The organism is Pseudomonas sp. B20(2017) (genome assembly GCF_002113125.1).
Classification (GTDB): Bacteria; Pseudomonadota; Gammaproteobacteria; order Pseudomonadales; family Pseudomonadaceae; genus Aquipseudomonas.
This window is the reverse complement of sequence record NZ_NEJP01000019.1, coordinates 56,735-111,894: the sequence shown is the minus strand read 5'-3', so window position 1 is coordinate 111,894 and position 55,160 is coordinate 56,735. Positions and strand designations below refer to the sequence as shown.

General features: G+C 62.4%; 57 protein-coding genes (2 of these 57 running past the window's edge). 27 read left to right on the top strand and 30 right to left on the bottom strand.

The window, feature by feature from the left end; translation table 11 throughout:
- The 4 genes from ahcY to CAF63_RS24285 form a co-directional block, all read left to right on the top strand.
- A protein-coding gene (gene ahcY, locus CAF63_RS24300; RefSeq protein ID WP_085689672.1) for an adenosylhomocysteinase crosses the window boundary here: on the top strand, positions 1 to 1,003 show its 3' portion. The gene continues 407 nt to the left of window position 1, outside the view; 1,003 of the gene's 1,410 nt are visible here — the last part of the coding sequence; the start codon falls outside the window, past its left edge; its stop codon occupies positions 1,001 to 1,003.
- 159 nt (positions 1,004 to 1,162) lie between these two features.
- Complete coding sequence (gene metF / locus CAF63_RS24295; RefSeq protein WP_085689670.1) at positions 1,163 to 2,008, top strand: methylenetetrahydrofolate reductase [NAD(P)H]; 846 nt, start codon at positions 1,163 to 1,165, stop codon at positions 2,006 to 2,008.
- Positions 2,009 to 2,153: 145 nt separating this feature from the next.
- Complete coding sequence (locus CAF63_RS24290) at positions 2,154 to 2,966, top strand: ABC transporter substrate-binding protein (protein WP_085689668.1); 813 nt, start codon at positions 2,154 to 2,156, stop codon at positions 2,964 to 2,966.
- 222 nt (positions 2,967 to 3,188) lie between these two features.
- Positions 3,189 to 5,066 (top strand): DEAD/DEAH box helicase, encoded by a 1,878-nt coding sequence (locus CAF63_RS24285; RefSeq protein ID WP_085689666.1) that lies wholly within the window; start codon positions 3,189 to 3,191, stop codon positions 5,064 to 5,066.
- 245 nt (positions 5,067 to 5,311) lie between these two features.
- On the opposite strand, the gene CAF63_RS24280 is transcribed toward CAF63_RS24285, so the two are convergent.
- The 3 genes from CAF63_RS24280 to CAF63_RS24270 all read right to left on the bottom strand — a co-directional run bounded on the left by CAF63_RS24280 (position 5,312) and on the right by CAF63_RS24270 (position 8,611).
- On the bottom strand, positions 5,312 to 5,905 hold the full coding sequence (locus CAF63_RS24280) for a YceI family protein (protein WP_085689664.1): 594 nt from the start codon (positions 5,903 to 5,905) through the stop codon (positions 5,312 to 5,314).
- A 32-nt stretch (positions 5,906 to 5,937) separates the two neighbouring features.
- Positions 5,938 to 6,489, bottom strand: coding sequence for a cytochrome b (locus tag CAF63_RS24275; protein WP_085689662.1), 552 nt, complete (start codon positions 6,487 to 6,489; stop codon positions 5,938 to 5,940).
- Positions 6,490 to 6,829: 340 nt separating this feature from the next.
- A complete protein-coding gene (locus CAF63_RS24270; RefSeq protein WP_085689660.1) occupies positions 6,830 to 8,611 on the bottom strand; it encodes a flavin monoamine oxidase family protein in 1,782 nt (593 codons plus the stop codon).
- Positions 8,612 to 8,834: 223 nt separating this feature from the next.
- Between CAF63_RS24270 and CAF63_RS24265 the strand changes: the two genes are divergently transcribed.
- Both CAF63_RS24265 and CAF63_RS24260 read left to right on the top strand, forming a co-directional pair.
- Positions 8,835 to 10,241, top strand: coding sequence for an adenosylmethionine--8-amino-7-oxononanoate transaminase (locus tag CAF63_RS24265; RefSeq protein ID WP_085689657.1), 1,407 nt, complete (start codon positions 8,835 to 8,837; stop codon positions 10,239 to 10,241).
- A 152-nt stretch (positions 10,242 to 10,393) separates the two neighbouring features.
- On the top strand, positions 10,394 to 11,113 hold the full coding sequence (locus CAF63_RS24260; RefSeq protein WP_085689655.1) for a 16S rRNA (uracil(1498)-N(3))-methyltransferase: 720 nt from the start codon (positions 10,394 to 10,396) through the stop codon (positions 11,111 to 11,113).
- Positions 11,114 to 11,232: 119 nt separating this feature from the next.
- Here CAF63_RS24260 and CAF63_RS24255 read toward each other — a convergent pair whose 3' ends face one another.
- On the bottom strand, positions 11,233 to 12,135 hold the full coding sequence (locus CAF63_RS24255) for a transporter substrate-binding domain-containing protein (protein WP_085689653.1): 903 nt from the start codon (positions 12,133 to 12,135) through the stop codon (positions 11,233 to 11,235).
- Between the two features lie 41 nt (positions 12,136 to 12,176).
- Positions 12,177 to 13,418, bottom strand: a complete 1,242-nt coding sequence (locus tag CAF63_RS24250; protein ID WP_085689651.1) for a D-amino acid dehydrogenase — start codon at positions 13,416 to 13,418, stop codon at positions 12,177 to 12,179.
- Between the two features lie 108 nt (positions 13,419 to 13,526).
- On the opposite strand from CAF63_RS24250, the gene CAF63_RS24245 reads away from it, so the two are divergent.
- Positions 13,527 to 14,438 carry a LysR family transcriptional regulator gene (locus CAF63_RS24245; RefSeq protein WP_085689649.1) on the top strand — a complete coding sequence of 304 codons (912 nt, stop codon included), beginning with the start codon at positions 13,527 to 13,529 and terminating at the stop codon, positions 14,436 to 14,438.
- Between the two features lie 117 nt (positions 14,439 to 14,555).
- Here the strand turns inward: CAF63_RS24245 and CAF63_RS24240 are convergent, their stop codons facing one another.
- Complete coding sequence (locus tag CAF63_RS24240; RefSeq protein ID WP_085689647.1) at positions 14,556 to 15,173, bottom strand: hemolysin III family protein; 618 nt, start codon at positions 15,171 to 15,173, stop codon at positions 14,556 to 14,558.
- 142 nt (positions 15,174 to 15,315) lie between these two features.
- Here CAF63_RS24240 and CAF63_RS24235 point away from each other — a divergent pair, with 142 nt between their 5' ends.
- Positions 15,316 to 16,230 (top strand): LysR substrate-binding domain-containing protein, encoded by a 915-nt coding sequence (locus CAF63_RS24235; protein WP_085689645.1) that lies wholly within the window; start codon positions 15,316 to 15,318, stop codon positions 16,228 to 16,230.
- 111 nt (positions 16,231 to 16,341) lie between these two features.
- Here CAF63_RS24235 and madM read toward each other — a convergent pair whose 3' ends face one another.
- From madM to pilG, 15 genes are all read right to left on the bottom strand, one after another.
- Positions 16,342 to 17,106 carry a malonate transporter subunit MadM gene (gene madM / locus CAF63_RS24230; RefSeq protein WP_085689643.1) on the bottom strand — a complete coding sequence of 255 codons (765 nt, stop codon included), beginning with the start codon at positions 17,104 to 17,106 and terminating at the stop codon, positions 16,342 to 16,344.
- A 1-nt stretch (position 17,107) separates the two neighbouring features.
- The gene (gene madL, locus CAF63_RS24225) at positions 17,108 to 17,524 is read right to left on the bottom strand and encodes a malonate transporter subunit MadL (RefSeq protein WP_007953315.1); all 417 of its coding nucleotides are present in this window, start codon (positions 17,522 to 17,524) and stop codon (positions 17,108 to 17,110) included.
- A gap of 64 nt (positions 17,525 to 17,588) precedes the next feature.
- Entirely contained in the window at positions 17,589 to 18,509 is a 921-nt protein-coding gene (gene mdcH / locus CAF63_RS24220) for a malonate decarboxylase subunit epsilon (RefSeq protein ID WP_085689641.1), read from the bottom strand.
- Positions 18,506 to 19,126 (bottom strand): malonate decarboxylase holo-ACP synthase, encoded by a 621-nt coding sequence (locus CAF63_RS24215; protein ID WP_085689639.1) that lies wholly within the window; start codon positions 19,124 to 19,126, stop codon positions 18,506 to 18,508. Before CAF63_RS24215 ends, mdcH begins: the two co-directional genes overlap by 4 nt.
- Positions 19,120 to 19,905 (bottom strand): biotin-independent malonate decarboxylase subunit gamma, encoded by a 786-nt coding sequence (gene mdcE, locus CAF63_RS24210; protein ID WP_085689637.1) that lies wholly within the window; start codon positions 19,903 to 19,905, stop codon positions 19,120 to 19,122. Before mdcE ends, CAF63_RS24215 begins: the two co-directional genes overlap by 7 nt.
- Positions 19,902 to 20,753, bottom strand: coding sequence for a biotin-independent malonate decarboxylase subunit beta (locus CAF63_RS24205; protein WP_085689635.1), 852 nt, complete (start codon positions 20,751 to 20,753; stop codon positions 19,902 to 19,904). Before CAF63_RS24205 ends, mdcE begins: the two co-directional genes overlap by 4 nt.
- Positions 20,746 to 21,045 (bottom strand): malonate decarboxylase subunit delta, encoded by a 300-nt coding sequence (locus tag CAF63_RS24200; protein WP_039767948.1) that lies wholly within the window; start codon positions 21,043 to 21,045, stop codon positions 20,746 to 20,748. The genes CAF63_RS24205 and CAF63_RS24200 overlap by 8 nt, the downstream gene beginning before the upstream one ends.
- The gene (locus CAF63_RS24195; protein ID WP_085689633.1) at positions 21,045 to 21,917 is read right to left on the bottom strand and encodes a triphosphoribosyl-dephospho-CoA synthase; all 873 of its coding nucleotides are present in this window, start codon (positions 21,915 to 21,917) and stop codon (positions 21,045 to 21,047) included. Before CAF63_RS24195 ends, CAF63_RS24200 begins: the two co-directional genes overlap by 1 nt.
- Complete coding sequence (gene mdcA / locus CAF63_RS24190) at positions 21,917 to 23,587, bottom strand: malonate decarboxylase subunit alpha (protein ID WP_085689631.1); 1,671 nt, start codon at positions 23,585 to 23,587, stop codon at positions 21,917 to 21,919. Before mdcA ends, CAF63_RS24195 begins: the two co-directional genes overlap by 1 nt.
- Positions 23,588 to 23,793: 206 nt before the next feature.
- Entirely contained in the window at positions 23,794 to 24,264 is a 471-nt protein-coding gene (locus CAF63_RS24185; RefSeq protein WP_085689629.1) for a chemotaxis protein CheW, read from the bottom strand.
- On the bottom strand, positions 24,257 to 30,172 hold the full coding sequence (locus CAF63_RS24180) for an Hpt domain-containing protein (protein WP_085689627.1): 5,916 nt from the start codon (positions 30,170 to 30,172) through the stop codon (positions 24,257 to 24,259). The genes CAF63_RS24185 and CAF63_RS24180 overlap by 8 nt, the downstream gene beginning before the upstream one ends.
- A gap of 35 nt (positions 30,173 to 30,207) precedes the next feature.
- On the bottom strand, positions 30,208 to 32,268 hold the full coding sequence (locus CAF63_RS24175) for a methyl-accepting chemotaxis protein (RefSeq protein ID WP_085689625.1): 2,061 nt from the start codon (positions 32,266 to 32,268) through the stop codon (positions 30,208 to 30,210).
- 13 nt (positions 32,269 to 32,281) lie between these two features.
- The gene (locus CAF63_RS24170) at positions 32,282 to 32,821 is read right to left on the bottom strand and encodes a chemotaxis protein CheW (RefSeq protein ID WP_085689623.1); all 540 of its coding nucleotides are present in this window, start codon (positions 32,819 to 32,821) and stop codon (positions 32,282 to 32,284) included.
- Positions 32,822 to 32,831: 10 nt separating this feature from the next.
- The gene (gene pilH / locus CAF63_RS24165) at positions 32,832 to 33,197 is read right to left on the bottom strand and encodes a twitching motility response regulator PilH (RefSeq protein WP_011336365.1); all 366 of its coding nucleotides are present in this window, start codon (positions 33,195 to 33,197) and stop codon (positions 32,832 to 32,834) included.
- 60 nt (positions 33,198 to 33,257) lie between these two features.
- Positions 33,258 to 33,662, bottom strand: a complete 405-nt coding sequence (gene pilG, locus CAF63_RS24160) for a twitching motility response regulator PilG (RefSeq protein WP_007953330.1) — start codon at positions 33,660 to 33,662, stop codon at positions 33,258 to 33,260.
- Positions 33,663 to 33,887: 225 nt separating this feature from the next.
- Here pilG and gshB point away from each other — a divergent pair, with 225 nt between their 5' ends.
- The 7 genes from gshB to CAF63_RS24125 all read left to right on the top strand — a co-directional run bounded on the left by gshB (position 33,888) and on the right by CAF63_RS24125 (position 39,909).
- Positions 33,888 to 34,838 carry a glutathione synthase gene (gene gshB / locus CAF63_RS24155; RefSeq protein ID WP_007953331.1) on the top strand — a complete coding sequence of 317 codons (951 nt, stop codon included), beginning with the start codon at positions 33,888 to 33,890 and terminating at the stop codon, positions 34,836 to 34,838.
- A 107-nt stretch (positions 34,839 to 34,945) separates the two neighbouring features.
- The gene (locus tag CAF63_RS24150; RefSeq protein WP_085689621.1) at positions 34,946 to 35,845 is read left to right on the top strand and encodes an energy transducer TonB; all 900 of its coding nucleotides are present in this window, start codon (positions 34,946 to 34,948) and stop codon (positions 35,843 to 35,845) included.
- Positions 35,846 to 36,014: 169 nt separating this feature from the next.
- Positions 36,015 to 36,587, top strand: coding sequence for a YqgE/AlgH family protein (locus tag CAF63_RS24145; RefSeq protein ID WP_085689619.1), 573 nt, complete (start codon positions 36,015 to 36,017; stop codon positions 36,585 to 36,587).
- Positions 36,587 to 37,024, top strand: coding sequence for a Holliday junction resolvase RuvX (gene ruvX, locus CAF63_RS24140; RefSeq protein WP_007953334.1), 438 nt, complete (start codon positions 36,587 to 36,589; stop codon positions 37,022 to 37,024). The genes CAF63_RS24145 and ruvX overlap by 1 nt, the downstream gene beginning before the upstream one ends.
- 81 nt (positions 37,025 to 37,105) lie before the next feature.
- The gene (gene pyrR, locus CAF63_RS24135; protein ID WP_007953335.1) at positions 37,106 to 37,609 is read left to right on the top strand and encodes a bifunctional pyr operon transcriptional regulator/uracil phosphoribosyltransferase PyrR; all 504 of its coding nucleotides are present in this window, start codon (positions 37,106 to 37,108) and stop codon (positions 37,607 to 37,609) included.
- Between the two features lie 27 nt (positions 37,610 to 37,636).
- Entirely contained in the window at positions 37,637 to 38,641 is a 1,005-nt protein-coding gene (locus CAF63_RS24130) for an aspartate carbamoyltransferase catalytic subunit (RefSeq protein WP_007913665.1), read from the top strand.
- Positions 38,638 to 39,909, top strand: coding sequence for a dihydroorotase (locus CAF63_RS24125; RefSeq protein WP_085689617.1), 1,272 nt, complete (start codon positions 38,638 to 38,640; stop codon positions 39,907 to 39,909). Before CAF63_RS24130 ends, CAF63_RS24125 begins: the two co-directional genes overlap by 4 nt.
- Positions 39,910 to 39,992: 83 nt before the next feature.
- Here CAF63_RS24125 and CAF63_RS24120 read toward each other — a convergent pair whose 3' ends face one another.
- Entirely contained in the window at positions 39,993 to 40,427 is a 435-nt protein-coding gene (locus tag CAF63_RS24120; protein ID WP_007953343.1) for a TM2 domain-containing protein, read from the bottom strand.
- A gap of 249 nt (positions 40,428 to 40,676) precedes the next feature.
- On the opposite strand from CAF63_RS24120, the gene CAF63_RS24115 reads away from it, so the two are divergent.
- Positions 40,677 to 41,294, top strand: coding sequence for a C40 family peptidase (locus tag CAF63_RS24115; protein ID WP_007953345.1), 618 nt, complete (start codon positions 40,677 to 40,679; stop codon positions 41,292 to 41,294).
- Between the two features lie 125 nt (positions 41,295 to 41,419).
- On the opposite strand, the gene CAF63_RS24110 is transcribed toward CAF63_RS24115, so the two are convergent.
- A complete protein-coding gene (locus CAF63_RS24110) occupies positions 41,420 to 42,454 on the bottom strand; it encodes a type IV pilus twitching motility protein PilT (RefSeq protein ID WP_007953348.1) in 1,035 nt (344 codons plus the stop codon).
- 56 nt (positions 42,455 to 42,510) lie between these two features.
- Here CAF63_RS24110 and CAF63_RS24105 point away from each other — a divergent pair, with 56 nt between their 5' ends.
- From CAF63_RS24105 to CAF63_RS24060, 10 genes are all read left to right on the top strand, one after another.
- Complete coding sequence (locus CAF63_RS24105) at positions 42,511 to 43,197, top strand: YggS family pyridoxal phosphate-dependent enzyme (protein WP_085689615.1); 687 nt, start codon at positions 42,511 to 42,513, stop codon at positions 43,195 to 43,197.
- Between the two features lie 23 nt (positions 43,198 to 43,220).
- Positions 43,221 to 44,039 (top strand): pyrroline-5-carboxylate reductase, encoded by an 819-nt coding sequence (gene proC, locus CAF63_RS24100; RefSeq protein WP_085689613.1) that lies wholly within the window; start codon positions 43,221 to 43,223, stop codon positions 44,037 to 44,039.
- 10 nt (positions 44,040 to 44,049) lie between these two features.
- Entirely contained in the window at positions 44,050 to 44,640 is a 591-nt protein-coding gene (locus tag CAF63_RS24095) for a YggT family protein (protein WP_085689611.1), read from the top strand.
- Positions 44,637 to 44,927 (top strand): DUF167 domain-containing protein, encoded by a 291-nt coding sequence (locus tag CAF63_RS24090; RefSeq protein ID WP_085689609.1) that lies wholly within the window; start codon positions 44,637 to 44,639, stop codon positions 44,925 to 44,927. The genes CAF63_RS24095 and CAF63_RS24090 overlap by 4 nt, the downstream gene beginning before the upstream one ends.
- A 99-nt stretch (positions 44,928 to 45,026) precedes the next feature.
- On the top strand, positions 45,027 to 46,166 hold the full coding sequence (locus CAF63_RS24085; RefSeq protein ID WP_085689607.1) for a homoserine O-acetyltransferase: 1,140 nt from the start codon (positions 45,027 to 45,029) through the stop codon (positions 46,164 to 46,166).
- 7 nt (positions 46,167 to 46,173) lie between these two features.
- The gene (gene metW / locus CAF63_RS24080; RefSeq protein WP_085689605.1) at positions 46,174 to 46,794 is read left to right on the top strand and encodes a methionine biosynthesis protein MetW; all 621 of its coding nucleotides are present in this window, start codon (positions 46,174 to 46,176) and stop codon (positions 46,792 to 46,794) included.
- A gap of 26 nt (positions 46,795 to 46,820) precedes the next feature.
- A complete protein-coding gene (locus CAF63_RS24075; protein ID WP_007953365.1) occupies positions 46,821 to 47,255 on the top strand; it encodes a DUF4426 domain-containing protein in 435 nt (144 codons plus the stop codon).
- The gene (gene rdgB, locus CAF63_RS24070; RefSeq protein ID WP_085689603.1) at positions 47,252 to 47,848 is read left to right on the top strand and encodes an RdgB/HAM1 family non-canonical purine NTP pyrophosphatase; all 597 of its coding nucleotides are present in this window, start codon (positions 47,252 to 47,254) and stop codon (positions 47,846 to 47,848) included. Before CAF63_RS24075 ends, rdgB begins: the two co-directional genes overlap by 4 nt.
- Complete coding sequence (gene hemW / locus CAF63_RS24065) at positions 47,845 to 49,050, top strand: radical SAM family heme chaperone HemW (protein ID WP_085689601.1); 1,206 nt, start codon at positions 47,845 to 47,847, stop codon at positions 49,048 to 49,050. The genes rdgB and hemW overlap by 4 nt, the downstream gene beginning before the upstream one ends.
- A 34-nt stretch (positions 49,051 to 49,084) precedes the next feature.
- Positions 49,085 to 49,408, top strand: a complete 324-nt coding sequence (locus CAF63_RS24060; RefSeq protein WP_011336381.1) for a DUF3392 domain-containing protein — start codon at positions 49,085 to 49,087, stop codon at positions 49,406 to 49,408.
- Between the two features lie 132 nt (positions 49,409 to 49,540).
- Here the strand turns inward: CAF63_RS24060 and trmB are convergent, their stop codons facing one another.
- From trmB to CAF63_RS24040, 4 genes are all read right to left on the bottom strand, one after another.
- Positions 49,541 to 50,266 carry a tRNA (guanosine(46)-N7)-methyltransferase TrmB gene (gene trmB, locus CAF63_RS24055; protein WP_085646976.1) on the bottom strand — a complete coding sequence of 242 codons (726 nt, stop codon included), beginning with the start codon at positions 50,264 to 50,266 and terminating at the stop codon, positions 49,541 to 49,543.
- A gap of 9 nt (positions 50,267 to 50,275) precedes the next feature.
- Positions 50,276 to 51,070, bottom strand: coding sequence for a thiazole synthase (locus CAF63_RS24050; RefSeq protein WP_007953385.1), 795 nt, complete (start codon positions 51,068 to 51,070; stop codon positions 50,276 to 50,278).
- 60 nt (positions 51,071 to 51,130) lie between these two features.
- Positions 51,131 to 51,331, bottom strand: coding sequence for a sulfur carrier protein ThiS (gene thiS / locus CAF63_RS24045; protein WP_178081319.1), 201 nt, complete (start codon positions 51,329 to 51,331; stop codon positions 51,131 to 51,133).
- A 72-nt stretch (positions 51,332 to 51,403) separates the two neighbouring features.
- Complete coding sequence (locus CAF63_RS24040) at positions 51,404 to 51,784, bottom strand: DUF423 domain-containing protein (protein ID WP_085689597.1); 381 nt, start codon at positions 51,782 to 51,784, stop codon at positions 51,404 to 51,406.
- A 74-nt stretch (positions 51,785 to 51,858) separates the two neighbouring features.
- On the opposite strand from CAF63_RS24040, the gene mtgA reads away from it, so the two are divergent.
- The gene (gene mtgA / locus CAF63_RS24035; protein ID WP_085689595.1) at positions 51,859 to 52,581 is read left to right on the top strand and encodes a monofunctional biosynthetic peptidoglycan transglycosylase; all 723 of its coding nucleotides are present in this window, start codon (positions 51,859 to 51,861) and stop codon (positions 52,579 to 52,581) included.
- Between the two features lie 70 nt (positions 52,582 to 52,651).
- On the opposite strand, the gene rpoH is transcribed toward mtgA, so the two are convergent.
- The 3 genes from rpoH to ftsE all read right to left on the bottom strand — a co-directional run.
- Positions 52,652 to 53,506: an RNA polymerase sigma factor RpoH gene (gene rpoH, locus CAF63_RS24030; RefSeq protein ID WP_007953393.1), complete on the bottom strand. Its 855-nt coding sequence runs from the start codon at positions 53,504 to 53,506 to the stop codon at positions 52,652 to 52,654.
- 116 nt (positions 53,507 to 53,622) lie between these two features.
- Positions 53,623 to 54,648: a permease-like cell division protein FtsX gene (gene ftsX, locus CAF63_RS24025; protein WP_085689593.1), complete on the bottom strand. Its 1,026-nt coding sequence runs from the start codon at positions 54,646 to 54,648 to the stop codon at positions 53,623 to 53,625.
- Positions 54,645 to 55,160 carry the 3' portion of a cell division ATP-binding protein FtsE gene (gene ftsE, locus CAF63_RS24020; RefSeq protein WP_007953396.1) on the bottom strand. 156 nt of this gene lie beyond the right edge of the window, so only the last 516 of its 672 coding nucleotides appear in the window; its start codon lies beyond the right edge, outside the window; its stop codon occupies positions 54,645 to 54,647. Before ftsE ends, ftsX begins: the two co-directional genes overlap by 4 nt.

Below are 55,160 nucleotides of genomic sequence, written 5' to 3'. Positions count from 1 at the left end.
CCTCGACGACGGCGGCGACCTGACCGAGCTGCTGCACAAGAAATACCCACAGGTTCTGGACCGTGTTCACGGCGTGACCGAAGAAACCACCACCGGCGTACACCGTCTGCTGGACATGCTGGCCAAGGGCGAACTGAAGATCCCGGCCATCAACGTCAACGACTCGGTAACCAAGTCCAAGAACGACAACAAGTACGGCTGCCGTCACAGCCTGAACGACGCCATCAAGCGTGGCACCGACCACCTGCTGTCCGGCAAGCAAGCGCTGGTCATCGGTTACGGTGACGTGGGCAAGGGCTCGGCCCAGTCCCTGCGTCAGGAAGGCATGATCGTTAAAGTCTCCGAAGTCGACCCGATCTGCGCCATGCAGGCCTGCATGGACGGTTTCGAACTGGTTTCGCCGTTCATCGACGGTATCAACGACGGCACCGAAGCGAGCATCGACAAAGCGCTGCTGGGCAAGATCGACCTGATCGTGACCACCACCGGTAACGTCAACGTTTGCGACTCAAACATGCTTAAAGCCCTGAAGAAGCGCGCCGTTGTCTGCAACATCGGTCACTTCGACAACGAAATCGACACCGCTTTCATGCGCAAGAACTGGGCATGGGAAGAAGTGAAGCCACAGGTACACAAGATCCACCGTACCGGCCCGGGCGCTTTCGACGCTCAGAACGACGACTACCTGATCCTGCTGGCCGAAGGCCGTCTGGTGAACCTGGGCAACGCCACCGGTCACCCGAGCCGCATCATGGACGGTTCGTTCGCCAACCAGGTTCTGGCGCAGATCTTCCTGTTCGGCCAGAAGTACGCCGACCTGTCGCCAGCCCAGAAAGCCGAGCGCCTGACCGTTGAAGTACTGCCGAAGAAACTCGACGAAGAAGTGGCCCTGGAAATGGTTCGCGGCTTCGGCGGCGTGGTCACCAAACTGACCAAGCAACAGGCTGACTACATCGGCGTGACCGTCGAAGGCCCGTTCAAGCCGCACGCTTACCGCTACTAACAGGCGCTGACTGCTCGCTCTTCCTGTGGGAGCGAGCTTGCTCGCGAAGGCGGTTTATCATTCAACACCATTGTTGTCTGACTCACCGTTTTCGCGAGCAAGCCCGCTCCCACATGGAATTGCAGCGCCTCGAAGGTTCTTGTTTCCAAGGGTATGACCATGTCCCAAGACCGTCGCTACAGCTTCGAGTTCTTCCCGACCAAGACCGATGCTGGGCATGAAAAACTGCTCGCCACTGCCCGTCAGCTGGCCACCTACAATCCTGATTTCTTTTCCTGCACCTACGGCGCGGGCGGTTCGACCCGTGACCGCACGCTGAACACCGTTCTGCAGCTGGAAAGCGAAGTCAAAATCCCCGCCGCCCCGCACCTGTCGTGCGTCGGCGACAGCAAGGACGACCTGCGCGGCCTGCTGAACGAGTACAAGGCTGCCGGCATCAAGCGCATCGTCGCCCTGCGCGGTGACCTGCCATCCGGCATGGGCATGACCAGCGGCGAGCTGCGTCACGCCAATGAACTGGTTGAATTCATTCGTGAAGAAACCGGCAATCATTTTCACATCGAAGTCGCCGCCTACCCGGAGATGCATCCGCAAGCGCGCAACTACGAAGACGATCTCGCCAACTTCGTGCGCAAGGCCCGTGCCGGCGCCGACAGCGCGATCACTCAGTACTTCTTCAACGCCGACAGCTACTTCTACTTTGTCGACCGTTTGCAGGCGCTGGGCGTGGACATTCCGGTGGTGCCGGGGATCATGCCGATCACCAACTACAGCAAACTCGCGCGCTTCTCCGATGCCTGCGGTGCGGAAATTCCGCGCTGGATCCGCAAGCAGCTGGAAGCCTACGGCGATGACGCCCAAAGCATTCAGCGCTTCGGTGAACAAGTCGTCAGCGAGATGTGCGAACGCCTGCTGCAAGGCGGCGCACCCGGCCTGCACTTCTATTCCATGAACCAGGCCGAACCGAGCCTGGCGATCTGGAACAACCTGAAGCTGCCGCGCTAAAAGACGTAACTGCAAGAACAGAAGATCGCAGTCGTGACAGCCCTGAAACGCTGTCGCCGCTGCGATCTTTTGCTTTTAACGCCCGAAACAGAGCTTCTGCAGCCCGTTTCTGGCTCTTTGCCGTTTCTCGTCGTAATCTCAAGCCATGCCTTTGATCACGCAGTTCTTCGCCTTACTGGTTTTTGCTTGCCTGAGCTTTGCGGCTCGGGGCGAGAAGCTGCGTATCGTCACCGAACCGTGGGCACCTTACGTCTATGAACAGGATGGCAAGAACCTCGGACTGGACTACGAAACCACCGCCATCGTGTTCAAGCGCCTGGGCATCGAAGTCGAATGGCAGTTTTTGCCGTGGAAACGCTGCCTGTCGATGCTCGAAACCGGCCAGGCCGACGGCGCGCTGGACATTTTCCACAGTGACGAGCGCGACACCATGCTGCTCTATCCAAGTGAGCCGCTGTCGGATGTCGAGTTCGTGATGTTCTATGCCAACGACCGACCGCATCCTTTTCGCTCGCTGGAAGATCTCAAAGGCCTGACCATTGGTACGTCACCGGGCTATCTCTACAGCCCGGACTTCAGGGAATCACCCCTCTTCACCCGCGAGCCGGCCCCGACCCACGAAGCCAACTTCGGCAAACTGGTGCGCGGGCGGATCGATCTGCTGATCACTGATCGCCGCGTGGGTCAGCATTTGCTCGATGAATTGAATATCCGCGATCAGATCACCGAAAACCCGACCGTTATCAGCCGCCAGAGCCAGTTTCTGGCCGTGCGGCGCAATGCGGGGATGGATTTGCTCGTGCAGCGCTTCGGCGCCGAACTCAAGCGTTTCAAGCGCGAACCGGCCTATGCCGAGCTCAGCGCCCGCTACGGCGCGGCCCCCGCCCTGACGGCGCCGCTGGGCAGCGCCACCGCCAGCGGCAAAACCGTTGAGCAGCAGGAAAGCAGCGCGCAGTGATTGCTCTGTTATACTCCGGCGTTCCCGCCAGGCTCACGCCCGGACGCCCGGAACCGTAACAGGCCTCCCGACCCGCTACAGCGCAGCTTTTCAGCCCGCGCGAGCGCTCCGGACGTGCCTTCGGAACCGCAGCAGGACCGGACGGGATTGCGTCCCCTTAAACGCCATTCGCGCCAGGCAAGACTCCCATTGGGCCAAGCCCTAACTGAAACAGGATTACTCATGTCCTTTGCTTCCCTCGGTCTCTCCGAGGCTTTGGTCCGCGCTATCGAAGACGCGGGCTATACCGAGCCTACTCCGGTGCAACAGCGGGCCATTCCCGCCGTGTTGCAAGGTCGCGACCTGATGGTTGCGGCACAGACAGGTACCGGTAAAACCGGCGGTTTCGCCCTTCCGATCCTGGAGCGACTGTTCCCCAACGGTCACCCGGACAAATCCCAGCGTCACGGCCCGCGCCAGCCGCGCGTTCTGGTGCTGACCCCGACCCGCGAACTCGCGGCCCAGGTGCACGACAGCTTCAAGATCTACGCCCGTGACCTGAAATTCGTCAGCGCCTGCATCTTCGGCGGCGTCGGCATGAACCCGCAGGTTCAGGCCATGTCCCGCGGTGTGGACGTGCTGGTTGCCTGCCCGGGTCGTCTGCTCGACCTGTGCGGCCAGGGCAGCGTCGATCTGTCCCACGTTGAAATCCTCGTGCTCGACGAAGCCGACCGTATGCTCGACATGGGCTTCGTCCACGACGTGAAGAAAGTCCTCGCGCGTCTGCCGGCCAAGCGCCAGAACCTGCTGTTCTCGGCGACTTTCTCCAAAGACATCACCGACCTCGCCGGCAAGCTGCTGCACAACCCGGAACGCATCGAAGTGACGCCGCCGAACACCACGGTCGAGCGCATCGAGCAACGGGTCTTCCGTCTGCCGGCCAGCCACAAGCGTGCGCTGCTGGCCCACCTGATCACCGCCGGCGCGTGGGAACAGGTGCTGGTGTTCACCCGCACCAAGCACGGCGCCAACCGTCTGGCCGAGTACCTGGACAAGCACGGCCTGCCGGCTGTGGCGATCCACGGCAACAAGAGCCAGAACGCCCGCACCAAAGCCCTGGCCGACTTCAAGGCCAACCAGGTGCGCATTCTGGTGGCGACCGACATCGCGGCCCGTGGTCTGGACATCGACCAGTTGCCACACGTGGTCAACTTCGAACTGCCGAACGTCGATGAAGACTACGTGCACCGTATCGGCCGTACCGGCCGGGCCGGTCGTTCGGGCGAGGCGATCTCGCTGGTCGCGCCGGACGAAGAAAAACTGCTGAAAAGCATCGAACGCATGACCAAGCAGAAAATCGCCGACGGCGACCTGATGGGCTTCGATGCCAGCACCATCGAGGCCGAGAAGCCGGAAGCCCGTGAACGTCCGGACATGCGCAACCCGCGCAATGCACGCGGCCCACGCGGTGACGGCCCGAATGGCGGCGGCGGTGGCGGCGGTCGTAAAGACAAAGGCAAAGACAAGGGCAAGGAAAAACCTGCCGGCGAACGCGGTGAGCGTGGCGAGCGTCCAGCCCGTCAACAAAAACCCCGCGAAGGCACCCCGGCCCGCGAACAGCGCCAGCCAAGCCAGCCGCCACGCGCCGCTGCTGACCGCGCTCCGGACGAATTCCTCGACGACGATATCGATAACTTCGGTAACCGCGTTGATTACGTGCCGAAGCAGGCTCCGGCCGGTGGTCGTGGCCGCCGTCCTGGTGGTCAGGGCCAGGGCGCCGGTTCGGGCGCACCACGCGGCGGTCAGTCGCAGGGTCGCCAGAACGGCCCGCGCAACAGCAATGGTTCGAGCACCGGCACCCCGCCGGGCAAACGCAACGGCCCACGCAACGGTGCCCCGCGTGACGGTCAGGGTCGTCGCGATGAGAATTCGCGCAACCGCCGCCCGGCCCGTGACGATCAACAACGCGCTGAACCAGCCGTGCAGAACCCACGCAGCAGCGGGCCGAAGATCATGCACAAGGAATCGAAAGCCGACCGCTTCCCGACGCCTGAGCAGCTGGATCAACTGCCAAGCCGCCCACGCGGTGAAAAACCGGCCTTGCTGACCCGCAATCGCTGAGTTTTCAACCGCAATGAAAAATGCCCCGGCTCGAAAGAGCCGGGGCATTTTTTATAAGCAACGCACGCCATCCCCGTGTGGGAGCGAGCCTGCTCGCGAAGAGGCCATCACATTCAATGTGGATACTGGCTGTCACTACGCTTTCGCAAGCAGGCTCGCTCCCACAGGAGATGTGTGCATGTTGCAGGCAATAAAAAACGCCCCTGGTCGCAAGACCGGGGGCGTTTTTGTATGTCTGGCGAAAATTACTTCGCTTTGACACCTTCAAACGAAATGTACAGGTCGACGTTGTCGGACTGTGGACCCAGATCCATCATCTTGCCGAAATCAGAGCGCTTGATGCTGGTGGTGCCTTCGAAGCCGGCACGGTAGCCGCCCCATGGATCCTTGCCTTCACCCAGGAAGGTTGCCTTGACCACGATCGGCTTGGTCACGCCGTGCAGGGTCAGGTCGCCGGTCACGTCAGCCGTGTCTTTACCAGCGGCGTTCTTGCCGGTGGATTTGACGCTGGTGGAGACGAACTTGGCATCAGCGTATTTGCCCACGTCCAGGAAGTCTTTGCTGGAGATGTGCTTGTCACGCTCGGCGTGGTTGGTGAACACGCTGGCGGTCTTCACGTCGAACTCGATCTTGCTGTCTTCAGGCTTGGCAGCGTCGAAGCTGAACTTGCCGCTGATGTCCTTGAACGTACCGGTGATGAAGCTATAGCCCAGGTGGCTGATCTTGAAGTCGACGAAGGCGTGCTGGCCTTCTTTGTCAACCACGTAGTCAGCGGCCATCACGTTGGCGGACAGGACGGCAGAGCCGATTGCCAGAGCGGCCAGAGTCTTTTTCAACATGCTTTGTTTTCCTTTGGAGTCGAGGTTGAACATCAGGCTTTGCGTCCCAGCATTCGCGTCAGGGTCGCATCACGATCGATAAAGTGGTGCTTCAATGCTGCCAACGCATGAAGGCCGGAAAAAATTACCAGCGCCCATGCCAGCCAGAGATGAATCACACCGGCGGTATCTGCCTGATCCGGTAGTCCGGAAACCAGTGCAGGAACTTCAAACAGGCCAAACACCGGGATCCCGACACCGTCTGCGGTGGAAATCAGGTAACCGGCAATCATCACGGCAAACAGACCGAAGTACAGAAACGCGTGGCCGAACTTGGCGCCGAGGCGCGTCATGCGGCTGTAGCTTTCCAGCGACGGCGGCGGCGGACTGACAAATCGCCACAACACCCGCAACACCATCACACCCAGCAGCACCAGACCGATGCTCTTGTGCAGATCCGGCGCGTCTTTGCGCCAGGTGCTGTAGTAATCCAGCCCTACCATCCACAAGCCCAGCGCGAACAGCCCAAAGACCGCCAGCGCCACGCCCCAGTGCATGAAGATGCTGACCCAACCGTAGCGCGAAGAAGAGTTACGTAGCTGCATTGCCCAAATCCTGTGAGAACTGCGAACCAAGACTAGCGAGTTATCTATCGAATTAAAGCGGAAAATTTTGCTTTGAAATATCGAGAAATACGATCAAGAGTCTTGAACAGGGTTGTTAAGGAAAGATTAAAGACAAAAGTGTGACTGGAGGTTAGCCGACAGGTCTTCAAATTTCAGTGCCCGTATCGATCCCATCGCGAGCAGGCTCGCTCCCACAGGAGATTGCATTCCAGCTGAAGGAACACCGTCGAATGTGGGAACGAGCCTGCTCGCGATGGCGATCTTTCAGGCAAAAAAAAGCGCGGCCTGAAAACCGCGCTTTTTTATTCACCGCAAAGCCTTACTGCGCTTTGGTCTCGGTGGTTGCCGCCGGTTTGGCCGCTGGCTTCTTCGCCGGTTCAGCTTTTTTCGCTGCAGGCTTGGCCGCAGGTTTTTTCGCTTCGGTCTTGGCCGCCGGTTTCTTCGCTGCTGGCTTGGCTGCCGCTTTCTTCGCCGGCTCCGCTTTTACCGGGGCTGCTGGCTTCGGTGCTTCCACCGGGGCTGGCGCAGGGGCCGGGGTCGGTGCAGGCGCTGGAGCGGCTGGAGCAGGTGCCGGCTCAGGCGCTTTCACTGGCTCTGGCTTCTTGTCGTCGTCCGAACCGCCGAACAGGTTGGTGAAGAAGTTGCCTTTCTTCGCCGCCACGGCTGCACCCGCTGCACCCGCCGCTGCTGCGGTGGCCGCGGCCGGGCCGACCTTGGCCGGCTCGAAGGATTTGCCCGCCGCCAGGTCTTCAACCTGACTGGCCGCGCGCTGGCCGGTGCGCAGTGCGCCTTCGAGGGTGCCTGGGTACAAGGTGTCAGTGTGTTCGCCGGCAAACGCTACGCGTTGCAGCGGACGCTCCCACAGGCGCCAGTATTTGCTGATCTGGCCAGGACCGAAGGCGAGGTAAGAACCGCCGGTCGATGGATCGGTGCTGTAGCGACGGATTTCATAACCGGTGAACGAGCCACGGGCCTGTGGATAAAACGCGTGCAGACGGATCAGCACCTGATCGACCATCTGCTTGTCGCCGAAGGCCTGCATGACGCGGGCGTTGTCGCCGGACAGGTTGATCACCACGTTCGCGCCGCCCTTCAGGGCCGGCTCGATCCACAACATGCCAAGTCCGGTGTTGCTGTAGATCTCGCCGGACATCCGCGCTTTGCTTTCCCACACAGGCGTCTTGAACTTCAGCATGATCTGGTCGCGCCAGCCGTAGTTGGTGCCCTTGATTGCGGCCAGGTGCTGGGCGTCCAGCGCCGGGGTCAGTTGAATCTTGCTCAGGGCACGCAATGGCACGGCCAGTACGACGTAGTCTGCCTGATAGCCAACGCTGCCGACCTTGACGGTCACGCCGTCCTTGTCCTGGGTGATGGAGGAAACCGGCGAGTTGGTCTTGATGGTTTTCAGCTGTTTGACGAAGGCCTGCGCCAGCACCGGGCTGCCGCCCACGAGGCGCGAGGCACGCAGATCACGGTCGGATACACCGCGGTAAACACGGTTTTGCTGTGCGAAGTACAACAGCGACAGGCGCGACGGCTCATCGTAGCGGCTGCGGATTTGCTGGTTGATCAACTGACGCGCGGTGGCCGGCAGGTTCTGTTTATCGAGCCAGCTCGAAACGTTGATCTGGTCCAGCGCGTGCAGCGTATTGGTCGCCGCTGGATTCTGCGGGTCGTCAATCGAGCGCGACAGATCATCGAGGGTTTTCTCGTAGCGCTTGAGCGCTTCGGCCGTGGCCGGTTGTTTGGTGGTCAGGTCGGCGGCGGAGAAATACTCGCCGTCGATCAGATAACCTGGAGTCCGTACGAATTCAGGCGCTGGCGTGGTGTTCAGCTTGAAGGTCGATACGTACTTGTTCAGCACCGGTTGAGTCTTGTCGTTGCCGATCCACTCGCTGGTGGCCATGCCCGAGCGACCGCCCAGGCTTGGCTTGGCTTCGAGCAGCGTGACCTGCCAGCCCTTGTTCTGCAGTTCGTAAGCCGCCGTCAGGCCCGACAGGCCGCCGCCGATCACGATTGCGGTTTTATCCTTGGCCAGCGCCGTAACGCTAAACAGCCCCAACACCACCAGCGCACAGGCGCGCAGCCAACCGACAGACATTCAGCGAACTCCGGAAAAACACGTAGGAAAATGCAGTTTTGCGGGTCAGACGACCCAAAGAACCGCGAAGAATACGTCAGCCATCAAAACGCCGCCAGCGACGTCTATCGGCCCATACAAAGTAGCTCAATCGACACAATGGGTTGTCCCGGCGCGACGCATTGCATAGGCTTGCGCGATTGTTTGCCCGCGCCTGACGCGAGCCGCCTCGAGGAGACTGAACATGGGCCTGAACAACCAGTGGATGCAACGCGATCTCGCGGTGCTGTGGCATCCCTGCACCCAGATGAAAGACCACGAACAGCTGCCGCTGATCCCGATCAAGCGCGGTGAAGGCGTCTGGCTGGAAGACTTCGAAGGCAAGCGTTATCTGGATGCGGTCAGCTCCTGGTGGGTCAACGTGTTCGGCCACGCCAACCCGCGCATCAATCAGCGCATCAAGGCTCAGGTCGATCAGCTGGAACACGTGATCCTGGCCGGTTTCAGCCATCAGCCGGTGATCGAGCTGTCCGAGCGTCTGGTGAAGATGACGCCGGAAGGACTGAACCGAGTGTTCTACGCCGATAACGGTTCGTCCTGCATCGAAGTCGCGCTGAAAATGAGCTTTCACTACTGGCTCAACCGCGGCCAGCCGAACAAGAAGCGCTTTGTCACCCTGACCAACAGCTACCACGGCGAAACCATGGCGGCGATGTCGGTCGGTGACGTGCCGTTGTTCACCGAAACCTATAAAGCGCTGCTGATGGACACCCTCAAGGTGCCGAGCCCGGATTGCTACCTGCGCCCGCAGGGCATGAGCTGGGAAGAACACTCACGCAACATGTTCGCGGCGATGGAGCAGACCCTGGCCGATAACCACGACAGCGTCGCTGCCGTGATCGTCGAGCCACTGATCCAGGGCGCCGGCGGCATGCGCATGTATCACCCGGTGTACCTCAAGTTGCTGCGCGAGGCCTGCGACCGCTACGGCGTGCATCTGATTCACGACGAAATCGCCGTCGGCTTCGGCCGCACCGGAACCATGTTCGCCTGCGAGCAGGCCGGCATCCGCCCGGACTTCCTGTGCCTGTCGAAAGCCCTGACCGGCGGTTATCTGCCGTTGGCGGCGTGCCTGACCACCGACGAGGTGTACAGCGCGTTCTACGACGATTACCCGACCCTGCGCGCCTTCCTGCATTCGCACAGCTACACCGGCAACCCGCTGGCGTGTGCGGCGGCGCTGGCAACCCTGGATATTTTCGAGCAGGACAACGTGATCGAAAACAACCGGGCGTTGGCCCAGCGCATGGCGTCGGCGACCGCGCATCTGGTGGATCATCCGAATGTTTCGGAAGTCCGTCAGACCGGCATGGTGCTGGCGATCGAGATGGTCAAGGACAAGGCATCGAAAGAAGCCTATCCATGGCAGGAACGTCGCGGCCTGAAGGTGTTCCAGCATGCGCTGGAGCGTGGCGCGTTGCTGCGTCCGCTGGGCAGCGTGGTGTATTTCCTGCCGCCGTACGTAATCACCCCGGAGCAGATCGACTTCCTCGCCGAAGTTGCCAGCGAAGGCATCGACATCGCCACTCGTGACAGCATCAGCGTGGCGGTGCCGAAGGATTTCCATCCTGGATTCCGTGATCCGGGCTGATTCGGCTTACTTGAGATTTGCAGTGCCTGGACTGCCTCTTTCGCGAGCAAGCTCGCTCCCACAGCGAAGTGCATTCTAAATGTGGGAGCGAGCTTGCTCGCGAATGAAGTCGACTCCGATCCAACTGATTCACATCTTTTCAGAGAACCACCATGAGACTGTCCCGCTTCTTTATCGACGCCCCGCTCAGCACCGGCGAACACGAACTGCCGGAAGCTCAGGCGCATTACATCAGCCGCGTGCTGCGCATGGCCGAGGGCGATGCGGTGCAGATGTTCGACGGCTCCGGCCATGAATTTCGCGGATCGCTGGTGGAAGTCGGCAAGAAACGCGTGGTGGTGCAGATCGACGAGCAGCTCGCCGGCCAGGTCGAATCGCCGTTGCAAATCCATCTCGGCCAGGGTCTGTCCAGGGGCGAGCGGATGGACTGGGCGATCCAGAAAGCCACCGAACTGGGCGTGACTGAAATCACCCCGATCTTCAGCGAACGCTGCGAAGTCCGCCTCAAGGACGAACGCGCCGACAAACGCCTGCTGCACTGGCGCCAGGTGGCGATCAGCGCTTGCGAGCAATGCGGTCGTTCGCGAGTGCCGGTGATTCATCCGCCGATGCTACTGTCCGACTGGCTGAAGCAGACCGAAGCCGAACTGAAACTGGTGCTGCACCCGGTGGCCGAGCCGCTGGTGAGCCACGCCAAACCATCGACGCTGGCGTTCCTGATCGGCCCTGAAGGCGGCTTGTCTGACGCCGAAGTCGAGCAAGCCAAGGCCAACGGTTTCCACGCCGCCCGCCTCGGCCCGCGTGTGCTGCGTACCGAGACCGCGCCGGTTGTGGCGCTGGCGGTGGCACAGCAACTGTGGGGCGATTTCTAAGACGCCATCGCCAGCAGGCTGGCTCCCACAGATGATCTGCGGTGCACACAAAATCGCGAACACCCAAATCCAATGTGGGAGCCAGCAGGCTGGCGAATGGCAGCACCTCGATCTGACCGTTATTGCACCGGATCACTGATCGGTCTGGCGATGATTGCCTTGAGTTCGCTGGTCATCGGGAACTCAAGGTTCAGGCCCTTCGGCGGGATCGGTTGTTCGAACCACTTGCGGTAGATCCCGTTGATCTCCCCCGAGCTGTACAGGTCGGCCAGCACACCGTTGACCAGCGCGAGGAATTGCGGATCATCCTTGCGCACCATGCAGCTGTAGATTTCCCGCGATTGCTCCTCCCCCACCACAACCCAGTTGTGCGGGTCCCGCGCCTTGGCTCGCTCGCCGTAGAGCAGCGCATCGTCCATGTAGAACGCTGCCGCACGCCCCGATTGCAGCATCTGGAACGCCTCGCCGTGATCCTTGGCGCTGATGACGAACATGTTCAGTTTGTGGTCGAGGTTGTAGCTCTTCAGATAACGCTCGTTGGTGGTGCCGGCGGTAGTCACCACGTTCTTGCCGCGCAGGTCATCGAAGCTGTGGATGCCGCTGTCCTTGGCGGTCAGCAACTGTCCTTTGACGTAGATGAAACCGTAGGAAAACGCGACCTGCTTCTGCCGCTCGGCCGTAACGCCGGTGGAGCCGCATTCAAGGTCGACCGTGCCGTTCTGCACCAGCGGAATCCGCGTCTGCGACGTCACCAGGTTGTACTTCACCTTCAGCTCCGGCAGCGCCAGTTGCTGCTTGATGCGCTCGACAATCCTGCCCGCCAGCTCCACCGAATACCCCATCGGCTGCCCGGTGTGATCGCCCACGTACGAGAACGGCACCGACGCATCGCGATACCCCAGGGTGATGCTGTTGGCGCTGGCGATCTTGCCGAGCGTACCGGTCAGCGGCACTTCATTGGCCTGCGCCTGAGTGCCGAAAACCAGCGCCAGAGTGCAGCCGAGCAACGTGATTTTTTGCATTGTTATTCTCCGTTGTGGGTGGGGTGTTTTAGCAGAAACCGTCACGCCGCACGGGGATTGAACCCGTGCAGATCAATGGATGTGCGTTGCTGGCCGATCAGTTCGCTGAGCAACTGCCCGCTGCCGCAGGCCAGGGTGAAACCGAGCGCACCGTGGCCGAGGTTGAGCCACAGATTGCGATACGCCGTGGCGCCCAGCAGCGGAACGCCGGTGGGCGTTGCCGGACGCATGCCGGCCCACTCCACGGCCGCGTCGTAGTTGCCAGCGTCGGGAAAGGTGTCGTGGGCCTGACGTCTGATCAGCGCCAACCGCTCGGGGTCCACCGCCGGGTCGAAACCGACGATGTCGACCATCGCCGCCACGCGCAGTTGTTCGCCGATGCGCGCGTAGACGATCTTGCGGTCGTAGTCGGTGATGCTCACGTCCGGTGCTCGATGCTCGCTGCCGATCGGCACGGTCAGGCTGTAGCCCTTCAGCGGATACAGCGGCAGGCGCAGGCCGGGCAGCGCCAGCAACGGGCTGCGATGGCCGGCGGCGATTACCAGTTGCTCGACCGGCAGAATTTCGTCGTCAAGCTCAATGGCCGTGACGGCGCCGTGGCTGTGGCGAATGCCGATGACTGCCTGACCGAGACGAAACTCGCAGCGGCCCGACGCCTTCAAGCGCGCCGCCAACTGCTGGCAGAATCCGTGACAGTCACCGACTTCTTCATCCGGCGTGTAGATCGCGCCCACAAACGGCGCATCGGCCAGTGCCGGTTCAAGCTGCGCACATTCGGCGGCGGACAACACCTGCTGTTGCTGCGGATCGGCCAGGCCCTTGCGTGCATGCTCGAAGCTGGCGGCATTGCGGAAAGTCACCAGTTTTCCGTTGCGCCGCCAGTTGAAACCGGTCAGTCCGTCGTCCTCGCGCCAGCGTTTCAGCGTGCTCTGGCTGAACAGTGCCAGACGCAGCAGATGCGCGGCGTTTTCGCGGTTGACCGAGGTGCGGCACGCGGCGAGAAACGAGGCCATCCAGCGCCACTGCGCCGGGTCCAGGCGCGGGCGCAGCTTGAGCGGTGAGTCTCCGCGCAGCATCCAGCCGATCGCCTGCAACGGCACGCCGGCATCGGCCAGCGGCGCGACGTAGCGGTAAGACAACTGGCCGCCGTTGGCGAAACTGGTTTCGCTGCCCAGCGACTGCCGCGCCTCGACCACCGTCACCTCGAAGCCGTCGCGCACCAGCGCCCAGGCCGTTGCCAACCCGATCACGCCGCCGCCGATGATGCACACACGCTGAGCCATGTCCGTCCTTATTTCTATCTGAAGACGAGGCCGAGGTTAGGGTGAGGTGACAGGCGCCGAACAATGAATAAAGATGCCAGACCTATAAACAAAGGTTATGGGATCGTCATGCGCCTTCGTCACATCGAGATTTTCCAGGCCATCCGCCAGACCGGCTCGGTCAGTGCCGCTGCGCAGTTGCTGCACGTCTCGCAACCGGCAGTGACCAAGGTGCTGCAGCACGCCGAGCAGCAACTGGGCTTTCCATTGTTTCTGCGGGTGCGCGGCAAGTTGCAGGCGACCCCGGAAGCGCTTGAGCTGGAGCGCGAAGTCGACAAGGTCACGGAAAGCCTGCAAGGCGTGCGGCGTCTTGCCCAGAGCCTGCGCCGCGAACCCGGCCACAGCCTGCGGATCGGCGCGACCCCGGCGCTGGCGCTGTCGTTGCTGCCGCCGGCAATCCAGCAATGGACGGCGCAGTTCCCGGACATCGCCTGCGAACTATCGAGCGCCCACAGCCGCGAGCTGATGCAGAACCTGCTGATGCGCGAAGTGGACGTGGCCCTGACGTTGCAGTTGCCGGACCATCCGGGGCTGAAGGCGCAGGCATTGGCCTCGGGGGTTCTGGTGGCGCTGGCGCCAAAGAGTTATTGGCCGGAGGAAGATGCCGGTCAGCCGTTGCCGCTGATGGCACTGGCCGGGGCGCCGCTGATCGGCCTGTCTAGCGCCGATCCATTGGCCGCCCGCCTCGATAGTTATCTCGAAGCGGTCGAACCGCCGCCGCGTGTGCGGATCGCCGTGCAGACGTACTCACTGGCGCGGGCGATGGTGGAATCCGGCGCCGGTGTGGCGGTGATCGATCCGTTCACCGCTCTCGGTGCTTCGCCGACCAGCACCGTGATTCGCCCACTTGCGCCGCCATTGCCGATCACGCTGTACGCCGTGACCCGCGCCACCGAACCACCGCCGCATACGCTGCATGATTTGCTGGAGATCTTCAGTCAGCGCGCTGGCGAACAACTCAACAACCTGACCCCTGCATAGATCTAATATGGGAGCGGGCTTGCTCGCGAATGCGGTGCGTCATTCAACATAGATGTTGTCTGAGCCGACGCATTCGCGAGCAAGCCCGCTCCCACAATGAATTGTGGATAACCCTGGTTAAAGGACGTAAAACAGAATCGCCACAAAGTGCAGCAGGCTCCCGGCGATCACGAACAGATGCCAGATCCCGTGGGCATGCCGCAACCGATGGTCGAGGGCAAAAAAGATGATCCCCACGGTGTACAGCACGCCACCCGACGCCAGCCAGGCAAACCCGGCACCGCCCAGCGCCGCGATCAGCGGCTTGACCGCCACCAGCACGATCCAGCCCATCACCGCGTAGATCACGATCGACAGGATCCGCGCCTCGGAGCGCGGCTTGATCTCTTGCAGGATGCCGATCAGCGCCAGCCCCCAAACGATCCCGAACAGCGTCCAGCCCCACGGCCCACGCAGGGTCACCAGGCAAAATGGCGTGTAACTGCCGGCGATCAACAGGTAGATCGAAAAGTGATCGACCTTCTTCATGATCGCTTTCTTGCGCCCGCGCACGCTGTGGTACACGGTCGATGCGCTGTAGAGCACCAGCAGGGTAAAACCGTAGATCGCCACGCTGACGATCTTCCAGGGACTGCCGTCGAAACTGGCGATCACCACCAGCCAGATCGCCCCGACAAACGCCGCCACCGCCCCGACCAGATGCGTCCAGGCGTTCAATCGTTCTCCGTGATACATGTGTCGCACACCTCGATTTCATTTACCGCAGCGCGCAAGGCTCGGGCCTTGAGCGTAAAAGCGCAATGTTTCCGTTAAACGCGGGCCTGCGCCTGTCCTGATATTTGGGCACAATCGAGCGATACCAAGAAGAGTCCGCGCCATGCTGATCGACGAAGAATTGACCCTGAAAAAACTCGAGGTGTTCCTCGCCTTCATGCGTACCGGCAACCTCGCGCGCGCCGCCGCCGAGTTGCAGACCAGCAACGTCAGCGTGCACCGCGCGATCCATTCGCTGGAAAGCGCCCTGCGCTGCCCGTTGTTCAAGCACGAAGGGCGCAACCTGACGCCGCTGGAAAGCGCCTACGTGCTCGAAGAGCGGGCGCAGAAGCTGATTCAGGACGTGGTCGAAAGCGTGCGCCTGACCCGCGAAGCCGCCGGGTTCTCGGCCGAACGCTTCAAGCTCGGTTCGCTGTATTCACTGACGGTGAAGACCGTGCCGCAATTGATCATGGGCCTGAAGATCCGCCGCAGCGAACTCAACATCGACCTGATCCTCGGTTCGAACATCGACCTGCTCTACAAGCTGAAAAACATGGAAGTCGACGCGATCCTGGTGTCGCTGGACGACACCGTCAACGACCCGGACTGCGAGCAGATTCCGCTGTTCTCTGACGACATCTTCCTCGCCACCCCGGCCGATTCGCGCTTCGCCCAACGCAGCGAAGTGGATCTGGCGGAGGTGCGCGATGAAACCTTCATCACCCTCACCCAAGGCTTCGCCACCCATCAGGACGGTATCCGGGTGTTCAGGCAGGCGGGGTTCGAGCCGAAGGTGGCGATGCAGGTCAACGACATCTTCACCCTGCTGAGCATGGTCAGCTCGGGGGTGGGTTATGCGTTGCTGCCGGGAAGGATTGCGGCGGTGTACGAGAATCGGGTGAAGCTGATTCCGTTGCAGGAAAAGTACCGGTTGCAGCAACACATTGGCGTGGTGTTTTTGAAGGCCAAGGAGCGGGATCCGAATTTGCTGGCGTTGTTGGCGGAGTGTCGGATGTATGCCAATCGCCAGACCTGACACCCCGTCGCGCCCTTCGCGAGCAAGCTCGCTCCCACAGGGAAATGCATTCCAAATGTGGGAGCGAGCCTGCTCGCGAAAGCGTCAGCCCGGACAACTCAAAATCCGAACCTAGCCCACAATCCCGCGAACGATGAAGAACAGCAGCGAAGGCCCAAGCAGGCACCCAAGTCCGGTGTGGAAGGTCGCGGTCAATGCCCCATAAGGCACCAGCCGCCGATCCGTCGCCGCCAGCCCCGCCGTCACGCCGCTCACCGTCCCGGCCAGGCCGCCAAACACCATCGCCGAACGCGGGTTGTCCAGGCCCATCCAGCGCGCCGCCACCGGCGTGCCGACCATCACCAGAATCGCCTTGATCAACCCGGTGGCAATCGACAGCGCCATCACATCCGACGTCGCGCCAATCGCCGCACCGGTCACCGGGCCGACAATGTAAGTCACCGCACCGGCGCCGATGGTGGTCATGCTCACCGCATCGCGATACCCGAACGCCCAGGCCATGCACGCGCCGACAATGAACGGCAGGATCGTGCCCAGCAGCAGCGCAATCACGCCAATCATCCCGGCCTTCTTCGCCTCGGTCGCCTGCACTTCAAATGCTGTGGCGACAATGGCGAAATCCCGCAGCATCGCGCCGCCCATCAGACCGATGCCGGAGAACAACGTCAGATCCGCCAGGCCCTTCTGCCCGCCCGTCATCGTCCCGCCGACCCAGGCCAGCACCAGACCGATGACGATGGCAATCGCCGAGCCGTGAATCCGCCCGAACGTCAGGCGTTTGGAGAGGATCACCGAGACCCACATGATCACGCCGACGAAGGCGAACGCGGTGATCAGACCGTTGTGTTCCAGACCTTTTTCAATGAGATCCCACATGTCAGCGACCTCCTACCGGTGTCCCAACCGGGGAGATTTCCGCCGGCTCGTCGGGCAATGGCTCGCCCTTGTGGGTGCGGCTGATCAGGGCAATCGTGCAGCCACAGACCACCACCGAACCGATTGCCGCCAGTACCGCCACCGGGCCGCCGTGCAGGGCGGTGACGACGTTCTGTTGTGCGGCCATCGCCACCACCACCGGAATGTACATGGCGCCCCAGAAGCCGACGCCCATCTCGCAATCCTTGGTCATGCCGCCGCGTTTCTGCATCCACAACCGCGCGCAGATCAACAGGATCATGGCGATGCCGACCCCGCCGACGTTGGATTTGACCCCCAGCAGCACGCCGAGCAGGTCACCCATGATCACCCCTGCCAGCGTACAGATCGCCAGCAGCGCCACACCGTAAATAATCATTGTTGTAGTCCTCAAAGTGCATCGTCGAATGTTGTTTTTGTTGTTCGAAGCCTGAGTCGGTGATTTAGGGTCGTCGGCCCTCCTCTTCACGCAACAGCGCCTGCAAGGTGTCGAGCCGGGCACTGTTGAAGGCAGCGACGGTGCCCTGCTCGAACACCCGGCGCGCCAGCCCGGTCAGCACCGCACCGGGCGGCAGTTCGATCTGTAAACGTACGCCGCGCTCGTAGGCGCTTTGCACGGTGCCGCGCCAGTCCACCACGCGACACATGTTGAAGGCGAGATCGTCGCGCAGCGCTTCTACCTGGGTCACAGGCCTTGCGCGGCTGCCGCTCAGGTAAGCGATTTTCGGTGTTTTCAGTTCTACCCTGGCGAACGCTTCGGCGAGTGTTTGCGCAGGCTGATCCAGCAACGGACAGTGCGACGGCACGCTGACCGCCAGACGTTTTGCCAGCCCGGCGCCACGACTGCGCGCCAGCTCGGCGACCGCTTGCATCGCCTTGTCGCTGCCGGCAATCACCACCTGGTTATCGGCGTTGATGTTGGCCAGGTAAACCGGCGTATCTGCGCCGTGCACCTGCGCCAGCAAATCTTCGACTGTGGATAATTGCAGGCCGATGATCGCGGTCATGCCGAAGCCCTGTGGATAAGCCTGCTGCATCAACTCACCGCGCAGGCTGACCAGATGCAACGCATCGCTGAAGCTCAACGCCCCGGCGACCACCGCTGCCGGATAGGCACCGATGGACAGACCGGCGACGTAATCGGCAGTGAGTCCTTGCTGCAACAACTGCCGCGAGGCTGCGACTCCGGCGATCAGCAGGCAGAGCTGTACCGCTCGGGTGCTGCGCAACGCTTCGCTGGAATCCAGCCGCAAGACATCTTCACCGAGGCTGTCGCTGGCCTCGATCAGCGTTTCCCGAGGCAAACGCTGGAGCATGCCGGGCTGCTGCGCGCCCTGGCCGGGAAATACCAGCAGGCTGCTCACGCCGCCTGCTCCTGCGGGTTCCACGGGTCGCTGACCAGACAGGCTTCATGGGCGTTTTTCAGCAGCACCCGCGAAGCATTCCCGGCCCACTCGCGCAGGGCGACGGCACCAAATGGTGTCTGCAACTGCAGGTCGACCCTGCAGATCGCCTGATCGAAAACCGCGACCAGTTTGCGTGCCTGATTACGGGTGATGAGTTGCGGTGTACGCAGGATCAGGTCGAGATCACTGGCCTCGTGCATCGCTTTGAAACCGCTGGCCAATTCAAATCCGGCACTGCCGCTGATGCCCCAGACCCAACCGCAATCATCAAGTACCGGCCGCAGTTGCCGCAGCGCGTGCAAGACCGGCAGATCACGCTCGCTCTCTACCTGACAAAGCGCTTCCGGGCTGACCCGACAGGCAATCGAATCGATCGCCATGAACGCCGCCAACCGCTGCTCGCGCAACCGACCGCGCACGCCCACCGCCACGAATCCCTCTTCACTCAACGCCCGCCGCACCACCACCGGTTGCCCGGCAGCCAGCGAATCAATCGCCCACTGCGGCGCATCCGCCGGCAACTGCGCCGGCGTCATGCCCCACAGCAGGTCGTGGGCCAGAGGCGTGTTCACCACTGCGCCCTCAGCAATTCACGTACACGGCTGGAGGCTTCGCGATTTTTCGCGCCGAGACGATTGCTCAAATCCGTCGCGCCAATATCGCCGATGGCTTGCTTCAAACATTCGCCGACCCGCGCCAGATCCTCCGCCGTCGGCTGTTCGATCTGCTGCACCGACAGGGTTTCCCAGAGCAATCCGAGGCTGGCATAGCTGTCGATGTCATAGGCCATCGGCGGCACGCTGGACGCCAGCACTTCCAGTTCTTCGACGCTGCGCAAGGTCACCCGCGCCGCCGAAGCCTTGCCCATCGCATGCACCATCACCCCCGGATCACGCAGGGCGATCAAGCGATTGGCCTGATAACCATGAGCGAGAAACGCCCCAGACATGGCCTTGCCCACCAGCAGCGCTATCACTGGGTGCCCGGCCAGACGCGCGCGGGCATAAGCGTCCGCCGCACCGGCCAACGCCTGATGAATGCCGAGGGCTTCTTCGCGGCGACCATAGGCCTGGCTCGGCACATCGACGATCGCGATCAAGGGACGCTTTTGCGTTTTGTCTCGGTCGGCGGAGATCGCATCATCCACAGCCTTGGCCAAACCCCAGCCTTCGAGCAAACCGACTTCGCCGTTGCGAGCGCGAGGGAAACGGTTTTGCGGATCGGCGACCACCGCGATAAAGCGCCCGAGCTCACCGTCGGCGACTTTCAGCGAGGGCGGCAACCCTTCAACGACATTCGCGTCAGCGCTCAAGGCATTGAACCAGTTCAAACCGCGCATGGAATAACCGCTCATGAGCGCTCTCCTTGATACAGGTCGCGAACCATCGAAGGCTCGATTTGCTTGTCAGTGTCCAGGCTCGTCAGCCGTTGCAGGAACCATTCGGCCCGCTGACTGCGCGGTTGTTTCGGCAAGCCTTGTTGCATCAATTCGCCGACCTGCTGGCGAATCTGCGCCACGTCATCGGCGACATAACGGTCCACCAGACCACTGGCGAAACGTTGCTCGCCACCGGTCAGGCTCCAGATGAAGGGCCGGTCGCGGGAGTCGTATTCCTCGATCCCGGCTTCCTGCTCGATCACCTGCGGGCCGTTCAGGCCGAGGCGTGCTTCCTGGGTCACCAGCAAATAGCTGCACAGCGCAGCGGCAATCGACATCCCGCCAAAGCAACCGACGCTGCCGGCCACCACGCCGACCACTGGTTGGTGTTGCTGCAGATCGACAATCGCCGCGTGAATGTCGGCAATCGCCGCCAGTCCGAGGTTGGCTTCCTGCAAGCGCACACCGCCGGTTTCCAGCAGCAGGATGGCGCGGGTCGGGATGCCTTTGCGGTTGTCCTCGGCAGCCAGTTCCAGTGCGCCGGCGATTTTCGCGCCGCCGACTTCACCGAGACTGCCGCCCTGAAACGCACCCTCGATGGCAGCGATCACCACCGGCAAACCGTCGAGTTTGCCCTTGGCGATCACCACGCCGTCATCGGCCTGCGGCACCACGCCCTGGCGTTCGAGCCATGGCGACATCACGCGCTGAAACGGGTCGAGCAGTTCGCGGAAAGTGCCGGTGTCGAGCAAGGCTTTCGCCCGCTGCCGGGCGCCGAGCTCGACGAACGAGTGTTTGTGCAAAAGCGCTGAGGTGTCAGTCATGGCCGATCTCCTCGAAGCCTTGTTCCAGTCGCAGGCGAACCACACCGGGGGTCGCGCCGAAGTCGTGGATATCGATGGCCATCGCCGGCGGTGTGGTGCCGTCGAACATCCGCGCGAACAGATGTTGCCAGCGCTGCTCGGCACCATTGACCGAGGTCTGCACATTGATCGTCAGCTTGCCGGCGAGGCCCGGTTCGATCAGCACTTCCAGATCGCCCGAACCGACACAACCGACCAGCGCCCGACCGCGCGGCGGCTGCCCGGCGGGGAATTCAAAGGATAAGGTTTCCATCAAAACGCTCCCTGAAGGATGCCGTCGCGCTCGATTCGATCAAGCAGCAGGCTGGCGGCGAGCAAGTCGGCGGCGCCACCGGGCGAGGCATTCAATGCGATGAGTTGTTGATCCAGTTCGTGCAGGCGGCGGCGACCGGTGAGGCTGGCGCTTCCGCCAGCGTCGAGCACTGCCTGAGCGCCGTGCTGCATGGCGTGCAGGCCTTGTTCGCCGGCGCGATACAGGACGCAGGTGTCGGCGAGGTCGGTCATGATTGCGAGTAAGCCATCCAGCCGGGCGTTCTGTTCGCCATGGCCGGCGGCGCGGCTGCGCTTGAGTTGCGGCAGACCGCGTTGCACCACGGACGGAAAGCCGAGTTGCGCTTCCTCCCGGGCACCGCGAGCGCCGTAGCGTTGGGCGACTTGCGCGCCGTGGCTCAGCGGGCGCGGCGCATAACGGTCATCGAGCAATGCCAGACGTGCGGCGCGCAGAGTGACGGCGCCAGCGCTGGTGGATTTGGTGTCCAGCGCAGCAGCCGTGACCAGCAGGCCCAGCGCCCAGATCGCCCCGCGATGGGTGTTCACGCCGTTAGTGGTAGCGAGCATTGCTTGCTCGCCTTCCCGGCCGATGCGGCCGATGGCTTCGCGCAGCGGCAAGCCGATCTCGCCGAATTCAAGCGCGGCTTCGGCCATTTCCTTGAACGCCGGCCACAGCGCCAGCGCCGAGGCGTGCATCAATCCCAGATGCAGATCCGTGTGCGCGCCGTTGCCACGGCGGTCGACCAGCGCCGGTTTCGGCGACAGGTCGGCTTCGTCGATCAGCGCGTCCACCGCCAGATCCGCCAGCCGCTCCGCGAGGGTGATGGTTTTCGGTTGCAGGTTGAGTGCGTGCATTACCAGCTCCTGAACTTGGCGGGCGGGTTGTAAAGGCCGCCGGACCACTCGACCAGATCGGCCACGCTCTTCGCCGCCAGCAATTCGCGGGTAGCGTCGGTGCGGCGAATGCCAAGGTCTTCGGGCAAGGCGATCAGGCCTTCACGGCGCATGCGTTCGGTGTCTTTCGGGTTGTGCCGCAGGCCGATGGCAGTGACGCCGGCCACCGCAGCGATCATCGCCTGACGCTCTTCCAGCGAACGTGCTTTGTACAGGTAGGCGATACCTTCTTCGGTGAGCAGGTGGGTGACGTCGTCGCCGTAAATCATGATCGGCGCCAGCGGCATCCCACTTTTTTTCGCCACCTCCACTGCGTCGAGGGTTTCGACGAAGGTCGGTTTGCCGCCCTCCTGGAACGTTTCGACCATTTGCACCACGAGTTTCTTGCCGCGTTCGAGCATCGGTTGTTGCGAATCATCGTGGCGCATGTCGAGCCAGGCCGGGGTGCCGTGACGCCGACCACGCGGGTCGTGCCCCATGTTCGGCGCGCCACCGAAACCGGCGAGACGGCCTCGAGTTACGGTTGAAGAATGACCATCGCCATCGACCTGCAGGGTCGCGCCGATGAACAGGTCCACCGCGTATTGCCCGGCCAGTTGGCAGAACATCCGGTTGGAACGCAGCGAGCCGTCACGGCCGGTGAAGAACACATCGGGCCGGGCGGCGATGTAGTTTTCCATCCCCAGTTCGGTGCCGAAGCAATGCACGCTTTCGACCCAGCCGCTTTCAATCGCCGGAATCAGGGTCGGGTGCGGGTTGAGTGTCCAGTTGCGGCAGATCTTGCCTTTGAGGCCGAGGGATTCACCGTAGGTCGGCAGGATCAGTTCGATGGCGGCGGTGTTGAAGCCAATGCCGTGGTTCAGCGACTGCACGTTGTGTTTTTCGTAGATCCCCCGGATCGCCATCATCGCCATCAGCACGTGCACAGGCTTGATGTGACGCGGGTCGCGAGTGAACAGCGGTTCGATGTAGAACGGCTTGTCCGCCACCACCACGAAATCCACCCACGATGCGGGGATGTCCACGCGAGGCAGTTCGCTGACGTCGTCCACCAGTTGGTTGACCTGGACGATGACGATGCCGTCGCTGAAGGCTGCCGGTTCAATCAGCGCCGGGGTGTCTTCGGTGCTCGGGCCGGTGTAGATGTTGCCGGCCCGGTCGGCCATGAACCCGGCCGAGAGCACGACGTTGGGGATCAGGTCCACCACCAGCCGGGCGTAGAGTTCGATGTAGGTGTGGATCGCGCCGACTTCCAGCAGGCCGTCTTCGAGCAACTGGCTGATGCGCAGGCTCTGGGTGCCGGCAAAGGAAAAATCGAGCTTGCGGGCAATGCCGCGTTCGAACAGGTCCAGATGCTCGGAACGACCGACACTGGGCATGATCATGTGCAGGTCGTGGAGCTTTTCCGGGTCGGCCTTCGCCAGCGCACGGGAAAGGAAATCCGCCTGCTTCTGGTTGTTGCCCTCCAGCACCACACGGTCGCCGGGCAGGATAAGCGCTTCGAGCGCCGCGACGATCCTGTCGGTGGGCAACACCGCACCGTCGGCCAGCCCGCGCACCTTGTCGAGGCGCCGCTGCTTCTCGTCACGCCGCCGCGTCCAGCGCGAGTCGGGGGATATTGTTGTTGTCATGCTCACTCCACGGGGTTCGCTGTCGTGGAGCTACCTTAGGAGTGTCGGGTGGGGGCATCAATCAAGCGCGGTGGTGAACCGTTACGGTCAGCGTAATGGTTGGAATCGCTATCGCGAGCAGGCTCGCTCCCACAAGGGAAACGCATTTCAAATGTGAGAGCGAGCCTGCTCGCGATGGGGCCAACCCGAGCACTGCAGACTCTGGATCAGTGGACCAGCCCCGCATCCACCAACAATGTCTCCAGCGCCAACAAATCCGGCACCTTCGCCACCTGCTCTCCCACCTGTACCGCAGCCTGCTCCAGCGCACACAGCGGCACGTCGACATAACTCAACTGGCTGTCGAGCTTGTACGAGCGCGGAATCCCCTGCACCAGCAGCGCAATGAACTTCAACTCCGGCCGCCCGCCGAGGGCATTGAGGATGACGATACGTGCCCGTTCGCCGATGACGATCTTGTTGCCGCACGCCGACTCGAAACTCAGCAGCGGAATCTGCCGCTCACGCCAGGTCACCCGACCGAGATACCACGGCGGTGTGTCGAGATCGAAGGCGCTGGACTGGTAGTCGATCAGCTCGGCGACGGCGACGTTGGGCAGGATCAGGTTGCGATCCGCCAGCGGCAGCAGCAGCCCGGTGAGTTGGCTGGTGCGCTGGTTGTCCCGGCGTTCATGCATGTTTTTTGCTCCACAGCGCGATGCTTTCGAGCAGCACCGATTCCTGGTACGGCTTGCCAAGGTAGTCGTTGACGCCGATGGCCATCGCGCGATCGCGGTGTTTCTGGCCGGTGCGCGAGGTGATCATGATGATCGGCAGGTGTTGCAAGCGCTCGTCGTGGCGTACCTGGGTCGCCACTTCGAATCCGTCCATGCGCGGCATTTCGATGTCGAGCAGCATCAGGTCCGGCATGTGTTCTTCCAGCAGCAGCATCGCATCGACCCCGTCCTTGGCGGTCAGCACGTTCATGCCGTGGCGTTCGAGCAAACGGCTGGTGACCTTGCGCACCGTGACCGAATCGTCGACCACCATCACCAGCAACGGCTTCTGCGGTTCGCTCTCGATGTCGTGACTGGCCGGACGCTGCGGCAACCGCGCCTGCATCGCGCGGATCGGCGCCAGCAGGTCGAGAATCAGCACCACCCGGCCATCGCCGAGAATCGTCGCTCCGGACACGCCCTGCACCGACGCGAACTGCGGGCCGAGGCTCTTGACCACGATCTCGCGGGTGCCGGCCATCGTGTCGACCTGCACCGCGATGTGCCGCTCGTTGCACTGCACCAGCAAGACCGGCACCGGCAGGCTCTGGCCGGACAGCTTCGGCCGTGGCGCGGTTTTCAGCAGCTCGCCCAGGTAGCACAGCTCATAACGCTGGCCGCCGTATTGATAACTCGGCGGGTCGAGACGGAAATGCCCGTCCAGTTCATTCGGCAGCACACGGACGATGCCGTCGATGGTGTTCAGCGGAATCGCGTACTGATCCTCACCACACTGCACCATCAGCGCACGGTTGACCGACACGGTGAACGGCAGGCGAATGCGGAAGTGCACGCCCTGCCCCGGCACCGAGTCGATGCTCATGGTCCCGCCCAGTTGCCGGACTTCTTCGTGCACCACGTCCATGCCCACGCCACGCCCGGAAATCTGGGTGATTTTCTCGGCGGTGGAAAACCCTGGCTGGAGGATGAACTGCAACACTTCGCGGTCGCTGATCTCGGCGTCCGGCGCCAGCAAACCGCGCTTGATCGCCTTGCGCCGCACAGCGTCCAGCGGCACGCCGGCGCCGTCGTCGCGGATGTCGAACACGATGTCGCCGCCCTCGCGGGACAGGTCGAGGCTGATCTGCCCTTGCGCCGGTTTGCCCGCTGCCAGCCGGACTTCGGCAGACTCCAGACCATGATCGACGGCATTGCGCAGCATGTGTTCCAGCGGTGCGGCCATGCGTTCGAGGACGTTGCGGTCCATCTCGCCTTCGGCGTTGCCGACGCTGAACGCGACGTCCTTGCCCAGCTCTTCGGCGACCTGCCGGACGATGCGTTTCAAACGCGGCAACATTCGCTCGAACGGCACCATGCGCGTGCGCATCAGGCCTTCCTGCAACTCGGTGTTGATCCGGCCCTGCTGCTGCAACAGGTTCTCGGCGTCGTGGGTGCGCCGGTCGAGGGTTTCCTTCAGATCCAGCAAGTCGGAAGCGGACTCGAACAGCGCCCGTGACAGTTGTTGCAACTGCGAATGGCGGTCCATTTCCAGCGGGTCGAAATCTTCGTAGCCGAGGCGTTCGGCATCCACTTGCTGGCGGCTGAGGATCCGCCCCTGGGTTTCGGTGTCGAGCCGGCGCAACTGGTCGCGCATACGCTCGATGGTGGTTTCCATCTCGTGCAGGGCGGTCTGCGCATCGCTGACTTGCTGTTCGATGCGCCCACGGAAAATCGAGGTTTCGCCGGCGAGGTTGACCAGGTCATCCAGCAACTCGGCGGAGACCTTGACCATGTCCGCCCCGGCCTCGGGCGCCGGGGCGGCAGGCTCGACCTTGACCGCGGCCGGCGGCACGGGCGCCGGGGTTTGAACCACCACCGGATGGCTGAAATTCTGGATCGCGCTGATCAGCCGGTCTGCCGGTGGGCACGGCTGGCCGGCACGTACCGCGTCGAGCATCTGCGCCAGGCGGTCCTGGCCGCGCTGCAACAGCGCAAACAGTTCGGCGCTGCCCTGCAGGGTGCCGGCGGACAGGCTTTCATAGAGATATTCGAGTTCGTGGGCGAGGTCGCCGATCGGGCCGATCTCCACCATCCGCGCGCCGCCCTTGAGGGTGTGCAGGTCGCGCAGCAGGGTTTCCACTTCCTGGCGATTGCCGGGCTCGGCCTGCCAGCGCAATAGCGCGGCACCGGAGTTTTCGATGATGTCGAAACCTTCTTCGAGGAAGATTTCCAGCAGCTCCGGATCGTGTCCGGGGCCGTCCTGCGTAACGCTGGTTGGCGGTGTTTCGGGAGTGGCGCTCGGGCCCTGACGGAACCGGCGGATCGCCTCGATCAGGTCCTGCGCCGGTTCCAGCGGCTGGTGCCGGTGCAAATGTTCGAGGAACTGCGCCAGACGTTCGTGGCTCTGGCGCAGCAATCGGTCGAGGGCTTCGCTGTGGCTGTAACGACGATCCACCAACCCTTCGTAAAGGCCTTCCAGCTCATGGGCCAGATCGCCGACCGCCGCCACCTCGGCCATCCGCGCGCCACCCTTGAGCGTGTGCAAATCCCGTTGCAGCGACGACAGCGGTGCGCCGTTCTCCGGGTCCTTCAGCCAACGCTGTAAGGCTTGCCCGGCGCTATCGAGAATGTCCACCGCCTCTTCGAGGAAGATCTCGACGATCTCGTCGTCCGGCCCGCTGTCGACGCTGTGTTGTTGGAGTTCGGCTGTGGCGCTGCCCAGTTCGCGGATGCTCAGGGGGCGGCTGCCATCGCTGCGGATCAGGCCCATGGCCGACGGATCGAGGCTCTCGTCGAGCAGTTCGTGCAAGGCGCGGATGCGCTGCGGTTGCGGGGTGATTTCCTGGCCGGCGGCCAGTTCGTCGAGCATGTTGATCAGCGCTTCGTGGGCCTGCTGCGCTTCATGGAAAAACCGCTCGCTGACCGCCAAGCTGCTCTCTTCGACGGCGCCGTACAGATCGAGCAAGGCTTCACACAGCACATCCACCGGCAGCAGATCCGCCAGATGCGCGCCCTCACCCAGGGTGGTCAGCTCATCCAGCAGAGCGCTGAGTTCCTGACGTTCGCCGGGGTGCTGCTGCCAGCGCTGCAAAAGGTTTTCGGCGTCGAGCAGGATGTCCATGCCCTGGGCCAGGAAGTTGTTGATCAGTTGCGGATCGCGCTTGACCCGCAGGGCGCTGCTCGGGGCGTTGAGGATCGATTCCAGACGCTCGCCGAGCAGGGTTTCAGTGCGTTTGATCAGCGACTGCGCACCGACAATCGGCGCCAGCGGATCGTGTTTGAGCTGACGCAGACCAACGCGGAACAAGCCCTCGGCTTCGAGCAGCAGTTCCACTTCGTCCAGATCCAGCGCCAGCTGATGGGCCTTGAATTCCCGCGCGAGCTTATCGAGCGGCGCCGCCAGTTCGGCAATCGGCGAAACTCCCGCCATCGATGCGCTGCCCTTGAGGGTGTGCAGCGCGCGCTGCAACTCGTCGCTGGCCTGCAACGGCACATGCTCGGCGGCCTGATCGAGAAAACGGTTGAGGCTGGCAAGATGGGTTTCGGCTTCGTTGCGGAAGATATCCAGCAACAGCGGATCGAGGGCCGCGACGTCTTCCACGTCTTCGGCCGGCAGCGGCGTGTCGCCCTTGGCCAGCGCGTGGGCGCGGGCCGCCAGTTGATCGACATCGTGGCGCTGACGCTGGCCGTTGGTGGCGAATTCGGCGATCAGATCCGGCAACAGCAACAGTGTGTCGGCCAGCAGCTGGCGCACCGCCGGGCCGGGTTCGACGCTGTGTTCGAGCACGCGGTTGAGCAGGTTTTCCACCGCCCAGGCCAGCTCGCCGAGGACCAGCGCGCGCACCATCCGGCCGCTGCCCTTCAGCGTATGGAAGCCGCGGCGCAGCTCACTGAGGGCGGCGCGGTCGTCGGGTTCGGCAGACCAGCGCGGCAGGTATTCGCTCAGTACTTCGAGCACTTCCCCGGTCTCTTCGAGAAACACTTCGCGCAGCTCGTCATCCACCGGTTCTTCGTCGGCCGGTGGCGGCAGCAGGCTGCCCGGCGTGGTCAGCGCCGGCGGGTTGACCGCCGACACCGGGCTGGCCAGCACTTCGGCCAACGACTGCACGATCTGCGGATCGTCCAGCTCCTGCAAATCCTGCATCACCAGCGCTTCGCTGGGGCTGAGCACGTCGTCGAGTACCGGCACATGCGGCTCGCCGGGCTGTTCGTCAGGAAAGAAACCGAGACTGGCGAGGCTTTTCTGCGCGATATCCAGCAAATGCTCGCTCGGTGCCTGCGGGTCGTCGGTCAGGCGCTCGAGGTAATACTCGAGGCTGGTGATGGCGTCGGCGAGGCTGTCGAGTTGCTGCCAGCCCGGCTCGTGAGGATCGAGCAACAGGTGCTCGCGGATAAACCCGTTGCAGGCTTCGAGCAGGCTTGCTGCACGCGCCAGCGGAATCATCGCCAGCGCGCCGCGCACCTGGGTCAGCAGCGCCGGCAGGCTTTGCAGTTGCTGGCGATCCCAGTCGGCGTCGATGTAGTCGACGATCATGTCCTTGGCCTGTTGCAGGCAGATGCGCGCTTCCTTGATCACGATCTGATGGATCTGCGTCAGGTCGGTGGTCGGCAGGCGCGAGTCTTCCGGGCTCTCCGGTTCCACCGTGCCGACCATCCCGGCCAGGGTCGCTTCGACGTAGAGCAAGGCGCCGGCGACGTCCATCAGCGTGGCGTCGTTCGGCTCACGCTGACCCTGCGCAAGGCTGAGCACCACCGCCAATTGATCGATGATCACCTTGCGCGGCTGGCCGAAACCGAGCACCGCGAGGGTGTCGGCGATCTGCCGCAGCGGCGCCAGCAGGCTGTCCAGGTCCGAGGCGTGCTGGCGATCGCTGCGCACGAACAGGTCGAGGCGTTCCTTGACCCGCACCAGTTCTTCGCACAGTGCCGCGAGCACCGAGCGCATGGCATCGCGGTCGGGGCCGGCCAGGCGCGCGCGTTCTTCGTCGACCATCGCGCTGTCGGGCAGCGCGTCGTCCAGGGAGTAGCGATCTTTCATGGTCAGCATCTGCCCGGTGGGATGTTCGGCTTTGGCGATATAAAACAGCAGGCTTTTCAGCAGTTCAGGCGGTGGCGGCTGGTTGAGGCCGGGCATGCCCTGTTCGAGCAGGCGCTTGAGTTCCTTGTCGGCGTCCTTGAACAGGCTGCGCAGGGCCGGGCTGTTGGCGATCCGCCCTTCGCGCATGCCTTCGACCAGCGCCGAAGCGACTTGCCACAACGGGCTCAGCGGCGCGTTACCGCTGAGTGCTTCAAGCCGGGTAAATACCTTGGCCAGATAAGCGAGGTGCGTCTGGTCGTCCTGTTCGCGAAGCAATCCGACCAACGCCATTTGCAGCATCTGGCGCAACTTGCGCAGTACATTCGGCAGCTCCGCCGGTTCCAGCAGCGCCAGCGCCTCCGGGCTCAGGGGTGAAAGCTCGGGCAACTGCGGGCTGAACAGGCTGGTTTCCGACAACAGGCTTTCGCCCCGGGCGCTGCGCAGATCGTTGATCAGCGGCAGCACCACCAGCGGCAGGTCACGGCGGGCGCCCTGCACGCGGTCGAGGTAAATCGGCAGTTGACCCAGCGCCTGCAACAGCAAGTGCAACGCTTCGTCGCGGTGGCTGACGCGGTCGTTCTGCAACGCTTCGACCAGGTGCTCCATTTCTTCGGCGAGCAATGCTGCGCCGTAGAACTCGACCATTTGCAGGCTGCCGTGGACCTGATGGATGCAGGCCAGGCATTCGTCCAGCCCCGGCACCGACTGCGGATCGTCGAGCACGGCTTCGATGGCCTGATGCGCCTGCCTCAGCGTCTCGGCTATTTCACCCTTGACCCATTCGAGGGCCACGTAGTCGTGCCGGTCACCCATAACCACTCCGCTCGACATGGACTCGCCCGCAGGCCTCACGCCTTGTCCGCGACGGGCGCAGGCGCCGCCGGCAAGGTGAACCCGGACACCGAGCGACGCAACTGGCTGGCCATTTTCGCCAGGTTGCCGATGCTCTCGGCGGTGGCCGTGGAGCCGGACGAGGTCTGCGAGGTGATCTGCTGGATCACGTTCATCGTCAGGGAAATCTGCCCGGCCGAAGACGTCTGCTGCTGCGCCGCGTTGGAAATGCTCTGGATCAGCGCTGCAAGGATCTTGGATACGCCTTCGATTTCTTCCAGGGCCACACCGGCATCCTGCGCCAGCCGCGCGCCGCGCACCACTTCGGTGGTGGTCTGTTCCATGGAAATCACGGCTTCGTTGGTGTCGGTCTGGATCGCCCGCACCAGCGTTTCAATCTGCCGGGTCGCGGCGGACGAACGCTCGGCCAGCCGCTGCACTTCGTCGGCAACCACGGCAAAACCGCGCCCGGCGTCACCGGCCATCGAGGCCTGAATTGCCGCGTTGAGGGCAAGAATGTTGGTCTGGTCGGCAATGTCATCGATCAGGCTGACGATGTCGCCGATTTCCTGGGACGACTCGCCCAGACGCTTGATGCGTTTGGCAGTGTCCTGGATCTGCTCGCGGATGTTGTCCATGCCGTGGATGGTGTTGTGCACCACCTCGTTGCCCTTGTTGGCGATTTCCACCGAACGCTCGGCCACCGCCGAGGATTCAGCGGCGTTGGCCGACACCTGGTCGATGGACTGGGCCATGTCGCTGATCGCGGTCGATGCTTCGGAAATCTGCTGGGCCTGATGCTCCGAGGCCTGGGCCAAATGCATGGCGGTGGCCTGGGTTTCCTGCACCGCAGCGGCGACCTGGCCGGCGGTGAGGTTGATGGTGGCGACCAGATCGCGCAACTGGTCGACGGAATAGTTGATCGAGTCGGCGATGGTCCCGGTGAAGTCTTCGGTCACCGAGGCCGTTACAGTCAGGTCGCCGTCGGCGAGGTCTTCGATTTCGTCGAGCAGGCGCATGATCGCGTTCTGGTTGCGCTCGTTCTTCTCGGCGGTCTCGCGCAACTGACGGTTGGTTTCCCGGACCATGACCATGCCGATCAGGATGATCGAGGCCAGCGCCAGCAGGCCCAGCACATAGCCGCCGATGGTGTCGGTGCTGCGACCGCCGGCAAGGTTTTCAAAACGGCCGGCCAGGTGCGAGGCTTCGTCGAGCAGGGTCTGCGACAGGCTGAAGATATTGGTGGCCGATTCACGGACCTTGAACAGCTCGGGCGAGGTTTCGAGGATTTCATCCACCGAGCCTGAGACGAACTGGAACAGCTCGGAAATTTCGCTCAAACGCGCACGGGCGTCGCGGTCTTCGACCTGGCTGATCTTCAGCGTCGAGTTACCTTGCAGCATGCCGTTAAGCACCTGACCAAAGCGTGCGGCATCACGGCCAAAGGCATCGGCAGCCTGTTGCGAGTTTTCATCGCCGGAGAGCACGGTATTCACCGCGCCGAGAATCCGTTCGGCCAGCAGCGACTGACGCTGGGCCATCGCCACCTGCGCCGCCGGGGCACCGCGTTGCAAGAGGATTTCCACGACCTTTTCGTATTCGATCTGCAACTGCGGCACGGTTTCGGCCAGGGTCGCGGCCACCTGATGCAGGGACAGCACGGTCTGTTCGCTGGAGAGAATCGCGTCGGTGTTTTTCAGCAGGCGTTCCCAGTCCAGCTGCACGGCGCGCATTTCCGGACGCACGGTGGACGGCGCCGGCGGCAGGCCGGTGGCCGGGTCGCCTTTCTTCAAATAGCCCCAGCGCTGGGCAAAATCGTTGCGCGCATCGCTCAACAGTTTGAACGCGGCGGCCTTGCCGGCGGCGGCTTCGGTGGCGTTCTTGGCGATCCGCTGCGACAGCACCCGCAGCTCGCCGGCGTGGCCGATGTACTGCTTGTCGTAGTTGGCCTGGGTGTTGAGGTAAGCGAAGTTGGCGAACAGCAGCATGATGAACACGATCAGTGCGATGAACAGCACGATGATCTGCGAGCGGCTGCGCGAGCCTTCTGCGGGCTTGCCTGTTTTTGCTTTGATCATCGGTCCTCGCCTGTTAAACCGCGACGTGCATGAAACTCGGTGACTGCGCCAGCGCAAACAGGCTGAACACCCGCCAGTTCTGCTCGCGCCGGAAATAACCCTTGATGAACTCGCCCTTGGAGCCTTGCCGTTTGCTGATCGAGACGGATTCGAAACTGTCCTGCTCGAAGTGCTGCAAGCCGAAGACTTCATCGACCAGCAACCCGGCAAACACGTCCTGATGCTCTACCACCAATACCCGCCGCTGTTTGCGCATCGGTGACAGCTCATGGCCGAAGAATCCGCACAGGTCCATGACCGGCAGCAGGCGTCCGCGCAAGTTGGCCACGCCCTTGACCCACGGCTTGACGCCCGGCAACTGGGTGACGCGCAGTTCGGGCAGCACTTCGCTGACTTCGCCCATCGGCGTGACGTACCAGTGCTCGCCCAGACGAAAGCCGATGCCGCTCCAGCGATCCTGGCGTGCAGCTTGCGACGGCAGGTCCGCCGCCAGCAGGCGACAGCGCTGGTCGATCTGCCACAACAGTTCGAACGCGGTCAGCGACTCGCTCATGGCGGCGCGATCAACCGGCCAGCACGTTGTTCAGGGTCTTGATCAGCGTGTCTTCGTCGACCGGTTTGGTCAGGTAGTCCCTGGCGCCTTGGCGAGTGCCCCAGACCTTGTCGGTCTCCTGATCCTTGGTGGTGATGATGATCACCGGGATGTGGCTGGTTTCCGCATCCTTGGTCAACTGACGGGTAGCCTGAAAGCCGTTGAGGCCGGGCATGACGATGTCCATCAGCACCGCGTCGGGTTTTTCCTGGCGGGCCAGGGCCACGCCGTCGGCGCCGTTTTCGGCTTTCAGCACTTCGTGCCCGTGCTTTTCCAGCATGCCGGTGAGTTTGTACATTTCGGTCGGCGAATCATCGACGATCAGGATACGTGCCATGGTCTTCCCCATTTTTCTTGTCGACACCGGGCCCGCTAGCCGAGCGTCTCTGTGCGTGTCTTACTGCGGCAAAGCGGCAGCGAAGCCCGGAACATGGGCCGAAATCGCGTCGAGCAGTTCTTCCTTGCTGAAAGGCTTGGTCAAAAATTGATCGGAACCGACAATCCGCCCCTTGGCCTTGTCGAACAGCCCGTCCCGGGACGACAGCATGATCACCGGCGTACCCTTGAACGCGTTGTTGTTCTTGATTAAAGCGCAGGTCTGATAACCATCCAGACGCGGCATCATGATGTCGACAAAGATGATCCCGGGATGGTGGTCGGCGATCTTCGCCAGAGCGTCAAAACCGTCGATCGCGGTGATGACTTCGCACCCTGCATTTTTCAACAGGGTCTCGGCGGTGCGACGAATCGTTTTCGAGTCGTCGATCACCATGACCTTCAAGGCGCTGGACTGCTGTTCCATAAGGGGGCTCTACCGTCGCCTTTGCGAATCAATTTGTCCGTTTTGCGATGCGTAATGGCTGGAAACCCTTGATGCTCAAGGGCCAGCACGACATGGCAGCCTTTTTAGCACAGTCTCCTGATCCAATCTATCGACGGGTTTTTCCTTGACCGAAAACCCGCCCGGCGCCACTCTGGCGGCACTTTTTTCATACCGATCCGGTAGCCAATTTTCGAGGAAAACCCAATGAGCGTTCGCGTCGGGATTGTCATGGACCCTATCGCCAGCATTTCCTACAAAAAGGATAGCTCGCTGGCCATGCTGCTGGCGGCGCAGAAGCGCGGCTGGGAACTGTTCTATATGGAACAGAAAGACCTTTATCAGGGCGAAGGCCAGGCACGGGCGCGGATGAAGCCGCTGAAAGTCTTCGCCAACCCGGAAAAATGGTTCGAACTGGGCACCGAGCAGGATTCGCTGCTGAGCGACCTGAACGTGATCCTAATGCGCAAGGATCCGCCGTTCGACATGGAGTTCGTCTACTCCACCTACCTGCTCGAACAGGCCGAGTCCGCCGGGGTGCTGGTGGTCAACAAGCCGCAAAGCCTGCGCGACTGCAACGAAAAGCTGTTCGCCACGCTGTTCCCGCAGTGCACACCGCCGACCGTGGTCAGCCGCCGCGCCGACGTGCTGCGTGAGTTCGCCGCCAAACACGGCGACGTGATCCTCAAACCGCTGGACGGCATGGGCGGCACCTCGATCTTCCGTCACCGCGCCGGCGATCCGAACCTGTCGGTGATCCTGGAAACCCTGACTGCCCTCGGCGCCCAGCAGATCATGGGCCAGGCCTACCTGCCGGCGATCAAGGACGGCGACAAGCGCATCCTGATGATCGACGGCGAGCCGGTGGATTACTGCCTGGCGCGGATTCCGGCCCAGGGCGAAACCCGTGGCAACCTCGCGGCAGGTGGCCGTGGCGAAGCCCGTCCGCTGACCGACAAGGATCGCTGGATCGCCGCCCAGGTCGGCCCGACCTTGCGCGAGAAGGGCCTGTTGTTCGTCGGCCTGGACGTGATCGGCGAGCACCTGACCGAAATCAACGTCACCAGCCCGACCTGCATCCGCGAAATCGACAATGCCTTCGGCACCGACATCGGCGGCCTGCTGATGGATGCCATCGAGAAAAAGCTGCAAGCTTGATGTGCATCACATGCAGCCTGTCGCTTGATGCTTGAAGCCCAAGGCGTGAAACCAACATTGCGTTATCATGCGCGGCCTGTGAAAAACGCGATGTTGGTTTTCTTGTCATGACACTTCCGTCCGATCTGCCTGCTGAACTCGCCCACCGCGGCGTGCGCCCGGTCGATCGCCTCGGATTTACCCTGTTTCTTGCGGCGCTGATCCATTTGGCACTGCTGCTCGGCGTGGGTTTCACCATGGTCGAGCCCAAGCAGATCAGCAAAACCCTGGAAATCACCCTCGCCACCTTCAAAAGCGAAAAGAAGCCGGCGAAGGCCGATTTCCTCGCCCAGGAAAACCAGGAAGGCAGCGGCACCCTCGACAAGAAGGCGATTCCCAAGACCACCGAGGTCGCGCCGTTCCAGGACAATCAGGTCAAGAAAGTCACCCCGCCACCGGCCGCCAAACCGGAAGTGCAGGAAGCCGCGCCCAAGGCTGCGGTGACCACTGTCGCGCCGAAACCGAAAAAGGCGCCGACCAAGAAAGAAGAAGCCAAGACCGAGACCAAACCAACGGTCGATGCGCCGACTTTCGACAGTTCGCAACTCTCCAGCGATATCGCCAGCCTCGAAGCGGAACTGGCCAAAGAACAACAGCTGTACGCCAAGCGCCCGCGCATTCACCGCCTGAGCGCCGCCTCGACCATGCGCGACAAGGGTGCCTGGTACAAGGACGAATGGCGCAAGAAGGTCGAGCGCATCGGCAACCTCAATTACCCCGAGGAAGCCCGGCGCAAGCAGATCTACGGCAATCTGCGCCTGATGGTGTCGATCAACCGCGACGGCTCGCTGTATGAAGTGCTGGTGCTGGAGTCTTCCGGCCAGCCGCTGCTGGATCAGGCGGCGCAACGTATCGTGCGACTGGCAGCTCCGTTTGCACCGTTTACCGGCGACCTGTCGGACATCGACCGGCTGGAAATCATCCGCACCTGGAAATTCGCCCGCGGTGACAAACTCTCGAGCAACTGACACACCGAAGAACCCCTGTGGGAGCGAGCTTGCTCGCGAATGCGGTGTGTCATACAACATTGATGTGACTGATCCACCGCTTTCGCGAGCAAGCTCGCTCCCACATTGGAACAGTGTTGCAAGCATCTCCAGCTTGTCAGTTCGCCCCCCGAACGCCACACTAGCGCACATGAAAAACGTCAGCCCCAGCTACCTCAAGCATCACTTCCTGATCGCCATGCCACACATGGCCGACCCGAACTTTGCCCACACCTTGACCTACATCGTCGAGCACACGGCCAATGGCGCCATGGGGCTGGTGGTCAATCGACCGCAAGAGCTGAATCTGGCCGACATCCTCGAACAATTGCGCCCGGACATCGATCCGCCAGCGCTGTGCCAGCATGTGCCGATCTTCATCGGCGGCCCGGTGCAGACTGATCGCGGTTTCGTCCTGCACCCGGCCGGCCAGACCTTCCAGGCTACCGTCGAGCTGGACGGCGACCTGGCCCTGTCGACCTCGCAGGACGTGCTGTTCGCCATCGCCGACGGCGTGGGCCCGGCCAAAAGCGTCATCACCCTCGGTTATGCCGGTTGGGAAGCCGGTCAGCTGGAAGCCGAACTGGCCGACAACGCCTGGCTGACCTGCCCGTACGACGCCGACATCCTGTTCAACACCAGCAGTGAACTGCGCCTGGAAGCGGCGGCCAGGCACCTGGGGATCAACCTCAGCCTGCTGACCAGTCAGGCAGGACACGCCTGATGGCCCTGCGCCTGATCCTCGGCTTCGACTACGGCACCAAACAGATCGGCGTAGCGGTCGGCCAGGTGATTACCGGCCAGGCCCGCGAACTGTGCACCTTGAAGGCGCAAAACGGTGTGCCGGACTGGAATCAGGTCGAAGCCCTGATAAAGGAATGGAAACCCGACGCCGTGGTGGTCGGTTTGCCGCTGAACATGGACGGCACGCCCAGCGAGATGTGCGCCCGCGCCGAGAAATTCGCCCGGCGCCTCAACGGCCGTTTCAACCTGCCTTTCTATACCCACGACGAACGCCTGACGACCTTCGAAGCCAAAGGCGAGCGACTGGTGCGCGGCGGACAGAAAGGCAGCTACCGCGATAACCCGGTGGACGCCATCGCCGCCGCCCTGCTGCTGCAAGGCTGGCTCGACGAAAACACCGCACTATTTGAATCCTGACAAGCGCTACGGCGCTTTTCTTTTGGTTACAACCCGAGCCCCGGTTCGCGAGAACCGGCTCGACCCCAAGAAGGAGCAACCATGAGCCTGCCCAATCCCGCCGATCTGATCAGCCAGATGGCGACCCGCCTCAAGGCGCACCTTGCCCAGCGTGATATCAGCGAACCGCGTTACATCGGCATCCGCACCGGCGGCGTCTGGGTCGCCCAGGCCCTGCTCGCAGAGCTGGGCAGCGACGCGCCATTGGGCACGCTGGATGTTTCCTTCTACCGCGACGACTTCAGCCAGAACGGCCTGCACCCGCAGGTGCGCCCGTCCGCCCTGCCCTTCGAAATCGAAGGCCAGCATCTGGTGCTGATCGACGACGTACTGATGAGCGGCCGGACCATCCGCGCCGCCATGAACGAACTGTTCGACTACGGCCGCCCGGCCAGCGTAACGCTGGTCTGCCTGCTGGACCTGGACGCCGGCGAACTGCCGATCCGCCCGAACGTGGTTGGCGCGACCCTGTCGCTGGCCGCCCACGAGCGGGTCAAGCTGTCCGGCCCGGAGCTGGCCCTCGAACTGCAAGACCTTGCCCTTTAATCCGCCCTATTGAGAGTCCCCCTCGCGATGACGCCTCTAGATACCAAGCGCCCGCTGCAGCTCAATGATCAGGGCCAGCTGCGCCATTTCCTCTCGCTCGACGGCCTGCGCCGCGAGTTGCTGACGGAAATCCTCGACACCGCCGACTCGTTCCTCGAAGTCGGTGCCCGGGCCGTGAAGAAGGTCCCGTTGCTGCGCGGCAAGACCGTGTGCAACGTGTTCTTCGAAAACTCGACCCGCACCCGCACCACTTTCGAACTGGCGGCCCAGCGGCTGTCGGCGGACGTGATCACCCTGAACGTGTCGACCTCGTCGGCCAGCAAGGGCGAAACCCTGCTCGATACCCTGCGCAACCTGGAAGCCATGGCCGCCGACATGTTCGTCGTGCGCCACGGTGACTCCGGCGCTGCGCACTTCATTGCCGAACATGTCTGCCCGCAGGTGGCGATCATCAACGGCGGCGACGGCCGGCACGCGCACCCGACCCAGGGCATGCTCGACATGCTGACCATCCGCCGCCACAAGGGCGGTTTCGAGAACCTCTCGGTGGCCATCGTCGGCGACATCCTGCACTCGCGGGTGGCGCGGTCGAACATGCTCGCCCTGAAGACCCTCGGTTGCCCGGACATCCGCGTGATCGCACCGAAGACCCTGTTGCCGATCGGCATCGAGCAGTACGGCGTGAAGGTCTACACCGACATGACCGAAGGCCTGAAAGACGTCGACGTGGTGATCATGCTGCGCCTGCAGCGTGAGCGCATGACCGGCGGCCTGCTGCCGAGCGAAGGCGAGTTCTACCGCCTGTTCGGCCTGACCACCGCGCGCCTGGCCGGCGCCAAGCCCGATTGCATCGTCATGCACCCGGGGCCGATCAACCGCGGCGTGGAGATCGAGTCGGCGGTGGCCGACGGCCCGCACTCGGTGATCCTCAATCAAGTCACCTACGGCATCGCGATCCGTATGGCCGTGCTGTCGATGGCCATGAGCGGACAAACAGCGCAGCGTCAATTCGAGCAGGAGAACGCCCAGTGAAGCTCAGCATTCTCGGCGCCCGCGTCATCGATCCAAGCAGCGGCCTGGATCAAATCACCGATATTCACGTTGAAGCCTGCAAGATCGTCGCCCTCGGCGCTGCACCGGCCGGTTTCAGCGCCGTCGAAACCATCGACGCCCAAGGCCTCGTCGCCGCTCCCGGCCTTGTAGACCTGAACGTTGCCCTGCGCGAGCCGGGCTACAGCCGCAAAGGCACCATCGCCAGCGAAACCCGCGCGGCTGCGGCCGGCGGCGTGACCAGCCTGTGCTGCCCGCCGAAGACCAGACCGGTGCTCGACACTTCCGCCGTGGCCGAGCTGATCCTCGACCGCGCCCGCGAGGCCGGCAACACCAAAGTGTTCCCGATCGGCGCGCTGAGCAAAGGTCTGGATGGCGAACAGCTTGCAGAACTGGTGGCCCTGCGCGACGCCGGTTGCGTGGCGTTCGGCAACGGCCTGGAGAGCTTCCGCAACACCCGTACCCTGTGCCGGGCGCTGGAGTACGCGGCGACCTTTGACCTGACGGTGATTTTCAACTCCCAGGATCACGACCTGGCCGACGGTGGCCTGGCCCACGAAGGCGCCACCGCCAGTTTCCTCGGCCTGCCGGGCATTCCAGAAACCGCTGAAACCGTGGCCTTGGCCCGTGATCTGCTGCTGGTCGAGCAGACCGGCGTGCGTGCGCACTTCAGCCAGCTGACCAGCGCTCGCGGCGTGGCCCTGATCGCTCAGGCCCAGGCCCGTGGTTTGAAAGTCACGGCGGATGTCGCCCTGTATCAGCTGATCCTGACGGACGAAGCGCTGATCGACTTCAGCAGCCTGTATCACGTGCAACCGCCGCTGCGCACCCGCGCCGACCGCGACGGTCTGCGCGAGGCGGTGAAGTCCGGCGTGGTCTCGGCCATCTCCAGCCATCACCAGCCCCATGAGCGCGATGCCAAACTGGCACCGTTCGGCGCGACCGAGCCTGGCATCAGTAGCGTCGAGCTGTTGCTGCCGCTGGCGATGACGCTGGTGGAGGATGGTCTGCTGGATCTGCCGACCCTGCTGGCACGCCTGAGCGCCGGTCCGGCCGAGGCCCTGCGCCTGCCGGCGGGCAAACTGGCAGTGGGTGGCGCGGCGGATATCGTGCTATTCGATCCGAAGGCCTCGACCGTGGCTGGCGAAACCTGGCTGTCGAAAGGCGAGAACTGCCCTTTCCTCGGCCATAGCCTGCCGGGTGTGGTGCGTTACACGCTGGTGGATGGCCGGATCAGCCATCAGGCTTGATACCGAGTTGACCCCTATCGCGAGCAAGCTCGCTCCCACAAGGTCACCACGAACCCTGTGGGAGCGAGCTTGCTCGCGAAGCTTTATTGGAAAGCGCCTCTGCCTTCGGCGTTACGCACCGACACCTGATCGTTCAGTGTCCAGAAGTCATACAGCACCCCCAGAAAGAACAACCCGCCGGTCAGCAGGTACACCACCCCGCTGATCCACTTGCCCTGATACATCCGGTGCACGCCGAGCGCGCCGAGGAAGGTCAGCAGGATCCACGCCACGTTGTACTCGATAGGACCCGCGGCGAATCGCAGGTCGGCTTCGCGATCCATCGCCGGGATCAGGAAAACGTCGATCAGCCAGCCGATCCCCAGCAGCCCGAAGGTGAAAAACCAGATCGTGCCGGTCACCGGTTTGCCGTAATAGAAGCGGTGAGAGCCTGTGAAACCGAAAATCCACAACAGGTAGCCGATCACCTTGCTATGGGTGTCTTTTTCCTTCACACGGGGCAGCTGATAGCCGTTCATTAAGACCTCGATACACGCGATAGATAAATATTCTTTAATTCTTTGTGACTTTTTTACAGGTAGCCGACGTATGGCAAATGCTACCGTGTCTCCCGTCAAAGCCTTATAGCACCGGACTTCTGTCCGACAATTGCGTCTTTTTGCCGCTTATTTGGTTCCGTTGGCACCCGATTGAATCGACCAACGGCCTCGGAAGTGACAAAAAAGCTGTTATAAAGTTGCGCGCTAACACACCAAGAGCCCTGCCTAATGCGTCCATTTTTCAAGACATGGCTAACCATTTGCCTATTAATGCCACTGGCCGCCCACGCCACCAATCGTGAGCAACGTCTTCCAAACGTTAACGGTTTCACCCCCAAATCCCATGCCTCTGCTCCTTCGAACAAAGGCAAACAGGTCAAACACACCACGCTGAGCAGCAACGGCCGCAGCAAGCTGGTGCCACCGATGGCGACCAAGGAAAGCAGCAATGTCCTGAGTCGTGCGGTAAACGTCCTCGGTACGCCATACCGTTGGGGCGGCAGCAGCCCGAGTAAAGGCTTCGACTGCAGCGGTCTGGTGAAATACGCGTTCAACGACGCCACGTTCGACCTGCCACGCACCTCGAATGCCATGGCCAGCGGTCACGGCGAGAAAGTCGAACGCAAGGACCTGAAGCCGGGCGACCTGATTTTCTTCAACATCAAGAGCCGTCGGGTCAATCACGTTGCCATCTACCTGGGCAACGACCGTTTCATCCATGCCCCACGGCGCGGCAAGTCGGTGAGCATCGACACACTGAACAAGCCGTACTGGGAGAAGCATTACGTGGTGGCAAAACGCGTATTGCCGAAAGAACAGGGGCAGATGCGCGTCGTTCAGCGCTGAAGCTAGCTCGTCCACACACTCTGCGTCCGCTTTGGGACGCAGAGCGTCCCGGGCTGCATCCCACGCAGAGCGTGGGAACGATCAGAACAAGAAAATCGCAGCCCGCGGGCTGCGATTTTTTTTGCCTAGAAGTTATCCGGCGTGCGCGCCTTCTCCCGCGCATGCTCGCGGCTGATCAAGCCCTTGGTCACCAGATCCTTCAGACACATGTCGAGTGTCTGCATCCCCAGCGAGCCGCCGGTCTGTATCGCCGAATACATCTGCGCCACCTTGTCCTCGCGGATCAGGTTACGGATCGCCGACGTGCCCAGCATGATTTCGTGCGCCGCCACCCGGCCGCCGCCGATCTTCTTGATCAGCGTCTGCGACACCACCGCTAGCAACGACTCCGACAGCATCGAGCGAACCATGGACTTTTCGTCCCCGGGGAACACGTCCACCACCCGGTCGATGGTCTTGGCTGCCGACGTGGTGTGCAAGGTGCCGAACACCAGGTGCCCGGTCTCGGCAGCGGTCAGAGCCAAGCGAATGGTTTCCAGGTCGCGCATCTCGCCCACCAGGATCACGTCCGGGTCTTCACGCAGTGCCGAACGCAGCGCGGTGGCGAAACTGCGGGTATCGCGATGGACTTCGCGCTGATTGATCAGGCATTTGCGCGATTCGTGGACGAATTCGATCGGATCTTCGATGGTCAGGATGTGGTGATGGCGATGGGTGTTGAGGTAATCGATCATCGCCGCCAGGGTCGTGGACTTGCCGGAGCCGGTCGGTCCGGTCACCAGCACCAGCCCGCGTGGCGCATCGGTGATCTTGCGGAAGACGTCGCCCATGGCGAGGTCTTCCATGCTCAGCACTTTCGACGGAATGGTCCGGAACACAGCTCCGGCGCCGCGGTTCTGGTTGAAGGCATTGACCCGAAAGCGCGCCACGCCGGGGACTTCGAAGGAAAAGTCGGTTTCCAGATGTTTCTCGAAGTCCACCCGCTGGGTGTCGTTCATGATGTCGTAGATCAGCTCGTGCACTTGCTTGTGATCCAGCGCCGGCAGATTGATCCGCCGCACATCGCCATCCACGCGGATCATCGGCGGCAGACCGGCCGACAGGTGCAGGTCGGAAGCGCCCTGTTTGGCGCTGAAGGCCAGCAGTTCAGTGATATCCATAGCGTCCCTCAATTCCAGTAGAATGCCGCGAACCTTCAGACCGCTGGCGCCTCTTGATGTCCACGATAGCAGACAACATCCAACTGGTTAGTTCGCGTATCCAGGCAGCCGTCGAAGCCGCCGGACGCGAGGAAAACAGCGTCCAGCTGCTGGCCGTGAGCAAGACCAAACCGGCCGAAGCCCTGCGCGAAGCGTACGCCGCCGGCCTGCGCGACTTCGGCGAGAACTACCTGCAAGAGGCCTTGGGCAAACAGCTCGAATTGGCCGACCTGCCCTTGATCTGGCACTTCATCGGCCCCATTCAGTCGAACAAGACCCGCTCGATTGCCGAGCATTTCGCCTGGGTGCACTCCGTGGATCGTCTGAAAATCGCCCAACGCCTGTCCGAGCAACGCCCGGCGGATCTGCCGCCATTGAATATCTGCATTCAGGTCAACGTCAGCGGTGAAGCCAGCAAGTCCGGCTGCACGCCGCAAGATCTGCCGGCCCTGGCCCAGGCCATCAGTGCCCTGCCGCGCCTGAAGCTTCGCGGGTTGATGGCGATTCCCGAGCCGACCGAAGATCGCGCCGAGCAGGATGCTGCATTCGCTGCCGTCCAGAAATTGCAGGCCGGCCTCGACCTGCCGCTCGACACACTTTCCATGGGCATGAGCCACGACCTCGAGTCGGCCATTGCCCAGGGCGCGACCTGGGTCCGTATCGGTACGGCCCTGTTCGGCGCCCGCGATTATTCCCAATCTTGACCATTTCCAGATAAGGACCTGACATGAGCAACACACGTATTGCCTTTATCGGTGCCGGCAACATGGCCGCCAGCCTGATCGGCGGCCTGCGGGCCAAGGGTCTGGAAGCTGCACGGATTCGCGCCAGCGATCCGGGTGAAGAAACCCGCAACCGGGTCAGCGCCGAGCACGGCATCGAAACCTTCGCCGACAACGCCCAGGCCATCGACGGCGCCGACGTCGTCGTGCTGGCAGTCAAGCCGCAGGCCATGAAGGCCGTGTGCGAGGCCATCCGCCCGAGCCTGAAACCGAATCAACTGGTGGTCTCCATCGCCGCCGGCATCACCTGCGCCAGCATGACTGCATGGCTGGGTGAGCAGCCGATCGTGCGCTGCATGCCGAACACCCCGGCACTGCTGCGTCAGGGCGTGAGCGGCCTGTACGCCACCGGCGCAGTGAGCACCGAACAACGCCAACAGGCTGAAGAACTGCTGTCCGCCGTGGGCATCGCCCTGTGGCTGAACGAAGAGCAGCAACTGGACGCGGTCACCGCCGTTTCCGGTTCTGGCCCGGCGTACTTCTTCCTGCTGATCGAAGCCATGACCGCCGCCGGCGTCAAACTCGGCCTGCCGAAGGAAACCGCCGAGCAACTGACCTTGCAGACCGCTCTGGGCGCCGCGCACATGGCGGTTTCCAGCGACGTCGACGCTGCCGAGCTGCGCCGCCGCGTGACCTCGCCGGCCGGCACCACGGAAGCCGCGATCAAATCGTTCCAGGCCGGCGGCTTCGAAGCCCTGGTGGAAAAAGCACTCGGCGCCGCCGCGCACCGCTCGGCCGAAATGGCCGAACAACTGGGCAAATAAGGAGCCTTACATGATCGGATTGAACACCGCAGCGGTTTACGTGCTGCAAACCCTCGGCAGCCTGTACCTGCTGATCGTGCTGCTGCGCTTCGTCCTGCAACTCGTGCGGGCGAACTTCTACAACCCGCTGTGCCAGTTCGTGGTCAAGGCTACTCAGCCGCTGCTCAAGCCGCTACGCCGGATCATCCCGAGCCTGTTCGGCCTGGACATGTCGTCGCTGGTACTGGCGATCCTCGTGCAACTGGTACTGATGGCGCTGACCCTGCTGCTGACTTACGGCACCACCGGTAACCCGCTGCAACTGTTGATCTGGTCGCTGATCGGCGTGACGGCGCTGTTCCTGAAGATATTCTTCTGGGCCATGATCATCAGCATCATCCTGTCCTGGGTCGCACCGGGCAGCCACAATCCGGGCGCCGAGCTGGTAAACCAGATCTGTGAACCGGCCCTGGCGCCGTTCCGTCGCATCGTGCCGAACCTCGGTGGTCTGGACCTGTCGCCGATCTTCGCCTTCCTCGTACTGAAGCTGATCGACATGCTGGTGATCAACAACCTCGCGGCGATGACGATGATGCCGGAAATCCTGCGCCTGCTGATGTGAGCTGGTTTCGCTGGGACGGTGACGACCTGATTCTGGAGTGTCACCTGCAACCGGCCGCCCGCAGCGATGACTTTTGCGGGCTGCACGGTGATCGCCTGAAGATCCGCCTGACCGCGCCGCCGGTCGAGGGCAAGGCCAATGCGTATCTGATGGGCTTTCTGGCCAAGGCTTTTGGGGTTTCCAGGAGTCAAGTCAGTTTGCTCAGCGGCGAGTTGAACCGGCAGAAGCGGGTGAAGATTTGCTCGCCGAAGAAGTTGCCGGATTTGCCGGGTTTGGTTTTTCCCTGATCGTTCCCACGCTCTGCGTGGGAGCGAGCGCAGGTAGTTGCTTGCCGCTAACCCCACCGGTCTTTAGACTTACGCCTCATTTCAACGAGAGCAGGGTCGATGCCAGCTGCCTTTCCCCCCGATTCTGTTGGTCTGGTGACGCCGCAAACGGCGCACTTCAGCGAACCGCTGGCCTTGGCCTGCGGCCGTTCGCTGGCCGCTTATGACCTGATCTACGAAACCTACGGCACGCTGAACGCGCAAGCGAGCAACGCCGTGCTGATCTGCCACGCCCTGTCCGGCCACCACCACGCCGCCGGCTATCACAGCGTCGACGACCGCAAGCCCGGTTGGTGGGACAGCTGCATCGGCCCCGGCAAACCGATCGACACTAACAAGTTCTTCGTGGTCAGCCTGAACAACCTCGGCGGTTGCAATGGTTCCACCGGCCCGAGCAGCACCAACCCGGAAACCGGCAAGCCGTTCGGCGCCGACTTCCCGGTGCTGACTGTAGAAGACTGGGTGCACAGCCAGGCGCGCCTGGCCGACCTGCTCGGCATCGGCCAGTGGGCCGCAGTGATCGGTGGCAGCCTCGGCGGCATGCAGGCGCTGCAATGGACCATCACTTATCCGGATCGCGTGCGCCACTGCCTGGCCATCGCCTCGGCCCCCAAGCTGTCGGCGCAGAACATCGCCTTCAACGAAGTGGCGCGCCAGGCGATCCTCACCGACCCGGAATTCCACGGCGGCTCGTTCCAGGAACAGGGCGTGATCCCCAAGCGCGGCCTGATGCTGGCGCGGATGGTCGGGCACATCACTTACCTGTCCGACGACTCCATGGGCGAGAAATTCGGTCGCGGCCTGAAGAGCGAAAAGCTCAACTACGACTTCCACAGTGTCGAGTTCCAGGTCGAAAGCTACCTGCGCTATCAGGGCGAAGAGTTCTCCGGGCGCTTCGATGCCAACACCTACCTGTTGATGACCAAGGCACTGGATTACTTCGATCCGGCGGCGAACTTCGACGATAACCTGGCAAAAACCTTCGAAGGTGCGAAAGCCAAGTTCTGCGTGATGTCGTTCACCACTGACTGGCGCTTCTCCCCGGCCCGCTCGCGGGAACTGGTGGACGCACTGATGGCCGCGCGCAAGGACGTCAGCTACCTGGAAATCGACGCACCCCAGGGCCACGACGCCTTCCTGATTCCGATCCCGCGTTATTTGCAGGCGTTCGGCAATTACATGAACCGCATTACGTTGTGAGAAAGCCATGAGAGCTGATCTGGAAATCATCCAGGAATGGATCCCCGCCGGCAGCCGCGTGCTCGACCTCGGTTGCGGTGACGGCGAGTTGCTGACCTGGCTGCGCGACCACAAGCAGGTCACCGGCTACGGCCTGGAAAACGACCCGGACAACATCGCCGAGTGCGTGGCCAAGGGCATCAACGTCATCGAGCAGGACCTGGACAAGGGCCTGGGCAACTTCGCCAGCAACAGCTTCGACATCGTGGTGATGACCCAGGCCCTGCAAGCCGTGCATTACCCGGACAAGATCCTCGACGAAATGCTGCGGGTCGGTCGCCAGTGCATCATCACCTTCCCCAACTTCGGTCACTGGCGCTGCCGCTGGTATCTGGCGAGCAAGGGGCGGATGCCGGTGTCGGAATTCCTGCCGTACACCTGGTACAACACGCCGAACATCCACTTCTGTACCTTCGAAGACTTTGAAGAACTTTGTCGCGAACGTGATGCGAAGGTCATTGATCGGCTTGCCGTGGATCAACAGCACCGCCACGGGTGGGCCAGTAAGCTATGGCCTAATCTGTTAGGTGAGATCGGTATCTACCGCGTGAGCAGCCCTGGCTTGCAGGATCACAGAATCGCGGTCTGAACCACGACATTGCGAGGAGAACGAACATGGGACGCTTGATTACCGCGCTATTGGCCGCCTGCCTGAGCCTGTCGGCCGTGGCTGCCGATGCCATCAAGGGCGAACGCAAGGAAGTGTTCGGTGATGTCACCGTGCATTACAACACCTTCAACTCCACCTTCCTGACGCCGGACATCGCCAAGGCTGCAGAGCTGATCCGCAGCAAGAACCAGGGCGTAATCAATGTCTCGGTGATCAAGGACGGCAAGCCGCTGATCGCCCAGGTCACCGGCACGGTCAAAGACCTGACCAGCCAGAGCGTGCCGCTGACTTTCCGCCAGATCACCGAACAGGGCGCGATCTACTACATCGCCCAGTACCCGGTGGAGCAGCAGGAAACCCGCACCTTTGAAATCAAGGTGCAGACCGGCGACAAGATCAACACCATCAATTTCAACCAAGAGCTTTTCCCTGGCCAATGATCAATCTCAAGCAACTCGTACTGGCCAGCCATAACGCCGGCAAACTCAAGGAACTCCAGGCCATGCTCGGCGAATCGGTGCAATTGCGCTCGATCGGCGAATTCAGCAGCGTGGAGCCGGAAGAAACCGGTCTGTCGTTCGTCGAGAACGCGATCCTCAAGGCCCGCAACGCTGCGCGCATTTCCGGGCTGCCGGCGCTGGCCGACGATTCGGGCCTGGCGGTGGATTTCCTCGGCGGTGCGCCGGGCATCTATTCGGCGCGTTATGCCGACGGCAAGGGCGACGCGGCGAACAACGCCAAACTGCTCGATGCCTTGAAGGATGTGCCTGAAGCCGAGCGCGGCGCGCAGTTCGTCTGCGTATTGGCGCTGGTGCGTCATGCCGACGATCCGTTGCCGATCCTCTGCGAAGGTCTGTGGCACGGGCGCATCCTGACCGCTGCCAGCGGTGAGCACGGTTTCGGCTACGACCCGCTGTTCTGGGTGCCGGAGCGTAACGCGTCCAGCGCCGAGCTGAGCCCGAGCGACAAGAACCAGATCAGCCACCGCGCCCGTGCAATGGATCTGCTGCGCCAGCGTCTGGGCTTGAAATGACCGATAGCTCCTCCGCGTCGTCGCTGATTATCGGCGGCGCCGCCTCCTCGCCTCGGGCGCCGTTGCCGACGCTGCCGCCCCTGGCGCTGTACATCCACATCCCGTGGTGTGTGCGCAAATGCCCGTATTGCGACTTCAACTCCCACACCGCCAGCCCGGTGCTGCCGGAGCAGGAATACGTCGATGCGCTGCTCGCCGACCTGTATCAGGATCTGCACGCGGTGTACGGCCGTGAGTTGAGTTCGATCTTTTTTGGCGGCGGCACGCCGAGCCTGTTCAGCGCCGAAGCGCTTGGTCGCTTGCTTGAAGGCGTGAAACAGCGCATTCCGTTTGCCGATGACATCGAAATCACCCTGGAAGCCAACCCCGGGACCTTCGAGCAGGAGAAGTTCGTCGCCTACCGCCAACTGGGGATCAATCGCCTGTCGATCGGCATCCAGAGCTTCCAGCAGGAAAAGCTCAAGGCCCTCGGCCGCATCCACAACGGCGACGAAGCGGTACGCGCGGCCGGCATGGCGCGCCAGGCCGGGTTCGATAACTTCAACCTCGACTTGATGCACGGCTTGCCGGACCAATCGCTGGACGATGCCCTGAGCGACCTGCGCCAGGCGATCGAGCTGAAGCCGACGCACATTTCCTGGTATCAGCTGACACTGGAGCCGAACACCGTGTTCTGGAACCAGCCACCGGTGCTGCCGGAAGACGACACGCTGTGGGACATTCAAGAGGCCGGACAGGCACTGCTGGCCGAGCACGGTTACGCCCAGTACGAAGTTTCGGCCTACGCCCAACCGGGTCGCCCGGCGCGGCACAACCTGAACTACTGGAGCTTCGGTGACTTCATCGGTATCGGCGCCGGTGCTCACGGCAAGCTCAGTCACCCGGACGGGCGCATCGTGCGCACCTGGAAGACCCGACTGCCGAAGGACTACCTCAACCCGGCCAAAAACTTCCAGGCCGGCGAGAAAGCCCTGACCAACGACGAGATGCCGTTCGAGTTCCTGATGAACGCCCTGCGCCTGACCGCCGGCGTCGAATCGCGCCTGTACCCGGAGCGCACTGGCCTGCCGCTGGAGAGCCTCGACGAACACCGGCGCGAGGCCGAACAAAGCGGTCTGTTGCAGGTCGAACCGTCACGTCTGGCGGCTACCGAGCGCGGACAACTGTTCCTCAACGACTTGCTGCAGAAATTTCTGAGCTGAGCCCAACGCCCAACGGCAGCCCTAAGGAAAAAACATGGATTTGATTCTCGACCTGCTCGCCACCGTGTCCCGCTGGAGCCGCAGCAACCTCTCGGAAATCGCCCTGGCCCTGGTGGGCTGCCTGCTGGTGCTGTTCGGCGCCGACTTCAAAGGCTGGGTCGAGCAACGCCTGGGCAGCATTGCCGGCGCCCTGCGCGTCCCGCTGATGGCCCTGCTGTGCATGATCGGCAGCGGCGCGGCGCTGATCTACGCGACGCCGTGGGTAGTGAAGGGGCTGAGCCAGTTCAACAACTACAGCCTGGCGCCGGTGTTGTTGGTGGTGCTGGTGCTGATTGGCGTAGTGGCCGACCGCCGCTGATTTTCAGCTACTACCCAAAACGACTGTGGGAGCGAGCTTGCTCGCGATGGCGGTGTAACAGACGACATAAATGTTGAATGTTACGGCCTCATCGCGAGCAAGCTCGCTCCCACAGTTTTTATTGCGTGATGCTTAAGCGAGCTTTTCGAACTTCAGATCCCACACGCCATGCCCAAGACGTTCGCCGCGGCGTTCGAACTTGGTGATCGGGCGTTCGGCCGGGCGCGGCACGCACTTGCCGTCTTCGGCGAGGTTGCGGTAGCCCGGGGCGACGTTCATCACTTCCAGCATGTATTCGGCGTATGGCTCCCAGTCGGTGGCCATGTGCAGAATGCCGCCAACCTTCAGCTTGCTGCGCACCAGTTCAGCGAAGGACGCCTGAACAATGCGGCGCTTGTGGTGACGGCTCTTGTGCCACGGGTCTGGGAAGAACAGCATCAGGCGATCAAGGCTGTTGTCGGCGATGCAGCGGTTGAGCACTTCGATCGCGTCACAATCGTAGACCCGCAGGTTGGTCAGGCCCTGAGTCAGCACGCCATTTAGCAGCGCGCCGACACCCGGACGGTGAACCTCGACACCGATGAAATCCTGTTCCGGCGCAGCGGCGGCCATTTCCAGCAGCGAATGGCCCATGCCGAAACCGATCTCCAGCGAACGCGGCGCGGAACGGCCGAACACCTGGTCGTAATCCACCGGCGCATCGGCCAGCGGCAGGACGAACTTCGGCGCGCCCTGATCCAGGCCGCGCTGCTGGCCTTCGGTCATGCGCCCGGCGCGCATCACAAAGCTCTTGATGCGGCGGTGTTGGCGCTCGTCGCCTTCTTCCGTCTGGATTGGCGTGTCGTTCGATTCAGTCATCAATAGCTCTTACTTGATCAGACCATCCAGCGGCGAAGAGGCGCTGGCATAGAGTTTTTTCGGCATGCGGCCGGCGAGGTAGGCCAGGCGGCCCGCGACGATCGCGTGTTTCATGGCTTCAGCCATCATGATCGGCTGCTGGGCGTGGGCGATGGCCGAGTTCATCAGCACCGCGTCACAGCCCAGCTCCATCGAGATGGTGGCGTCGGAAGCGGTGCCGACACCGGCATCCACCAGCACCGGGATCTTGGCTTCTTCGAGAATGATCTGCAGGTTGTACGGGTTGCAGATCCCCAGGCCCGAGCCGATCAGACCGGCCAGCGGCATCACCGCGATGCAGCCGATTTCCGCCAGTTGCCGGGCGATGATCGGGTCGTCGCTGGTGTAAACCATCACGTCGAAGCCTTCCTTGACCAGCACTTCGGCGGCCTTGAGGGTTTCGATCACGTTGGGGAACAGGGTTTTCTGGTCGGCCAGCACTTCCAGCTTCACCAGGTTGTGGCCGTCGAGCAGCTCACGGGCCAGGCGGCAGGTGCGCACGGCTTCGACTGCGTCGTAGCAGCCGGCGGTGTTCGGCAGGAAGGTGTAGCGATCCGGCGACAGCACTTCGAGCAGGTTCGGCTCGCCTTCGATCTGGCCCAGATTGGTGCGGCGCACGGCGAAGGTGACGATCTCGGCACCCGAGGCTTCGATGGCCAGGCGGGTTTCTTCCATGTCACGGTACTTGCCGGTACCGACCAGCAAACGCGACTGGTAAGTACGACCGGCCAGAACGAAAGGCTTGTCGCTACGAACGATGCTCATGGGGAATCCTCTGTTGGGGTGAGGGTCTTGCAGAATTCTCGGCCCATGCAGGCCTGGCGATCAGCCGCCGCCGATGGCGTGCACGACTTCGACGTTGTCGCCGTCGTTCAAAGTGGTGTCGGCATGCCGGCTGCGCGGGACGATATCCAGATTGAGTTCGACCGCGACGCGGCGTCCGGTCAGGTCCAGACGGGTCAGCAGGGCCGCAACGGTTTCACCGTCGGGCAGTTCAAAGGATTCACCGTTCAACTGAATGCGCATGCGCAACGCCGCCATCACTTTTTAGGGGGTGGCATTCTAGCCCGATCATGACCTAAAGGTCAGCACCAAGCGTCAAGCGGTTGGCTGCAGGCGCCAGGCGGCAAGTCCGAGGCACAGCCAGCCGATCAGGAATGCCAGACCGCCGAACGGGGTGATGATGCCGAGCTTGCCGATGCCGAGGGTGGTCAGCAGGTACAGGCTGCCGGAGAACAGCAGTATGCCGATGCTGAACGAGATGCCGGCCCAGGCGACCAGACGCCCCTGAAGCTGCGTGGCCAGCAGCGCCACGCCGAACAGCGCCAGTGCGTGCACCAGTTGGTAGGTGACGCCGGTGTGGAAGATCGCCAGGTACTCCGGGGTCAGGCGGCTTTTCAGGCCATGGGCGGCGAATGCGCCGAGGCCGACACCGGTGAAACCAAAGAAGGCAGCCAGCATCAGAAAGCTACGCAGCATGTAGAACTCCAGTCAGACTCGATCGGCAGGGTCTGTATAATGGCCCGCTCAACCGGTTCGGCCAAGCCATCTCTATGCTGCGTTTATTTCTCCGTCGTTTCACGAAGGCCCTGCTCTGGTTCGCGGGCGGCAGCGTATTGCTGGTGTTGGTGTTTCGCTTCGTGCCGCCACCGGGCACGGCGCTGATGGTCGAGCGCAAGATCGAATCCTGGGTCGATGGCGAGCCAATCGATCTGCAACGCACGTGGAAACCGTGGGACGAGATCTCCGATGACCTGAAGGTCGCGGTGATTGCCGGCGAAGACCAGAAATTCCCCGAGCACTGGGGTTTTGACCTGAGTGCGATCAAGGCCGCACTGGCCCACAACGAACTCGGCGGCTCGATTCGCGGCGCCAGCACTCTAAGCCAGCAAGTGTCGAAGAACCTGTTCTTGTGGTCCGGTCGCAGCTATCTGCGCAAAGGCCTGGAAGCATGGTTCACTGCACTGATCGAAGTGTTCTGGCCCAAGCAGCGGATTCTCGAGGTGTATCTGAACAGCGTCGAGTGGGATGACGGCGTGTTCGGCGCCGAAGCGGCGGCAAGGCATCACTTTGGTGTAGGTGCCAAATCGCTGTCCCGGCAGCAGGCGAGTTATCTGGCGGCTGTGCTGCCGAATCCCCGGGTCTGGAGCGCCAGTCATCCGACCGCTTATGTGTCACGTCGGGCCGGCTGGATTCGCCAGCAGATGAGTCAGCTGGGTGGCGACAGCTATCTGCTGACACTCAATGATTCGCGCCGCGCGCCCTGGGCCCAATGACGTTCTGACAGGCAAACAAAAACGCCCCGATCATCACTGATCGGGGCGTTTTTTATTGTCGGACTACCGGTTACGCGGCAATCGACAACTTGAGCTTGTTCATCGCGCTCTTCTCGAGCTGACGGATCCGCTCGGCCGACACGTTGTACTTCTGCGCCAGGTCGTGCAGCGTGGCTTTCTCTTCTGCCAGCCAGCGCTGGTAGAGGATGTCGCGACTGCGTTCGTCCAGCACTTCCAGCGCTTCGTGCAGGTTGTGATTGGAGTTGTCGCTCCAGTCGGCATCTTCCAGTTGACGCGCCGGGTCGTACCGGTGGTCTTCCAGGTAGTTGGCCGGCGACTGGAAAGCACTGTCATCGTCCGCTTCCGCAGCCGGGTCGAAGGCCATGTCATGGCCGGTCAGGCGACTTTCCATCTCACGCACTTCACGGGGCTCGACACCGAGGCTTTCCGCCACACGGTGGACTTCCTCGTTGTTCAGCCAGGCCAGACGTTTCTTCTGGCTGCGCAGGTTGAAGAACAGCTTGCGCTGGGCCTTGGTGGTCGCGACTTTCACGATTCGCCAGTTGCGCAGGATGAACTCGTGAATCTCGGCCTTGATCCAGTGCACCGCGAAGGACACCAGACGCACGCCCATTTCCGGGTTGAAACGCTTCACGGCCTTCATCAGGCCGACGTTACCCTCCTGGATCAGGTCAGCCTGAGCCAGACCGTAGCCGGAATAGCTACGGGCGATGTGTACGACAAACCGCAGGTGGGCGAGCACCATCTGCCGAGCCGCCCCCAGATCCTGCTCATAGTAGAGACTCTCGGCCAGTTCACGCTCCTGCTCCGGCGTCAGCAATGGAATGCTGTTGACGGTGTGCACGTAGGCTTCCAGGTTTGCGCCTGGAACCAATGCATACGCAGGTTGCAAAGAATTGGACATACGGAAAAACCTCCGACTTACATACTCATGCTTTTCAGCATTGCGAAAAATTGACCGGAAACTCAAATGAAAGTTTCCTTAACCACTGAAAGGTCAATCACGCGCAAAAAAAGATTCTACTTCGGCGCCAGCTCCCTGAGATGACGTGCGACCGCAATCCATGCACCGATATAACCCAACAGCACTGCGCCAAGCAAGAGCGACAGACCGTCGGCAACTGGCACGCCGGCCAGTGCGAAATCACTGCCGTACAAGCCGGCCAGCCCGACCACCGCGTCGTTCAGCCAGTTCAGGCCGAACGCCAAAACACCCCAAGACAGCAGCCCCGCACCGAAGCCATACAGCGCGCCCATATAAAGGAAGGGACGACGCACATAGCTGTCGGTGCCGCCGACGAGTTTAATCACTTCTATCTCGGTGCGGCGGTTTTCAATATGAAGACGAATGGTATTGCCTATCACCAAAAGTAATGCGGAAACCAGCAACACCGTCAGACCGAACACGAAACGGTCGCCGAGCTTGAGGATGGCAGCCAGACGCTCGACCCAGACTAGATCAAGTTGCGCCTGTTGTACCTTGGGCAGCTCGGAAAGTTTTTGTCTTAATGCTTCCAGGGTCGGCTTGTCGACCTCGTTCGGCGTCACCAGCACTACGCCCGGCAGCGGGTTTTCCGGCAGCTCGCGCAGGGCTTCGCCCAAGCCGGACTGCTGCTGGAACTCTTCCAGCGCCTGATCGCGGCCGACATATTCGGCATCAGCGACGCCCGGCATGCCTTTGATCTGATCACGCAACGCTTCGCCCTGAGCCGGAGTCGCCTCAAGCTCCAGGTACAGCGAGATCTGCGCCGCGCGCTGCCACGAGCCGCCCAGGCGCTCGACATTGTTCAGCAACAACGAAAGGCCCATCGGCAGGCTCAGCGCAACCGCCATCACCATGCAGGTGAAGAAGCTGCCGATCGGCTGTTTGCCGAGACGGCGCAGGCTGTCGATCCAGCTGGCGCGATGGCTTTCGATCCAGGCACGGAACAACGTAGCGAAGTCCGGGCCGTCGTCATCGTCGTGCTTTTTCTTCTTTGGCGGTTGCGGATCGGCGGCCTTCGGGGCCACGCGCTCGGAAACCTTCGGACTGCGTGTTGCACTCATACGCCGGCCTCCCCGTCGCCGATCAATCGGCCGCGTTGCAGGGTCAGCATGCGATGGCGCATACGCGCAATCAGGGCCAGGTCGTGACTGGCGATCAGCACACTGGTGCCCAGACGGTTGATGTCTTCGAACACGCCCATGATCTCGGCCGCCAGACGCGGGTCGAGGTTACCGGTTGGTTCGTCCGCCAGCAGCAGGGCCGGACGGTGAACGATGGCGCGGGCAATGCCGACGCGCTGTTGCTGACCGGTGGACAGGTCGCCCGGATACAGCTCGGCCTTGTCCGACAGCGCCACGCGCTCCAGCGCCGAGTCGACGCGCTTGGCGATCTCGACCTTGGACAGCCCGAGAATCTGCAACGGCAGCGCGACGTTGTTGAACACCGTGCGATCGAACAACAGTTGATGGTTCTGGAACACCACACCGATCTGCCGACGCAGGAACGGAATCTGCGCATTGCTGATGGTGCTCAGGTCTTGCCCGGCCAGCAGCAGCTTGCCGCTGGTCGGACG

Coding starts and splice junctions, on each gene's coding strand:
- CAF63_RS24205 (WP_085689635.1), bottom strand. CDS start 20,753: ATGACTGACACCTCAGCGCTTTTGCACAAACACTCGTTCGTCGAGCTC.
- proC (WP_085689613.1), top strand. CDS start 43,221: ATGAGCAACACACGTATTGCCTTTATCGGTGCCGGCAACATGGCCGCC.
- pyrR (WP_007953335.1), top strand. CDS start 37,106: ATGAGCCTGCCCAATCCCGCCGATCTGATCAGCCAGATGGCGACCCGC.
- CAF63_RS24200 (WP_039767948.1), bottom strand. CDS start 21,045: ATGGAAACCTTATCCTTTGAATTCCCCGCCGGGCAGCCGCCGCGCGGT.
- pilG (WP_007953330.1), bottom strand. CDS start 33,662: ATGGAACAGCAGTCCAGCGCCTTGAAGGTCATGGTGATCGACGACTCG.
- rpoH (WP_007953393.1), bottom strand. CDS start 53,506: ATGTCCAATTCTTTGCAACCTGCGTATGCATTGGTTCCAGGCGCAAAC.
- CAF63_RS24245 (WP_085689649.1), top strand. CDS start 13,527: ATGCGCCTTCGTCACATCGAGATTTTCCAGGCCATCCGCCAGACCGGC.
- CAF63_RS24145 (WP_085689619.1), top strand. CDS start 36,015: ATGAAAAACGTCAGCCCCAGCTACCTCAAGCATCACTTCCTGATCGCC.
- CAF63_RS24250 (WP_085689651.1), bottom strand. CDS start 13,418: ATGGCTCAGCGTGTGTGCATCATCGGCGGCGGCGTGATCGGGTTGGCA.
- ftsX (WP_085689593.1), bottom strand. CDS start 54,648: ATGAGTGCAACACGCAGTCCGAAGGTTTCCGAGCGCGTGGCCCCGAAG.
- CAF63_RS24255 (WP_085689653.1), bottom strand. CDS start 12,135: ATGCAAAAAATCACGTTGCTCGGCTGCACTCTGGCGCTGGTTTTCGGC.
- CAF63_RS24110 (WP_007953348.1), bottom strand. CDS start 42,454: ATGGATATCACTGAACTGCTGGCCTTCAGCGCCAAACAGGGCGCTTCC.
- CAF63_RS24270 (WP_085689660.1), bottom strand. CDS start 8,611: ATGTCTGTCGGTTGGCTGCGCGCCTGTGCGCTGGTGGTGTTGGGGCTG.
- CAF63_RS24105 (WP_085689615.1), top strand. CDS start 42,511: ATGTCCACGATAGCAGACAACATCCAACTGGTTAGTTCGCGTATCCAG.
- CAF63_RS24175 (WP_085689625.1), bottom strand. CDS start 32,268: ATGATCAAAGCAAAAACAGGCAAGCCCGCAGAAGGCTCGCGCAGCCGC.
- trmB (WP_085646976.1), bottom strand. CDS start 50,266: ATGACTGAATCGAACGACACGCCAATCCAGACGGAAGAAGGCGACGAG.
- madM (WP_085689643.1), bottom strand. CDS start 17,106: ATGTGGGATCTCATTGAAAAAGGTCTGGAACACAACGGTCTGATCACC.
- CAF63_RS24040 (WP_085689597.1), bottom strand. CDS start 51,784: ATGCTGCGTAGCTTTCTGATGCTGGCTGCCTTCTTTGGTTTCACCGGT.
- ruvX (WP_007953334.1), top strand. CDS start 36,587: ATGGCCCTGCGCCTGATCCTCGGCTTCGACTACGGCACCAAACAGATC.
- CAF63_RS24235 (WP_085689645.1), top strand. CDS start 15,316: ATGCTGATCGACGAAGAATTGACCCTGAAAAAACTCGAGGTGTTCCTC.
- CAF63_RS24180 (WP_085689627.1), bottom strand. CDS start 30,172: ATGGGTGACCGGCACGACTACGTGGCCCTCGAATGGGTCAAGGGTGAA.
- CAF63_RS24095 (WP_085689611.1), top strand. CDS start 44,050: ATGATCGGATTGAACACCGCAGCGGTTTACGTGCTGCAAACCCTCGGC.
- CAF63_RS24075 (WP_007953365.1), top strand. CDS start 46,821: ATGGGACGCTTGATTACCGCGCTATTGGCCGCCTGCCTGAGCCTGTCG.
- CAF63_RS24290 (WP_085689668.1), top strand. CDS start 2,154: ATGCCTTTGATCACGCAGTTCTTCGCCTTACTGGTTTTTGCTTGCCTG.
- CAF63_RS24275 (WP_085689662.1), bottom strand. CDS start 6,489: ATGCAGCTACGTAACTCTTCTTCGCGCTACGGTTGGGTCAGCATCTTC.
- mdcA (WP_085689631.1), bottom strand. CDS start 23,587: ATGACAACAACAATATCCCCCGACTCGCGCTGGACGCGGCGGCGTGAC.
- CAF63_RS24240 (WP_085689647.1), bottom strand. CDS start 15,173: ATGTATCACGGAGAACGATTGAACGCCTGGACGCATCTGGTCGGGGCG.
- CAF63_RS24170 (WP_085689623.1), bottom strand. CDS start 32,821: ATGAGCGAGTCGCTGACCGCGTTCGAACTGTTGTGGCAGATCGACCAG.
- CAF63_RS24085 (WP_085689607.1), top strand. CDS start 45,027: ATGCCAGCTGCCTTTCCCCCCGATTCTGTTGGTCTGGTGACGCCGCAA.
- CAF63_RS24060 (WP_011336381.1), top strand. CDS start 49,085: ATGGATTTGATTCTCGACCTGCTCGCCACCGTGTCCCGCTGGAGCCGC.
- CAF63_RS24265 (WP_085689657.1), top strand. CDS start 8,835: ATGGGCCTGAACAACCAGTGGATGCAACGCGATCTCGCGGTGCTGTGG.
- hemW (WP_085689601.1), top strand. CDS start 47,845: ATGACCGATAGCTCCTCCGCGTCGTCGCTGATTATCGGCGGCGCCGCC.
- CAF63_RS24120 (WP_007953343.1), bottom strand. CDS start 40,427: ATGAACGGCTATCAGCTGCCCCGTGTGAAGGAAAAAGACACCCATAGC.
- metF (WP_085689670.1), top strand. CDS start 1,163: ATGTCCCAAGACCGTCGCTACAGCTTCGAGTTCTTCCCGACCAAGACC.
- CAF63_RS24185 (WP_085689629.1), bottom strand. CDS start 24,264: ATGCATGAACGCCGGGACAACCAGCGCACCAGCCAACTCACCGGGCTG.
- CAF63_RS24150 (WP_085689621.1), top strand. CDS start 34,946: ATGACACTTCCGTCCGATCTGCCTGCTGAACTCGCCCACCGCGGCGTG.
- mdcE (WP_085689637.1), bottom strand. CDS start 19,905: ATGAGCGGTTATTCCATGCGCGGTTTGAACTGGTTCAATGCCTTGAGC.
- CAF63_RS24195 (WP_085689633.1), bottom strand. CDS start 21,917: ATGCACGCACTCAACCTGCAACCGAAAACCATCACCCTCGCGGAGCGG.
- CAF63_RS24285 (WP_085689666.1), top strand. CDS start 3,189: ATGTCCTTTGCTTCCCTCGGTCTCTCCGAGGCTTTGGTCCGCGCTATC.
- rdgB (WP_085689603.1), top strand. CDS start 47,252: ATGATCAATCTCAAGCAACTCGTACTGGCCAGCCATAACGCCGGCAAA.
- CAF63_RS24130 (WP_007913665.1), top strand. CDS start 37,637: ATGACGCCTCTAGATACCAAGCGCCCGCTGCAGCTCAATGATCAGGGC.
- CAF63_RS24260 (WP_085689655.1), top strand. CDS start 10,394: ATGAGACTGTCCCGCTTCTTTATCGACGCCCCGCTCAGCACCGGCGAA.
- metW (WP_085689605.1), top strand. CDS start 46,174: ATGAGAGCTGATCTGGAAATCATCCAGGAATGGATCCCCGCCGGCAGC.
- CAF63_RS24115 (WP_007953345.1), top strand. CDS start 40,677: ATGCGTCCATTTTTCAAGACATGGCTAACCATTTGCCTATTAATGCCA.
- CAF63_RS24050 (WP_007953385.1), bottom strand. CDS start 51,070: ATGAGCATCGTTCGTAGCGACAAGCCTTTCGTTCTGGCCGGTCGTACT.
- CAF63_RS24280 (WP_085689664.1), bottom strand. CDS start 5,905: ATGTTGAAAAAGACTCTGGCCGCTCTGGCAATCGGCTCTGCCGTCCTG.
- thiS (WP_178081319.1), bottom strand. CDS start 51,331: ATGCGCATTCAGTTGAACGGTGAATCCTTTGAACTGCCCGACGGTGAA.
- madL (WP_007953315.1), bottom strand. CDS start 17,524: ATGATTATTTACGGTGTGGCGCTGCTGGCGATCTGTACGCTGGCAGGG.
- pilH (WP_011336365.1), bottom strand. CDS start 33,197: ATGGCACGTATCCTGATCGTCGATGATTCGCCGACCGAAATGTACAAA.
- gshB (WP_007953331.1), top strand. CDS start 33,888: ATGAGCGTTCGCGTCGGGATTGTCATGGACCCTATCGCCAGCATTTCC.
- mtgA (WP_085689595.1), top strand. CDS start 51,859: ATGCTGCGTTTATTTCTCCGTCGTTTCACGAAGGCCCTGCTCTGGTTC.